The organism is Brevundimonas nasdae, from assembly GCF_016654005.1.
Classification (GTDB): Bacteria; Pseudomonadota; Alphaproteobacteria; order Caulobacterales; family Caulobacteraceae; genus Brevundimonas; species Brevundimonas nasdae.
The window spans coordinates 56,999-113,345 of sequence record NZ_JAEPWN010000006.1 but is presented as its reverse complement, the minus strand read 5'-3'; the positions used below and the strand labels follow the sequence as shown (position 1 = coordinate 113,345).

53 protein-coding genes and 2 tRNA genes (1 of these 55 only partly in view) are annotated in these 56,347 nt (G+C 65.0%); 39 read left to right on the top strand and 16 right to left on the bottom strand.

The features are described from left to right. Positions 1 to 91 precede the first annotated feature (91 nt). On the bottom strand, positions 92 to 1,237 hold the full coding sequence (locus JKF87_RS10635) for an outer membrane beta-barrel protein (RefSeq protein ID WP_201099866.1): 1,146 nt from the start codon (positions 1,235 to 1,237) through the stop codon (positions 92 to 94). A gap of 168 nt (positions 1,238 to 1,405) precedes the next feature. On the opposite strand from JKF87_RS10635, the gene JKF87_RS10630 reads away from it, so the two are divergent. Then, positions 1,406 to 2,314, top strand: coding sequence for an SDR family NAD(P)-dependent oxidoreductase (locus JKF87_RS10630; protein ID WP_201099865.1), 909 nt, complete (start codon positions 1,406 to 1,408; stop codon positions 2,312 to 2,314). Positions 2,315 to 2,448: 134 nt separating this feature from the next. Next, entirely contained in the window at positions 2,449 to 3,651 is a 1,203-nt protein-coding gene (locus JKF87_RS10625; protein ID WP_201099864.1) for an acetyl-CoA C-acyltransferase, read from the top strand. 304 nt (positions 3,652 to 3,955) lie between these two features. Here the strand turns inward: JKF87_RS10625 and JKF87_RS10620 are convergent, their stop codons facing one another. Genes JKF87_RS10620 through JKF87_RS10610 form a run of 3 tightly spaced genes read right to left on the bottom strand, consistent with a single transcriptional unit; the run spans position 3,956 to position 5,703 of the window. After that, a complete protein-coding gene (locus JKF87_RS10620) occupies positions 3,956 to 4,534 on the bottom strand; it encodes a demethoxyubiquinone hydroxylase family protein (RefSeq protein ID WP_201099863.1) in 579 nt (192 codons plus the stop codon). A gap of 4 nt (positions 4,535 to 4,538) precedes the next feature. Continuing rightward, positions 4,539 to 5,087 (bottom strand): disulfide bond formation protein B, encoded by a 549-nt coding sequence (locus JKF87_RS10615; protein WP_201099862.1) that lies wholly within the window; start codon positions 5,085 to 5,087, stop codon positions 4,539 to 4,541. A gap of 40 nt (positions 5,088 to 5,127) precedes the next feature. Further along, entirely contained in the window at positions 5,128 to 5,703 is a 576-nt protein-coding gene (locus JKF87_RS10610; protein WP_201099861.1) for a YqaA family protein, read from the bottom strand. A 211-nt stretch (positions 5,704 to 5,914) separates the two neighbouring features. On the opposite strand from JKF87_RS10610, the gene hppD reads away from it, so the two are divergent. The 10 genes from hppD to JKF87_RS10560 all read left to right on the top strand — a co-directional run bounded on the left by hppD (position 5,915) and on the right by JKF87_RS10560 (position 13,832). Then, entirely contained in the window at positions 5,915 to 7,015 is a 1,101-nt protein-coding gene (gene hppD, locus JKF87_RS10605; RefSeq protein WP_236261295.1) for a 4-hydroxyphenylpyruvate dioxygenase, read from the top strand. A 6-nt stretch (positions 7,016 to 7,021) separates the two neighbouring features. Next, complete coding sequence (locus tag JKF87_RS10600) at positions 7,022 to 7,201, top strand: hypothetical protein (RefSeq protein ID WP_236261294.1); 180 nt, start codon at positions 7,022 to 7,024, stop codon at positions 7,199 to 7,201. Between the two features lie 11 nt (positions 7,202 to 7,212). After that, complete coding sequence (locus JKF87_RS10595) at positions 7,213 to 8,283, top strand: isoaspartyl peptidase/L-asparaginase family protein (RefSeq protein WP_201099859.1); 1,071 nt, start codon at positions 7,213 to 7,215, stop codon at positions 8,281 to 8,283. Between the two features lie 3 nt (positions 8,284 to 8,286). Next, complete coding sequence (locus JKF87_RS10590; RefSeq protein ID WP_201099858.1) at positions 8,287 to 8,550, top strand: hypothetical protein; 264 nt, start codon at positions 8,287 to 8,289, stop codon at positions 8,548 to 8,550. Positions 8,551 to 8,611: 61 nt separating this feature from the next. Next, complete coding sequence (locus tag JKF87_RS10585; protein ID WP_201099857.1) at positions 8,612 to 9,628, top strand: fumarylacetoacetate hydrolase family protein; 1,017 nt, start codon at positions 8,612 to 8,614, stop codon at positions 9,626 to 9,628. 54 nt (positions 9,629 to 9,682) lie between these two features. Further along, on the top strand, positions 9,683 to 10,204 hold the full coding sequence (locus tag JKF87_RS10580; protein WP_201099856.1) for a CcdC protein domain-containing protein: 522 nt from the start codon (positions 9,683 to 9,685) through the stop codon (positions 10,202 to 10,204). A 73-nt stretch (positions 10,205 to 10,277) separates the two neighbouring features. Next, positions 10,278 to 10,362: transfer RNA gene (locus tag JKF87_RS10575), tRNA-Leu, on the top strand. 73 nt (positions 10,363 to 10,435) lie between these two features. Beyond that, positions 10,436 to 12,067 carry a peptide chain release factor 3 gene (locus JKF87_RS10570; protein ID WP_201099855.1) on the top strand — a complete coding sequence of 544 codons (1,632 nt, stop codon included), beginning with the start codon at positions 10,436 to 10,438 and terminating at the stop codon, positions 12,065 to 12,067. 77 nt (positions 12,068 to 12,144) lie between these two features. After that, positions 12,145 to 12,483: a hypothetical protein gene (locus JKF87_RS10565; protein WP_201099854.1), complete on the top strand. Its 339-nt coding sequence runs from the start codon at positions 12,145 to 12,147 to the stop codon at positions 12,481 to 12,483. Positions 12,484 to 12,608: 125 nt separating this feature from the next. Further along, positions 12,609 to 13,832: a hypothetical protein gene (locus tag JKF87_RS10560; protein ID WP_201099853.1), complete on the top strand. Its 1,224-nt coding sequence runs from the start codon at positions 12,609 to 12,611 to the stop codon at positions 13,830 to 13,832. Here the strand turns inward: JKF87_RS10560 and cysQ are convergent, their stop codons facing one another. Further along, on the bottom strand, positions 13,833 to 14,660 hold the full coding sequence (cysQ, locus tag JKF87_RS10555) for a 3'(2'),5'-bisphosphate nucleotidase CysQ (RefSeq protein ID WP_201099852.1): 828 nt from the start codon (positions 14,658 to 14,660) through the stop codon (positions 13,833 to 13,835). A 97-nt stretch (positions 14,661 to 14,757) separates the two neighbouring features. On the opposite strand from cysQ, the gene chpT reads away from it, so the two are divergent. The 9 genes from chpT (at position 14,758) to JKF87_RS10510 (ending at position 24,529) form a co-directional block, all read left to right on the top strand. Continuing rightward, complete coding sequence (chpT, locus tag JKF87_RS10550) at positions 14,758 to 15,423, top strand: histidine phosphotransferase ChpT (RefSeq protein ID WP_201099851.1); 666 nt, start codon at positions 14,758 to 14,760, stop codon at positions 15,421 to 15,423. An 88-nt stretch (positions 15,424 to 15,511) separates the two neighbouring features. Continuing rightward, entirely contained in the window at positions 15,512 to 15,889 is a 378-nt protein-coding gene (locus tag JKF87_RS10545; protein ID WP_201099850.1) for a response regulator, read from the top strand. Continuing rightward, on the top strand, positions 15,886 to 16,701 hold the full coding sequence (locus JKF87_RS10540) for a CheR family methyltransferase (protein ID WP_201099849.1): 816 nt from the start codon (positions 15,886 to 15,888) through the stop codon (positions 16,699 to 16,701). Before JKF87_RS10545 ends, JKF87_RS10540 begins: the two co-directional genes overlap by 4 nt. Positions 16,702 to 16,784: 83 nt before the next feature. Further along, positions 16,785 to 18,668 (top strand): M20/M25/M40 family metallo-hydrolase, encoded by a 1,884-nt coding sequence (locus JKF87_RS10535; RefSeq protein ID WP_236261293.1) that lies wholly within the window; start codon positions 16,785 to 16,787, stop codon positions 18,666 to 18,668. Positions 18,669 to 18,793: 125 nt separating this feature from the next. Then, positions 18,794 to 20,311, top strand: coding sequence for an MHYT domain-containing protein (locus tag JKF87_RS10530; protein WP_201099847.1), 1,518 nt, complete (start codon positions 18,794 to 18,796; stop codon positions 20,309 to 20,311). A 146-nt stretch (positions 20,312 to 20,457) separates the two neighbouring features. Further along, positions 20,458 to 21,537 (top strand): recombinase RecA, encoded by a 1,080-nt coding sequence (gene recA / locus JKF87_RS10525; RefSeq protein WP_201099846.1) that lies wholly within the window; start codon positions 20,458 to 20,460, stop codon positions 21,535 to 21,537. A 183-nt stretch (positions 21,538 to 21,720) separates the two neighbouring features. Beyond that, the gene (locus JKF87_RS10520) at positions 21,721 to 22,665 is read left to right on the top strand and encodes an ABC transporter ATP-binding protein (RefSeq protein WP_201099845.1); all 945 of its coding nucleotides are present in this window, start codon (positions 21,721 to 21,723) and stop codon (positions 22,663 to 22,665) included. Next, positions 22,662 to 23,429: an ABC transporter permease gene (locus JKF87_RS10515; RefSeq protein ID WP_201099844.1), complete on the top strand. Its 768-nt coding sequence runs from the start codon at positions 22,662 to 22,664 to the stop codon at positions 23,427 to 23,429. The genes JKF87_RS10520 and JKF87_RS10515 overlap by 4 nt, the downstream gene beginning before the upstream one ends. 41 nt (positions 23,430 to 23,470) lie before the next feature. Further along, complete coding sequence (locus JKF87_RS10510) at positions 23,471 to 24,529, top strand: hypothetical protein (protein WP_201099843.1); 1,059 nt, start codon at positions 23,471 to 23,473, stop codon at positions 24,527 to 24,529. A gap of 12 nt (positions 24,530 to 24,541) precedes the next feature. Here JKF87_RS10510 and JKF87_RS10505 read toward each other — a convergent pair whose 3' ends face one another. The 3 genes from JKF87_RS10505 to tsaD are packed head-to-tail and all read right to left on the bottom strand — an operon-like array spanning position 24,542 to position 27,101. Continuing rightward, a complete protein-coding gene (locus JKF87_RS10505) occupies positions 24,542 to 24,922 on the bottom strand; it encodes a Rieske (2Fe-2S) protein (RefSeq protein WP_201099842.1) in 381 nt (126 codons plus the stop codon). Next, positions 24,919 to 25,917, bottom strand: a complete 999-nt coding sequence (locus JKF87_RS10500; protein ID WP_201099841.1) for an NAD(P)H-dependent glycerol-3-phosphate dehydrogenase — start codon at positions 25,915 to 25,917, stop codon at positions 24,919 to 24,921. Before JKF87_RS10500 ends, JKF87_RS10505 begins: the two co-directional genes overlap by 4 nt. A 26-nt stretch (positions 25,918 to 25,943) precedes the next feature. Continuing rightward, complete coding sequence (gene tsaD / locus JKF87_RS10495; protein WP_370874345.1) at positions 25,944 to 27,101, bottom strand: tRNA (adenosine(37)-N6)-threonylcarbamoyltransferase complex transferase subunit TsaD; 1,158 nt, start codon at positions 27,099 to 27,101, stop codon at positions 25,944 to 25,946. Between the two features lie 40 nt (positions 27,102 to 27,141). Between tsaD and hemC the strand changes: the two genes are divergently transcribed. The 4 genes from hemC (at position 27,142) to JKF87_RS10475 (ending at position 32,341) form a co-directional block, all read left to right on the top strand. Beyond that, the gene (gene hemC / locus JKF87_RS10490; protein ID WP_201099840.1) at positions 27,142 to 28,095 is read left to right on the top strand and encodes a hydroxymethylbilane synthase; all 954 of its coding nucleotides are present in this window, start codon (positions 27,142 to 27,144) and stop codon (positions 28,093 to 28,095) included. Then, positions 28,092 to 28,799: a uroporphyrinogen-III synthase gene (locus tag JKF87_RS10485; RefSeq protein WP_201099839.1), complete on the top strand. Its 708-nt coding sequence runs from the start codon at positions 28,092 to 28,094 to the stop codon at positions 28,797 to 28,799. The genes hemC and JKF87_RS10485 overlap by 4 nt, the downstream gene beginning before the upstream one ends. A 35-nt stretch (positions 28,800 to 28,834) precedes the next feature. After that, positions 28,835 to 28,910 (top strand) — tRNA-Thr (locus JKF87_RS10480). A 215-nt stretch (positions 28,911 to 29,125) separates the two neighbouring features. Beyond that, on the top strand, positions 29,126 to 32,341 hold the full coding sequence (locus tag JKF87_RS10475; RefSeq protein ID WP_307417913.1) for a type ISP restriction/modification enzyme: 3,216 nt from the start codon (positions 29,126 to 29,128) through the stop codon (positions 32,339 to 32,341). A gap of 312 nt (positions 32,342 to 32,653) precedes the next feature. On the opposite strand, the gene JKF87_RS10470 is transcribed toward JKF87_RS10475, so the two are convergent. Further along, positions 32,654 to 32,911 (bottom strand): helix-turn-helix domain-containing protein, encoded by a 258-nt coding sequence (locus JKF87_RS10470; RefSeq protein WP_055806689.1) that lies wholly within the window; start codon positions 32,909 to 32,911, stop codon positions 32,654 to 32,656. A gap of 199 nt (positions 32,912 to 33,110) precedes the next feature. Here JKF87_RS10470 and JKF87_RS10465 point away from each other — a divergent pair, with 199 nt between their 5' ends. The 5 genes from JKF87_RS10465 to JKF87_RS10445 all read left to right on the top strand — a co-directional run bounded on the left by JKF87_RS10465 (position 33,111) and on the right by JKF87_RS10445 (position 35,215). Further along, on the top strand, positions 33,111 to 33,416 hold the full coding sequence (locus tag JKF87_RS10465) for a hypothetical protein (RefSeq protein WP_156363167.1): 306 nt from the start codon (positions 33,111 to 33,113) through the stop codon (positions 33,414 to 33,416). Then, complete coding sequence (locus tag JKF87_RS10460; protein ID WP_201099837.1) at positions 33,413 to 33,847, top strand: hypothetical protein; 435 nt, start codon at positions 33,413 to 33,415, stop codon at positions 33,845 to 33,847. The genes JKF87_RS10465 and JKF87_RS10460 overlap by 4 nt, the downstream gene beginning before the upstream one ends. A 177-nt stretch (positions 33,848 to 34,024) precedes the next feature. After that, entirely contained in the window at positions 34,025 to 34,444 is a 420-nt protein-coding gene (locus tag JKF87_RS10455) for a hypothetical protein (RefSeq protein WP_201099836.1), read from the top strand. A gap of 79 nt (positions 34,445 to 34,523) precedes the next feature. Then, complete coding sequence (locus JKF87_RS10450; RefSeq protein WP_201099835.1) at positions 34,524 to 34,913, top strand: hypothetical protein; 390 nt, start codon at positions 34,524 to 34,526, stop codon at positions 34,911 to 34,913. Between the two features lie 44 nt (positions 34,914 to 34,957). Next, positions 34,958 to 35,215, top strand: a complete 258-nt coding sequence (locus tag JKF87_RS10445) for a hypothetical protein (RefSeq protein WP_201100005.1) — start codon at positions 34,958 to 34,960, stop codon at positions 35,213 to 35,215. Here the strand turns inward: JKF87_RS10445 and JKF87_RS18650 are convergent. Next, a complete protein-coding gene (locus JKF87_RS18650) occupies positions 35,164 to 35,598 on the bottom strand; it encodes a LysR family transcriptional regulator (protein WP_370874335.1) in 435 nt (144 codons plus the stop codon). The genes JKF87_RS10445 and JKF87_RS18650 overlap by 52 nt on opposite strands. A 222-nt stretch (positions 35,599 to 35,820) precedes the next feature. On the opposite strand from JKF87_RS18650, the gene JKF87_RS10435 reads away from it, so the two are divergent. Both JKF87_RS10435 and JKF87_RS10430 read left to right on the top strand, forming a co-directional pair. After that, positions 35,821 to 37,761, top strand: a complete 1,941-nt coding sequence (locus JKF87_RS10435) for a hypothetical protein (RefSeq protein WP_201099833.1) — start codon at positions 35,821 to 35,823, stop codon at positions 37,759 to 37,761. A gap of 317 nt (positions 37,762 to 38,078) precedes the next feature. Continuing rightward, a complete protein-coding gene (locus JKF87_RS10430) occupies positions 38,079 to 39,227 on the top strand; it encodes a site-specific integrase (protein WP_201099832.1) in 1,149 nt (382 codons plus the stop codon). Between the two features lie 107 nt (positions 39,228 to 39,334). Here JKF87_RS10430 and JKF87_RS10425 read toward each other — a convergent pair whose 3' ends face one another. Then, on the bottom strand, positions 39,335 to 39,487 hold the full coding sequence (locus tag JKF87_RS10425; RefSeq protein ID WP_181669173.1) for a hypothetical protein: 153 nt from the start codon (positions 39,485 to 39,487) through the stop codon (positions 39,335 to 39,337). Between the two features lie 643 nt (positions 39,488 to 40,130). Next, positions 40,131 to 40,523 (bottom strand): hypothetical protein, encoded by a 393-nt coding sequence (locus JKF87_RS10420; RefSeq protein WP_201099831.1) that lies wholly within the window; start codon positions 40,521 to 40,523, stop codon positions 40,131 to 40,133. Between the two features lie 297 nt (positions 40,524 to 40,820). On the opposite strand from JKF87_RS10420, the gene JKF87_RS10415 reads away from it, so the two are divergent. The 3 genes from JKF87_RS10415 to JKF87_RS10405 all read left to right on the top strand — a co-directional run bounded on the left by JKF87_RS10415 (position 40,821) and on the right by JKF87_RS10405 (position 43,431). Next, entirely contained in the window at positions 40,821 to 41,495 is a 675-nt protein-coding gene (locus JKF87_RS10415; protein ID WP_201099830.1) for a GIY-YIG nuclease family protein, read from the top strand. A 918-nt stretch (positions 41,496 to 42,413) separates the two neighbouring features. After that, on the top strand, positions 42,414 to 42,857 hold the full coding sequence (locus JKF87_RS10410) for a hypothetical protein (protein ID WP_201099829.1): 444 nt from the start codon (positions 42,414 to 42,416) through the stop codon (positions 42,855 to 42,857). 109 nt (positions 42,858 to 42,966) lie between these two features. After that, positions 42,967 to 43,431: a MucR family transcriptional regulator gene (locus tag JKF87_RS10405; protein ID WP_201099828.1), complete on the top strand. Its 465-nt coding sequence runs from the start codon at positions 42,967 to 42,969 to the stop codon at positions 43,429 to 43,431. Between the two features lie 367 nt (positions 43,432 to 43,798). Here the strand turns inward: JKF87_RS10405 and nagE are convergent, their stop codons facing one another. The 4 genes from nagE to JKF87_RS10385 all read right to left on the bottom strand — a co-directional run bounded on the left by nagE (position 43,799) and on the right by JKF87_RS10385 (position 53,024). Beyond that, positions 43,799 to 45,469: an N-acetylglucosamine-specific PTS transporter subunit IIBC gene (nagE, locus tag JKF87_RS10400; protein ID WP_201099827.1), complete on the bottom strand. Its 1,671-nt coding sequence runs from the start codon at positions 45,467 to 45,469 to the stop codon at positions 43,799 to 43,801. Beyond that, complete coding sequence (gene ptsP, locus JKF87_RS10395) at positions 45,466 to 48,015, bottom strand: phosphoenolpyruvate--protein phosphotransferase (protein ID WP_307417853.1); 2,550 nt, start codon at positions 48,013 to 48,015, stop codon at positions 45,466 to 45,468. The genes nagE and ptsP overlap by 4 nt, the downstream gene beginning before the upstream one ends. 2 nt (positions 48,016 to 48,017) lie before the next feature. After that, positions 48,018 to 50,153, bottom strand: coding sequence for a family 20 glycosylhydrolase (locus tag JKF87_RS10390; RefSeq protein ID WP_201099826.1), 2,136 nt, complete (start codon positions 50,151 to 50,153; stop codon positions 48,018 to 48,020). A 129-nt stretch (positions 50,154 to 50,282) separates the two neighbouring features. Next, positions 50,283 to 53,024, bottom strand: coding sequence for a TonB-dependent receptor (locus tag JKF87_RS10385; RefSeq protein ID WP_201099825.1), 2,742 nt, complete (start codon positions 53,022 to 53,024; stop codon positions 50,283 to 50,285). 260 nt (positions 53,025 to 53,284) lie between these two features. Here JKF87_RS10385 and JKF87_RS10380 point away from each other — a divergent pair, with 260 nt between their 5' ends. The 4 genes from JKF87_RS10380 to JKF87_RS10365 form a co-directional block, all read left to right on the top strand. Continuing rightward, positions 53,285 to 54,025 carry a GntR family transcriptional regulator gene (locus JKF87_RS10380; RefSeq protein ID WP_201099824.1) on the top strand — a complete coding sequence of 247 codons (741 nt, stop codon included), beginning with the start codon at positions 53,285 to 53,287 and terminating at the stop codon, positions 54,023 to 54,025. Then, a complete protein-coding gene (locus JKF87_RS10375; RefSeq protein ID WP_236261291.1) occupies positions 54,025 to 55,056 on the top strand; it encodes an SIS domain-containing protein in 1,032 nt (343 codons plus the stop codon). The genes JKF87_RS10380 and JKF87_RS10375 overlap by 1 nt, the downstream gene beginning before the upstream one ends. After that, on the top strand, positions 55,056 to 56,195 hold the full coding sequence (nagA, locus tag JKF87_RS10370) for an N-acetylglucosamine-6-phosphate deacetylase (protein WP_201099823.1): 1,140 nt from the start codon (positions 55,056 to 55,058) through the stop codon (positions 56,193 to 56,195). Before JKF87_RS10375 ends, nagA begins: the two co-directional genes overlap by 1 nt. Before the next feature lie 115 nt (positions 56,196 to 56,310). Next, positions 56,311 to 56,347: the 5' portion of a hypothetical protein gene (locus tag JKF87_RS10365; RefSeq protein ID WP_201099822.1), read on the top strand. Its footprint extends 536 nt past the window's final position; 37 of the gene's 573 nt are visible here — the first part of the coding sequence; its start codon is at positions 56,311 to 56,313; its stop codon lies off the right edge, out of view.

Below are 56,347 nucleotides of genomic sequence, written 5' to 3'. Positions count from 1 at the left end.
TTCTTTGAAGTCGGCGGCTCTGTCTTTGTACGACGGACTTCGAAGTGCGGTTGGGGCTCGCACCGCTTTCGCGGAGCGAGCCCTTATAGACTTAGAAGTTGATGTCGACCGTGGCGCGACGGTTGAGCGGTTCACGCACGCCGTCAGCCGTAGGCTTGGCCAGGTTGGTTTCACCCTTGCCGTCGAGGGCGATGACGCCGCCGTTGACGCCTTGAGCAACCAGAGCGTCGGCGACGGTGCGCGAACGACGGTTGGACAGGCCCAGGTTATAGGCGGCCGAACCCGAGGTGTCGGTGTAGCCGACAATCAGCACGCGGGTCGGAGCGCCCGACTTGGCATAGTTGGCGGCTTGCGTCACGACCGAGCGGGCTTCAGCCGTCAGGTCCGAGCGATCCCAATCGAAGTAGACCACGAACTGACGCGCAGCCGGCTTAGCCGGAGGCGGCGGGGGCGGCGGGGGCGGAGGTGCGACCACCGGGGGCGGCGGCGGGGGCGGCGGGGGCGGAGGCGGCGGTGCTTCGTCAGCGCCGAAGCTGTAGCGCAGACCCAGGGTTACGGTGTGGACCTTGTTGTAGTCGCCGTCCCAGGTGCCGAACTGGGTGCCGCCGACCGAGTTGGAATCCCACGAGGCGTCGCCCGTCAGATAACGGTAGGTGAGGTCGATGTTGGCGCGGTCGCCCACGGCGTACGACAGCCCGGCGATCGCCTGAGCGGCGAACTTGGTCGAGGTGTCGTCAGCGGTGAAGGTGGAGCCGCGGTTGGCGCGCTGATTGCCGATCGTGTCGATCGAGACGCGGTTCACACCGGCGCCGAGGCCGACGAAGGGACGCACGCCCCAGGCCGAGGAGCCGAAGTCATAGATGACATTGGCCATCAGGGTCGTCGACTCGATGTCGCCTTCCGGCGAGTGGCACGCGCCGGTGGCGGGCGTCAGGTTGCAGAGACCCTGGGTGCCCGAGGAGGCGCGGATCGTGCCGATGTCGCCCGAGCGGTAGCCGCCTTCCAGTTCAACGCGCCAGTTGGGGTTGAAGCGGTAGCCGAGGCGGGCGAAGGCCGCCCAGCCCGGATTGACTTCATACTTCCAGGTCGCGCCGGTGACCGACGATTCAGCCTTGATGTCGTGGTCGAATTTGTAGCCGGCGTCGATCGCGCCGTACCAGCCGTTGGGCTCCGCCGAAGCGGCGCCGGCTGCAAGCAGCCCGACCGCGGCGACAGATGCGAGAAGTTTCAGCTTCATCTGCGTCCTCACTCAAGTAAAGAAAATGCCGAAGCCGCGCCCGGTGGCGCGACCTTCCCGAGCCGAACGAGGCCGCCGCAGAGCGGTTCCACGATTTTGCTAGGATTGTGACACTGCGGCGCCATTGCAACACAATGTCTGGCGGCGCCAACGCGAAGGAATAGAGTGATGACGATACGGTTCGAGGGGCAGGTGGCGATCGTTACGGGCGCAGGCGGCGGCCTGGGCCGGGAGCACGCGCTGGCGCTGGCGGCGCGAGGCGCCAAGGTGGTGGTCAATGATCTGGGCGGTGCGCGCGACGGCTCGGGCGGGTCGGCGACGGCGGCTGAGGCTGTAGTGGCCGAGATCGAGGCGGCAGGCGGCGAAGCCATCGCCAACGCCGCCTCCGTCACCGACTTCGCCGCCGTTCAGGCCATGGTCGACCAGGCCGTGGCGAAATGGGGCCGCGTCGACATCCTGGTGAACAATGCGGGCGTCCTGCGTGACAAGTCCTTCGCCAAGATGGAGCTGGACGATTTCCGCTTCGTCGTCGACGTGCACCTGATGGGGGCGGTCAACTGCACCAAGGCGGTGTGGGAGATCATGCGCCAGCAGAACTATGGCCGCATCGTCATGACCACCTCGTCGTCCGGCCTGTACGGCAACTTCGGCCAGGCCAATTATGGCGCGGCGAAGATGGCGCTGGTCGGCTTCATGCAGACCCTGGCGATCGAAGGCGGCAAGAACGACATCCGCGTCAACAGCCTGGCGCCGACCGCCCACACCCGCATGACCGAAGACCTGGGCGCCGCCCTGCCGCTGGAAGCGCTGGAGCCGTCGCTGGTCACGCCCGGTCTTCTGTATCTGGTCAGCCGTGACGCTCCGACCCGCGCCATCCTGGCCGCCGGCGCAGGCGGCTTCGAGCGCGCCTATGTGACCTTGACGCAGGGGGTTCACATCACGGGCGCCGACGCCCCGGAACAGGTCGCGGCCCAGTTCGAGGCCATCTCGAACCGCGACGCAGAGATCGTGCCGGAGATGGGCGCCGCCCAGGGCATGATCGAACTGACCAAGGCGCAGCAGGCGCACGGAGCCTGATCCAGAACAGGCGCCTTGCGTTGACGCAACGTGAGGCGCCTAAACTCTGACCTGAGGAAAGAGGTCCATTCGGACCGCACAACAAACGGCCTGAACGGCCAACAAGTACGGGCGCCAAGCCCTGGGAGTGAATCATGCGCGAAGCCGTCATCGTCTCCACCGCCCGCACGCCGATCGGCCGGGCCTATCGGGGCGCCTTCAACGACACCCAGGCGCAACAGCTGGGCGCCCACGCTGTCCGTCATGCGGTCCAGCGCGCAGGCGTCGATCCCGCCGAGATCGAGGATGTGATTCTGGGCGCGGCCCTGCAGCAGGGTTCGACCGGCACCAATGTCGCGCGCCAGATCGCTCTTGCCGCCGGCCTGCCCGCCTCCGTTCCGGGCATGAGCCTGGACCGCCAGTGCGCCTCGGGCCTGATGGGCATCGCCACGGCGGCCAAACAGGTGATCTTCGACCATCAGAAAATGGCGGTCGGGGGCGGTCTGGAATCCATCTCCCTGGTCCAGAACCAGCATATGAACCTGTATCGGATGAAGGACGAGGCGCTGCTGAAGCTGTCGCCGCACATCTATATGTCGATGCTGGAGACGGCCGAGGTGGTGTCGCGCCGCTACGGCATCTCACGCGACCGTCAGGACGAATACGCCCTGCAGTCCCAGCAGCGCACCGCCCAGGCCCAGGCCGAAGGCCGTCTGGACGCCGAGATCGTGCCGATGACCACCACCATGCTGGTGATGGACAAGGCGACCGGCCAGACCTCTTCGAAAGAAGTCACCCTGTCCAAGGACGAGGGCAACCGCGCCGACACGACCCTGGAAGGCCTGAAGGGCCTCAAGCCCGTCTTCGGCGGCGGCGAGGAGATCCAACAGGGCGAGTTCATCACCGCCGGCAACGCCAGCCAGTTGTCGGACGGCGCCTCGGCCTCGGTCATCATGGAGGCGGGCGAAGCGGTTCGCCGCAATCTGCAGCCGCTGGGCGCCTATCGCGGCATGGCCGTCGCCGGGTGCGAGCCGGACGAAATGGGCATCGGCCCGGTCTATGCCGTGCCGAAACTGCTGAAGCGCCACGGCCTGACCGTCGACGACATCGGCATCTGGGAGCTGAACGAAGCCTTCGCCTCGCAGGTCCTGTACTGCCAGGACACGCTGGGCATTCCCAACGACCGCCTGAACGTCTCGGGCGGCGCCATCTCGATCGGCCACCCCTACGGCATGTCGGGCGCGCGGATGACCGGCCACGTCCTGATCGAAGGCAAGCGTCGCGGCGCCAAATACGGCGTGGTCACCATGTGCATCGGCGGCGGCATGGGCGCGGCCGGTCTGTTCGAAATCTACTGAGAACAGCCGAAAGCCGCGCCCAAATCAGAGCAAAGCCCCGAAACGCAGGCGTTTCGGGGCGGCGCGGCCGGTCTGTTCGATATCGGCTAACGGAATTTCGTCATTCCGGAGCTGAGCGACGCGAAGAACCCGGAACCCAGGGGCTACAGTTATGCCGTTGGATGCATTCAACGCCGGATGCGCGCCCTCGGGGTTCCGGGTTCGTCCTTCGGACGCCCCGGAATGACGGTTTTGGGTGAATGTCGATTCCGCCCAGATCTCCGACCTGCGTCGTAGACAGCTAGTCTGAGATGACGAAAGAAGCCTAGATCTTCTCGCTGATCTTGATCGCCGCCTTGCAGCCGACCTTGATCACGCTGGACAGCAGGCGGTAGGCGGGTGCTTCGCGGCTGCCGTGTTCGATTGCGTGGTCGTGGTGGGCCAGCTCTTCTTCGCGGAACTGGGTCAGTTCGGCGGCCAGGGGCGGGTCGCGGTCGCCGATCTCGGCAATCTGGTCGGCATAGTGTTTTTCGATGACGCTTTCGACCGCCTCGGTGCAGGCGTGGGCCGCCTTCTCACCCATCAGGGCCGTGCCCGCGCCAAGCGCCGAAGCCGCAATCCGCCACAGAGGCGTCATGACGGTGGGGCGAACCCGCCGTTCGTTCAGCAGGCGGTTGAAACGGTCCAGATGCACCGCCTCCTGATCCTGCATTTCGGACAGGTCGCGAACCATGTCGCCATGCGACTTGCGGCCGTCGAACACCGCCTTCTGGGCGCGATAGATCAGGACGGCGGCGTATTCGCCCGCATGATCGACGCGCAGGATTTCGTCCATCCGCGCCTTGTCGGCGCCGCGACCGGGCCGCGGCAGGGGAATATGAGGGGCGGCGGCAGTGTCGGTCATGGCGTCAGGCCTTCTCGATGCGGGGCGCGCGGGCGTCCTTGGGACGTTTGGCGGCCAGCAGGCTGAACACCGCCAGAGCCGAAACGATCACCGCGTTCCATCCCGCCATGGACAGGCCCAGCCAGCTCCAGGCCACGTCGCCGCACGAAATGACCGTGACTGACGGCCCCGTGCCCAGGGCCAGCGCGGTCAGGGCGTCCATGTCGATGGGGCCGCCCGCCCCCGCCGAACAGGTCGCAGGCAGGGCCCACCAGCCGTATTCGCCGCCCATGTGGAAGATGGCGGTGACAGCGCCGGTCGCGAACACGGCGGCCAGCAGGAAGGAGGCGATGCGCGGCGTTCCGCGACGCCCGCCGCTGACGATGGTCCAGCCGGTGGCGAGGACCGCGATGGCCACAGCCCCCCAATAGACCTCGCGCTGCTTGAGGCACAGATTGCACGGAGCCAGATGCTCGAAATGCTCGAACGCATGGGCCGCGCCCAGCATGGCGAGCGACGCCGCCAGGGCAAAGGCGGTCCACCAACGGGTCAGCAGGCGATAGGCGTCTGTCATGTTGAAGCGGTCTTACTCCGCTCAAGCGCCGCCGTCGACGTTACAGTAGTTTAAGAACCACGATCAGGGCGACCAGGGCCACGACCCCGATCCCGGCCCACAGGGCCAGACGCTTTTCGACCTGGGCCAGCATGGCCGGGCCCCAGGTTTTCAGGATCCAGGCTTCCAGGAAAAACCGCCCGCCGCGCGTCACGACCGAGGCGGCGATGAAGATGGGGAAGCTGAAGGCTGCCAGACCCGAGGCGATGGTCACCAGCTTGTAGGGGATGGGCGTCAGGCCCTTGATCAGAATGACCCACAGCCCCCATTGCTCGAACCAGGCGCGGAACTGGGCCAGACCGTCGGAATGGCCGAGGAAGCGCATGATCGCCAGCCCCACATCGGTCAGATAAAAGCCGATGGCGTAGCCCAGAATCCCGCCCAGCACCGACGCGACCGTGCAGACGGCGGCGTAGAAATAAGCCTTTTCCGGCTTGGCCAGGATCATCGGCGCCAGCATCACGTCCGGCGGAATGGGGAAGAACGAGCTTTCAGCAAAGGACACCACCGCCAGGGCGGGCGTCGCATGGCGGTGGCGCGCCAGATTGAAGACGCCGTCGTAGAGCTTGCGGAGCATGGTGTTTCCCAAAGAACGTCGCCGAAGACGTTCAAAGGGGTCGATACACGGGCAAAGGCCGCACGTCATCCACGACCCTCTGTCGCAGAGGCGGCCCATCACGACCCCGTGGCCCAGCCTTGGCTCGGTCGTCATCCGCGATTAGGTTCCGCGCCAATCGGCGGCCCCATCCGGTTAAGTCCGCCACAAAACATAATGCAGGAGACGCTCCATGCACGACATGACCCAGACCGAAGCCGACAAGCTCGATCAGGAAAACCCCCTCGGCGTCGACGGTTTCGAATTCGTCGAGTTCACCGGCCCCGAACCAGAGGCCATGATTTCGCGGCTGGAAATCATGGGCTTCACCCAGACGCACGTGAACCCCAAGACCGATGTGGTGCGCCTGAAACAGGGCGACATCAGCTTCCTGGTGCACCGCTCGCCCAAGGGACAGGCCGAAGCCTTCACCAAGGACCACGGCCCGTCCGCCAACGGCATGGCCTTCCGCACCACCGACGCAAAGGCCGCCTATGAGGGCGCGCTGGCGCGGGGGGCCAACGCCGCGCAGGGCGCAAACGGCGGCGCGCTGGGCGACGACTATCCCTACATCCTGGAAGGCATCGGCGGCAGCCTGCTGTATGTCATTGACCAGTATGGCGACGGCGGGTCGCTGTACGACGCCTGGGACGAGGTCGAGGGCTGGGAAGAGGCGGAGCGCAAGAACAGCGTCGGCCTGGAGATCCTGGACCACCTGACCCACAACGTCCGCCGCGGCGAGATGCGGACATGGTCCGGCTTCTACAACTCGATCTTCAACTTCGAGGAGCAGAAGTATTTCGACATCAAGGGCAAGGCGACGGGCCTGTTTTCCCAAGCCATGATCGCGCCCGACCGCGCCATCCGCATCCCGCTGAACGAAAGCCAGGACGAGAACTCGCAAATCGAGGAGTTCATCCGTCGCTACAACGGCGAAGGCATCCAGCACATCGCCCTGACCACCGAGAACATCTTCGAGACGGTCGAGGCCATGCGCGAGCGCGGCGTGGACTTCCAGGATACGATCGAGACCTATTTCGAACTGATCGACAAACGCCTGCCCAACCATGGCGAGGACGTGGAGCGGATGCGCAAGAACCGCATCCTGATCGACGGTTCGGATGAAGAAGGCCTGCTGCTGCAGATCTTCACCCAGGACACCTTCGGCCCGATCTTCTTCGAGATCATCCAGCGCAAGGGCAATGAAGGCTTCGGCAACGGCAACTTCCAGGCCCTGTTCGATTCCATCGAACTGGACCAGATCCGCCGCGGCGTCATCAAGGTCGACGTCTGAATGCGGATGCGGCCGCCGACATGGCTGCCCTGGCTCGGCCCGGTCCTTGCGGCCGGCGCCGGAGCCCTGGCGGGCGAATACTGGCTGGGGGGCGGGTTCTGGGTGGTGCTGTTCGCCGCCCTGATCTGCGGGTTCGCGCCGATCATCGGCTATCGCGTGTGGAAGCGGCTGCACCACCGTTCCTGAGGGGGAAGATAATGAAACAGATCATGACCGCCGCCGCAGCCCTGGCGCTGTTGGCGACGCCTGCTGTCGCGCAAGAGACGCCGCGCTGGTCGCTGGCCATTCACGGCGGGGCGGGCGTGATCGAACGCGCCAGCCTGACGCCGGAACGCGACGCCGCCTATCGCGCGGGGCTGCAGGCGGCGCTGGACGCCGGTTCGGCGGTTCTGGCCCAGGGCGGTTCGTCGCTGGACGCCGTTCAGGCCGCGATCCAGTCGCTGGAGGACAACCCGCTGTTCAACGCCGGGCGCGGGGCGGTCTTCACCGCCGCCGGCAAGAATGAACTGGACGCCGCCGTGATGAACGGCGCCGATCTGACCGCAGGCGCGGTCGCCGGTCTGACGCGCACGCGCCACCCGATCGCCGCGGCGCGGGCGGTGATGGAGCAATCGCCCCATGTCATGCTGATCGGCGAGGGCGCCGAAAGCTTCGCCGCCTCGGTCGGCCTGGAGCAGGTCGATCCCGGCTTCTTCTTCACTGAAAGCCGCTGGCAGGCCCTGCTGAAGGCCCTGCGCGACAAGGGCCTGCCCCTGCCCGCCCGCCCGCAAGGCGCGCCGCCCGAGCCGACGACGCTGGGCGCCCCGGTTCCGCTGGCCTCGCTCAACGAAGCCCCGCTGGACGAACGCAAGTTCGGCACGGTCGGCGCCGTGGCCCTGGACAGTCAGGGGCGATTGGCGGCGGGGACGTCGACCGGCGGCATGACCGCCAAACAATGGGGCCGGGTCGGCGACGTGCCGGTGATCGGCGCTGGCACCTACGCCTCCAACGCCGACGGCTGTGCGGTGTCCGCCACCGGATCGGGCGAGTATTTCATCCGCGCCACCGTGGCTCGCGACATCTGTCACCGGACGGCCGAGGGCGCCTCAGTCCAGACGGCGGCCCAGGCCGAAATCGATGAAGTCGGCGCCATCGGCGGCGACGGCGGCGTCATCGTCATGGGCCGTGACGGAACCCCCGCCTTCGCCATGAACACCTCTGGCATGTACCGGGGCGCCGCCTCATCCGCCACGCCCGCCCGTGTCGCCATCTACGCCGACGAGAACTGAGCCATGCCCGCCGCCGACGACGAACTGACCGTGATGGCCCAGGAGGAGCTGGATGCGGCCTGCGCCATGCCCTTCTTCGAGGTGAAGAAGATCACACCCTGGGGGGACAGTTACGAGGGGTTCGCCCCGTCCGGCCGTACGGTCGAGATCGAGCGTCGCTACATCTGGGCGGTCGAGCCCAAGGGCGGGGTCATCGTGGAGGTCGAGGTGCGCGATCGCGCCGCCCGCACCGGCGCCGAGGCCCGCGCCCTGCTGACCGCCGCCTGATCGCGCGACGGTTACCGCCGCTCAGTTTCCAAGCTTCTGAATTCGGGTTAGGCCTGACGTCATGAAACTCGCCTCGCTCAAGCACGGCCGCGACGGCCGCCTCGTGGTCGTCTCGCAGGACCTGAACTGGTTCACCGACGCCTTCCTGATCGCCCCGACATTGCAGGCGGCGCTGGACGACTGGGACCGCTGCGAGCCGCGCCTGCGCGCCCTGGCCGAAAGCCTGGAGCATGAGGGCGTGCCGCGCGGACGTTTCCGTGAGCATGAGGCCGCCGCCCCCCTGCCCCGCGCCTATCAGTGGGCGGATGGTTCGGCCTATGTGAACCACGTCGAACTGGTGCGTAAGGCGCGCGGCGCCGAAATGCCCGAAAGCTTCTGGACCGATCCCCTGATGTATCAGGGCGGATCGGACGGTTTCCTGTCGCCCCGCGACGCCATTCCGCTGGCGGACGAAAGCTGGGGCTGCGACCTGGAGGCCGAGATCGTGGTCGTGACCGGCGACGTGCCCCAGGGCGCGACGCGAGAACAGGCCCTGACCGCCATCCGCCTGGTCGGTCTGGTCAACGACGTGTCGCTTCGCAATCTGATCCCCGCTGAACTGGGCAAGGGTTTCGGCTTCGTCCAGTCCAAGCCCGCCAGCGCCCTGTCGCCCGTCTTCGTCACGCCTGAAGCGCTGGGCGATCGCTGGAAAGACGGCAAGCTGCACGGCGAACTGAGCGTTCAGCTGAACGGTCAGGACTTCGGCAAGGCCGACGCCGGGGTCGACATGACCTTCGACTTCGGAACCCTGATCGCCCACCTGGCCAAAACCCGTTCTCTGGGCGCCGGAACCCTCATCGGCTCGGGCACGGTGTCGAACAAGGACGCGGACGGCGGCCCCGGCAAGCCTGTGTCCGAAGGCGGACTGGGCTATAGCTGCATCGCCGAGGTGCGCACGGTCGAGACCATCCTGCGGGGCAAGGCCGAGACGCCCTTCCTCAAGCATGGCGACACGGTGCGGATCGAAATGCTGGACGGCCGCCACTCCATCTTCGGCGCCATCGAACAGACGGTTCAGCCGCTTTCGCGCGACGCCTGACAGGTATAGCGTCCCGGTTCGGGCCCGATCAGCAACAGGGCCGGGACACCCTTCATGACGCAACAACAACTGATCCCCTTGGCCGTCATCCCTGTGGTGCTGGTCCTGGTTCTGCTGCGCAATCGCCGCAAGCGCGTGCTGAGGCCGCAGTATCTCTGGGTCATGCCCGCGATCGTCGTGCCCTTGATCTGCGCCGGACTGTGGGCGACGACCCAGCACCCCCAGTTCGGCCCCCTGGCCTATGTCGCCTTCATCGCCGCCCTGGTCCTGGGCGCGGCGGCGGGTTGGTGGCGCGGCAAGACCATCACCATCGAGAAAGAACCCGATGGTTCGTTGAAGGCCCAGGCCTCGCCCCTAGGGCTGGCGCTGATCGTCGGCCTGCTGGCTGCGCGCACCGGCTTGCGTGAAGTCATGCAGGAAAACGCCGCCGCCTGGCATCTGGACGCCGTCGTCATCACCGACGCCTTCATGATCTTCGCTATCGGTCTGATCGTGGCGCAACGGCTTGAGATGTACCTGCGCGCGCGCCGGGTTCTGGCGGGCGGAACCGACGAACACGTCGAAGTCGCCGCCTGAGTTTCATTGAGCGGCAGGCGGTGGTTGAAAACCCCGTTGCGTCCCTGTAGGAGCGAGCCCTGCTCACGCCTGTGCGGGTGTGGTGAAACTGGTAGACGCGCTGGATTCAAAATCCAGTTCCGAAAGGAGTGTCGGTTCGATTCCGACCACCCGCACCAAAGGCCCGGCTCCCGGCCATGGATCGACTTTCAGCGCTCGCCGCGCTAGGTCCGCCGCGCCCAAGGATCGAATATGTCGACACTGACCCTGCCTGAAGAGGCGGCGCGCCGCCGCACCTTCGCCATCATCGCCCACCCGGACGCCGGCAAGACCACCCTGACCGAGCATATCCTGCTGGCGGGCGGCGCCATCCGTGCGGCGGGCGCCGTGCGGGCGCGGGGCGAGAACCGCCGCACGCGCTCCGACTGGATGAAGATCGAAAAGGAACGGGGCATCTCCGTCAGCGCCTCGGTCATGACGTTCGAGCACGACGGCAAGATGTTCAACCTGCTCGATACGCCCGGGCACGAGGACTTCTCAGAAGACACCTATCGCACCCTGACCGCCGCCGACTGCGCCATCATGGTGCTGGACGCCGCCAAGGGCATCGAGCCGCAGACGCTGAAACTGTTCGAGGTCTGCCGCCTGCGCGACATTCCGATCATCACCTTCATCAACAAGCTGGACCGCGAGGCCCAGGACCCGATGGCCCTGCTGGACGACATCGCCAGTCGTCTGCAGCTTGATCCCGCCCCGATCTGGTGGCCCGCCGAGAGCGGCAACCGCCTGCGCGGCATGGTCGAGGTCGGGACCGGCCGGTTCCAGCCCTATACCCGCAAGATCGCCGGCGCCGCCGAAGATCCCGGCCACCCCGACGCCCTGCCGCTGGATCAGGCGGCCCAGTATTTCGAAGCGGGCGAACAGGACGCCCTGGCTGAGGCTGTCGAACTGGTCGAGGGCGGCTATCCGGCGTTTGACCGCCAGTCCTTCCTTGAGGGCCACCTGACGCCGGTCCTATGGGGCTCGGCCCTGCGCCACTTCGGCATCGACGAACTGCTGAAGGCCATCGGCGACTGGGCCCCGGCACCCAAGGTCATGAAGGCCAAAAAGGAATCGCCGCCCGAAACCCGCAACGCACCCGCCCCTGTCGACACCACTGTCGAGCCGGGATCGAACGAAGTGACCGGCTTCGTCTTCAAGGTTCAGGCCAATATGGACCCGAACCACCGCGACCGGATCGCCATGTTCCGCATGGCCTCAGGCGCCTTCAAGCGCGGCATGAAGCTGAAGGTGCAGAACACCGGCAAGTCCCTGTCGGTCAATGCGCCCATCATGTTCTTCGCCTCCGACCGCGAACTGGCCGACGACGCCTTTGCGGGCGATGTGATCGGCATTCCGAACCACGGGGTGCTGCGCGTCGGCGACAGCCTGTCGGAAAGCGGCGTGGTGCGTTTTGCGGGCCTGCCGAACTTTGCGCCGGAAATCCTGCAGCGCGTGCGCGTCAAGGATCCGCTGAAGGCCAAGCACCTGAAGAAGGCGCTGGAAGGTCTGGCCGAAGAAGGCGTGACCCAGTTGTTCCGTCCCGAGATCGGCGCGGACTTCATCGTCGGCGCCGTCGGCCAGCTGCAGTTCGAGGTCATGGCCGACCGTCTGGGCGAGGAATACGGTCTGGACGTCATTTTCGAACCCAGCCCCTACGCCGAGGCCCGCTGGGTGGGCGGCGCAGACACGGACGTCGAGGACTTCTCGGGCAAATACCGCCCGCAGATGGCGCGCGACATCGACCAGGCCCCCGTCTTCCTGGCCAAGTCCAGCTGGGAGACCGGCTATGTCAGCGAGCGTTTCCCCAAGATCGCCTTCACCAAGACCAAGGAACGCGGTTAAGGCCGCGCTTGCGTCTTTTCAGCGCCACATCGACGTGGTCAGATGCTGACGACGCCCATGCGTCGCGGAGCCCTTTGATGTTCGCCACCCTGGCCTTCGCCAGCCTGATGCTGATGCAGCAGACCCCGGCCAACCTCGTCCCCTACGAGGAAGCCGTGCGTTGCGCCGGACTGACACAGGCCGCGTCGGAGCTGGAAGGCGGCGAAAGCGATGAAGGCGGCAAACTGTATGATGCGGCGCTCTATTGGTCGCTGACCGCCATCCAGGCGGCGACGGCGGCGGGCAAGCCGGGCCGCACGGCCGACGCCGACCAGACCCGCGCCCGTATCGAGGCGGTGCGCCAGCTGAACGCCGACGCCCCGGCCGCGCGGGCGGCCCTGCAACGCTGCCTGCATCGCACGCCGAATCTGGACTAACGACGTTCGATCCGAAACGTTCCACAACAAGCTGAGCCGAACCCGCCGTGCGGCGCTGCGTTTGCTAGTCATCCAGTCGGGACGTCTTCTGCGTCCCGAAGCGGGATTTCAGAGGCATCCAGCGCATGTTCGAATTCGGCCGGGACCTGAGAAAGCTGTTCGCGCAGGCGCGTGAAAGCGAGGACCTGGGCTGGGTCGAACTGATCAGCGTCGATCTGCTGCAGGTCGAGGCCCGGCGTGAGTCCATTGATGCGGGCCGCGTCTCCTGCCCTCAGCCGTTCGAGACCGAACATCGCGCCGCCGCCCTGTGGCGCGACCACGCCCGCCGTTCCGGCGCCCTCGACAGCCTGGACCGCGCCGACCGAGCCGCAGACAGCCTGACCCGCACCGCCGTGGGCGAAGACCAGACCGCCCTGGCCGCCCTTGATGCAGCTCTGGCCCTGATCCTGAGATTTGACCTGTGCGGCGAGCCGGACCGCCTGCAGCAGGCCATGGCCGCCCTGACCCGCGCGGGACGCCCGCGCCGCCATCGCATCGCCTCCGACCTGGCCGTCGTCCACGCCCGGATCAAGGCGCGCCAGGCGCGTCTCAGCGGTCTTGTGACCGACCTGATGGATGCCTCCGCCTTGATGGACGCCGCCCTGCATGGCGCAGGCGGCGATGATGTCGAATTGCGCATGGACCGGGCCGTGCTGGCCCTGGATGCGGGGGTCGTTCAGCGCGACGCGCGCCTGCTGGATCAGGCCGGACGTGATCTGGGCGCCCTTGTCGAGGCGGCCTCGCCGGACCACCGCCCCCTGACCCGCGCGCGCGCCCTGGCCCTGTGCGGCGCCGGTCTGTCGGCCCTGGCCGCCGTTGCTGGCCACGCCGAGGCCCACGCCCAGGGCCGCACGATGTTCGACGCGGCAGCGGATCAGTTCACGCCGGACCACAGCCCGCTGGACTGGGCGGCCATTCAGGTGGTGCGCGCGGGCGAGGAGGCCTTGCCGCTGATGATCCTGTCCCAGGCTGAGGCTCTGACCCAGGGGCAGGGGCTGGTGATCGGCGCCCTCGCGCGGGAACGCCGCATCGCACGGGAAGTCGCCCTGGCCGAGGCGGTGCGCAATCTGCCCGCCCTGGAGCTTCTGGAGCAGCGGCTGCGCGCCCGCCTGGCCCACGCCCAGCCGCTGGACTGGGCCGCCGACCAGATCGGCATGGCCGCCATCGGCCTGGCGCGACGCCGTCTGGGCGATGCGCAGCCGAGCGGGCTGGGACTGATCCTGTCCGAAGCCGCCGTTACGGCTCAGGAAATGGGCGTGCCCGTCCTGGCCCAGCGAGCCGAGAGTCTGAAGCCGCGTTTCGTCGCCTGATCAGCCGCCGATGGCGACGAAGGGACCGTTCAGAAAACGCGGCTTGCCATAGCGGAATCTCTGACCGTCTTCGGCCAGAACCCGTCCGCCCGCCGCCTCCAGCACCGCCTGCCCTGCCGCCGTGTCCCATTCCGAAGTCGGGCCGGTGCGCGGATAGGCGTCGAAACGCCCCTCGGCGATCAGGCAGAATTTCAGCGACGAGTCCGTGCCCTGCCAATGGGTGCACCCGTGGCGGGCGGCCAGGCGCGTCGCCTCTTCATCGGTGATGCTGTGACTGAGCAGGGCCACGCCTTCCTGGGGCCGGTCGCGCACCGCGATGGGCCGCCATTCCGCACCGGCATGGGCCTCGCCCTCATGCACCGCGCCGTACTGACGACGCAGGGCGCCGCCGCCGGGCCGGTCGCTGCGCCAGGTCGTTTCGCTGGCGGGGGCGGTGACGACGCCCGCGACAGGATATCCCTCGTGGATCAGGGCGATGTTGACGGTGAAGGCCTCGCCGCCGCGCACAAAGCCGCGCGTGCCGTCCAGCGGGTCAATCAGCCAGAACCAGTCGTCGGTCTGGGTCGGCGCGCCGTCCGCCGCCACCGCCTCTTCCGCCACCGTCTGCACGCCGGGATAGAGGGCGGCCAGCCGTTCCAGGATCAGGGCCTCGGCCGCACGATCCGCCTGGGTCACCGGGCTGTCGTCCGACTTGGTCTCGACCGCCGTGCCGCTGCGCCAGAAGGGCAGGATGAGGCGCGCCGCCTCTTCGGCGATCTCGGCCAGTTTCAGGGTCAGGTCGCCGGACTGCAGATCACGGTCGAGGATCGGGAGCGAGGAGGTCGTCATCACGTCTTTGGATAGACCATCCCGAAGGTTCCATGAACCGGCAAATCACGTCAGCCTGATGCGCCAGACGAATCCTGACCCGAGTGCTGCAGACGCCATGACCGACACCGACGCCGAAGCCCCGCTCGATCTGCCCGTGGACGGGACGGAACTGGCGACCTACATCGCCGCCAAACTGTGCCACGACTTCATCAGCCCGTCGGGCGCCATCGTCTCGGGCCTGGACCTGCTGGACGATCCGTCGGCGCAGGACATGCGCGACGACGCCCTGGCCCTGATCGCCCAGAGCGCACGCAAGATGGTGGCCCTGGTTCATTTCGCCCGCGTGGCCTTCGGCGCCGCCACCACCAGCGAACGGTTCACCGCCCGCGAACTGCAGGCGCTTGTCGTCGGCGTGACCGAGGGCGGACGGGCGACCCTGGATTGGCGCGTGGCGGAGGGCGAGTTCACAAAGCCCCAGGCCCGCGCCCTGATCAATCTGGCCTATCTGACGGTCGGCGCCCTGCCGATGGGCGGAAACGCGGTTATCGAAACCCGTGTCGAGAACGGCGCCCTGCACCTGAGCGGACAGGCCGATGGCGCCCGCGCGCGATTGAAACCCGAAGCCCTGACCGGCCTGAACGGCCTGCGTCTGACCGAAGGTCTGGCGGGGCAGTGGATCCAGCCTTACTGGCTGTGGCTGACCGTAACGGAGGCGGACGGTCGCCTGACCACGACGGTCGAGGACGGCCGGGTCGTGCTGGCGGCGGTTATGCCGGTTTGACCGACATACCAACGACTCATTAACTGGCGTCAGCCATAGTTGGTGCGAGGAAATCGGGTAAAGACGAACGCCCGCCAGGAGTCCTGTCTTGTCCGTCAGCACGTGTCTCATCGTCGATGACAGCCGCATCATCCGCAAGGTCGCGCGCCGCATCGTCGAAGGCCTCGGCTACGAGGTCGATGAAGCCGCCGACGGCGCCGAAGCCCTGGCCTATTGCACCAGCGCCCTGCCCGACGTTCTGTTGATTGACTGGAACATGCCGGTGATGGACGGGCTCAGCTTCCTGCGCCGGATGCGAGCCCTGCCCGGCGGCGACCGTCCCAAGGCCCTGTTCTGTTCCATCGAAACCCGGCCTGAAAAGATCGCCGAAGCCCTGGCTGCGGGCGCCGACGACTATGTCATGAAGCCGTTCGACGGCGACATCCTGCAGTCCAAACTGTCGGAGGTCGGAGCGATCGCCGCATGACGCCAGACGACTTCGACAAGCTGCAGACTTTGCTCGCCACGCGCGCCGGTTATCGACTGGCGCGCGACCGCATCCATCTGGCCGAACACCGGCTGGGTCCGATTGCGCGCCGCGAAGGCTACGCCAATGTCGAGGCCCTGCTGGCCAATCTGTGGGCCCAGCCCGTGGCGTCGCTGGCCTGGGCGGTGATCGAATGCCTGCTGAACCCCGAGACCTGGTTCCGCCGCGACCGCACGCCCTTCAATGTGCTGGAGAAGGAACTGCTTCCCGCCCTGGCCCAGGCGCGTGCTGACGGCCGCGTCCGCATCTGGTCGGCCGGCTGTTCAACCGGACAGGAAGCCTGGTCCATCGCCATGGCGGGCAAGGCGGCGGGCGCGCATGTCGAGGTGATCGGCACCGACCTGGCCCAGCGCGCGATCGAAAAAGCGCGTTCGCGCATCTACTCAGGCTTCGAGGTCCAGCGCGGCCTGACCGCCCACGCCATGCTGCGCTGGTTCGAACCGGCCGAGGATCAATGGCGGGTGCGCGACGAACTGGCTGAAAAGGTGCGGTTCGGACGCTCCAACCTGCTGGACGAACCCACCGACGATGTGCGTTTCGACGTCATCTTCTGCCGCAATGTCATCACGGACATGGAGCCGCAACGTCGCGCCCGCGTGCTGGACGGGCTGGAGCGGCGGCTGGTCGACGACGGCTGCCTGTTCCTGGGCGTGGACGAGCGCCTGGAGGGCGAAACCGTCGCTTTCAGACCCGTCAACGGGCGCAAGGGCCTGTATGTGAAGGCGCCCTCGTCCCTTCGCCGCGCGGCCTGATTGCAAGGCCGCTCTTGCACAAGAGGCCGGTTCGGGGCTGAAGTACGTCGTTTGGGCATCGGGGGGTGACTATGCGGCTGGTCTTGCTTTTAGCGTCCCTGGCAGCCGCCTTTGGTCTGGCGGTTCTGACCAGTCAGACGCCCAAACCCGCTCCCGCCCTGTCGCCCGCCACTGAGTTTTCCGCCGTCCGCGCCATGACGGACGTGCGGCATATCGCCCGTGCGCCCCACCCCATCGGCTCCATCGAACATGCCCGAGTGCAGGCCTATCTGTTGGGCAGACTGACCGACCTGGGCCTGACGCCCAGCCTGCAGTCCGGCGCCCTGTCGCCCGCCGCCATCAGCCGCATCGAAAAGCGCGGCGACAATGCTGCGGGTCTGCTGGCCGTCAATCTGGTCGGCGTTCTGCCCGGACGTCGCCCTGAACTGCCCGCCGTCCTGATGATGGCCCATTACGACAGCGTGCCGGGATCGCCCGGCGCCGCCGACGACGCCTCGGGCGTGGCCGCCATTCTGGAAGCCGTGCAGGCGATCAAGGCGCGGGGTCCGGCGGACCGGACCCTGATCGTTCTGCTGACCGACGCCGAAGAACTGAACCTGGACGGCGCACGCGCCTTCTTCAGCGAGCACCCGCTGCGCGACCGGGTCGGGATGGTGGTCAATCTGGAGGCGCGCGGCGGCGGCGGGCGGGCCATGATGTTCGAGACCGGCCCCGGCAACGCTCAGACCATTTCCCAGTTCGCCCGTGCGACCAAAGACGCGACCGGCGGCCCGTCCAGCAACGCCCTGACGGTCTTCGTCTATCGTCTGATGCCCAACGGCACCGACATGACCATCGCGGTCAATCGTGGGATTGCAGGCGTAAACCTGGCCTTCATCGGCAGGCCGGACCAGTATCATGCGCCGACCTCGACGCCGGACGCGCTGGATCAGGGCAGCCTGCAGCATATCGGCTCGCTGGCGCTGGAGGCGACCGACGGCTTCCTGCGCGCGCCCGCACTGCCCAAGGCGACTTACAACGCCGTCTATGCCGATGTGTTCGGCCTGGCCGTGCTGCGTCATCCGCCTGTCGTCGGCTGGCTGCTGCTGGGTCTGGCGGCCCTGTTGACCGGGTTCGCAGGCTGGGGCGCGCGACACGCGACGGGCCTCAGCCGCGCGTCGGTGCTCAAGGGCGTGACGGGCGGGGTCTGGCTGCTGGCCAGCGGCGTCGTCCTGGCCCAGGCGGTGCGGGTTCTGGCCGGGCCGATCGGCAAACAGATCGACACGCCCGAACTGTATTACACCCTGCTGCGCCGCCTGCCGTGGATGGAGGCGGGGGCCGGGCTGGCGGTGACAGCCGCCGTCCTGATCCTGTTCGCCGGACGGGCCCTGGTCGGACGTCGGCTGCTGGCGCTGGTTCTCGTTCTGGCGGCGGTTCTGGCCCTGGCGCTGGGCGGCCTGAACCCCATTGTCGCGGGCGCCGCCGTGATCGCCGTCATCCTGACGCTATGGCCCAGGGGCGAGGATGAGACGACATGGGGCGGCTGGCTGGGCCTGATCATCGTGGTTCTGGCGCTGGGCCTCGTCACGCAGATTTTGGCGCCGGAAGCCGCCTTCCTGTTCATCTGGCCCGGTCTGGCCGCCGCCCTCGCCGCCGCCGCGACCGTCCTGATCAGCGCGCGGCTGGCGGGCTGGACCGCGCTGATCCCATCGGTTGTCGTCACACTGATCGTCGGCGGCTGGCTGTTGGCGCAGGCGCACGGCGTGTTTCTGGGCATCGGCATGGACCTGCCCGGCGCATTGGCTCTGTTCGGCCTGCTGATCGCCATGCTGGCGCGGCCCTTGGCGCCGGTTCAGCCGCTCGGAGCCCGCACGCTGGCCGTCATCGGCGCAGTCAGCCTGATCCTGGGCGGCGGCCTATCGCTGGCGGCCCAGTCCGCTCAACCCCATCCTGACCCCGTCCAATCCACCTTGACCAAGCCGAGCTGAAACCGCGTGCATCACGACCACATCAGCCTGTTCGCCGCCGTCGCCGTCGCCGTCGCGATTCTGGGCGCCTGGACGGCTCTGGACCTGTTCGGCCGGATGCGGGCGCATCTGGGCTCGGCGCCCTGGTGCTGGGCATCAGCATCTGGTCGATGCATTTCATCGCCATGCTGGGCTTCGATCCCGGCTCCCCCGTCTCCTACGAAGTTGGATTGACGTTCGTCTCCTTCCTGCTGGCCGTAGCGGGAACCGGCGTCGCCTTCCTGACCGCGAGCCGACCGAGGTCAAAGCGTTACGTCCTGCCTGCGGGCGGTCTGCTGATGGGGCTGTCGATCGTGGCCATGCATTATGTCGGCATGGCCGCCGTGCGCACGACCGCGACCCTGGGCTATCGGCCAGCCTTGGTCGCCCTGTCCGTCCTGATCGCCGTGGTGGCTTCGACAGCGGCCCTTGCAGCGGCGCGGCGCGAACGCAGTCAGGGCTGGCGCGCCCTGGCCGCCGTGATCCTCGGTCTGGCCATCGCCTCCATGCACTATACCGGCATGGCCGCCGTCATCCTGGCCCCCGCCTCACACGTCCCCCACGCCGGAGGCGCGTCTCCGGTCGCCCTGGCGGCGGCGGTCACAGCCGGATGCGTCATCATACTGTTCCTGGCGCTGGGGGCCTCGATTCTGGATCAGAGGACCAACGTTCTGTCCGCCATTGATGCGGGAGGGGTCGGCTTCTGGGAGGCCGCCCTGCCTCTGCGCTCTCCCATCCTGTCGGATCGGGCCCGCGAAATCCTGTCGATTCCGCGTGATGCGCGGCTTGGCCCCACCGAGATCGGCGACCGTCTGTCGCCCGAGGACCTTCCTTTTCACCTGGCCGCGCTGGCGCGGGCCATGGCGGGCGAAGCCGATTATGATCAGGAATGGCGTCTGGCGGGCACAGACCGCTGGTTCCACCTGCGCGGACGCCTGATCCGCAGCCGTTCAGGCCGCCCCATGCGAATGTCGGGCGTCATCACCGACATCACCGACCGGCGCCAGGCCTATCAGGCCTTGGCCGACAGCGAACGCCAGCAGCGCATCCTGATCAACGAGCTGAATCACCGGGTGAAGAACACCCTGGCCACGGTCCAGTCCATCGCCCGTCAGACCGCGCGCCGGACCCCGGACATCAAGATGTTCACCACCCTGTTCGAGGCGCGGCTTCTGGCCCTGTCCAACACCCAGAACCTGCTGACGGCGGGGAACTGGGAGTGGGTCGATCTGCGCGAACTGCTGGTGCAGGAACTGGCGCCCTATGCCGACGAACAGGTCTATCTGAGCGGCCCATCCGTCAGCCTCAATCCGCTGCAGACGCAGGGCCTGGGCATGGCCTTTCACGAACTGGCGGTGAACGCCGCCAAATATGGCGCCCTGTCGGCGGCGGGCGGCTTGGTCCGCGTCGACTGGTCGGTCGATAAAGGCGTCCTGCTGCTGGACTGGGTCGAAAGCGGCGGTCCCGCCGTCCGCTCGCCAGAGCGTCGCGGCTTCGGCTCAGACCTGATCGATTCCACCATCAACCGCTCGCTGAACGGGTCGGCGGCCCTGGCCTATCCGCCCGAGGGCTTCGCCTTCAGCCTGCGCCTGCCGCTGGGCGACACGTCAGAATCGGTCGCCTGATCCCCAGGTTCTCGAACTTCAAAAAAGAGAACATCTTGTGAACCGGAACAAACCGTGCACATAGTCAGCCTCACTTAACGGGGGCGGGTCCATGGCGGGTCTCTCCCAAGCTTCTGACGGGAATCATGGCAAGGGAGACGAAGGCAATGGCACAGGCGGCTTTGAAACTGGTGGGCAAAGAAGACGGCGACAAACAACGCGCTCTTGAGGCGGCGATCGCGCAGATCGATCGCGCCTTCGGCAAGGGCTCGGTGATGAAACTCGGCAAGGCCGGCGTGGTGAACGAGATCGAGAGCGTCTCGACCGGCTCGCTGGGTCTGGACATGGCGCTGGGCATCGGCGGCCTGCCCGTCGGGCGGGTGATCGAGGTGTTCGGCCCCGAATCCTCGGGCAAGACGACCCTGGCCCTGCACACGGTGGCGGAAGTCCAGAAGAAGGGCGGCGTCGCCGCCTTCGTGGACGCCGAACATGCGCTGGACCCCGTCTATGCCCAGAAGCTGGGCGTCAATCTGGACGATCTTCTGGTGTCGCAGCCCGACACGGGCGAGCAGGCGCTGGAGATCGTGGATACCCTGGTGCGGTCGGGCGCCGTGGACATCGTGGTGGTCGACTCGGTCGCCGCCCTGACCCCGCGCGCCGAAATCGAAGGCGAGATGGGTGACAGCCTGCCGGGTCTTCAGGCCCGTCTGATGAGCCAGGCGCTGCGCAAGCTGACCGCCTCGATCTCCAAGTCGAAATGCATCGTCCTGTTCATCAACCAGATCCGTCACAAGATCGGCGTCATGTACGGTTCGCCGGAAACCACGACGGGCGGCAATGCGCTGAAGTTCTACGCCTCGGTGCGCCTGGACATCCGCCGCACCGGCGCGATCAAGAACCGCGACGAGGTGGTCGGCAACACCACCCGCGTCAAGGTGGTCAAGAACAAGGTCGCCCCGCCGTTCCGCGAGGTCATCTTCGACATCATGTACGGCGAAGGCATCTCCAAGCTGGGCGAGGTCATCGACCTGGGCGTCAAGGCGGGCGTGATCGAGAAGGCGGGCAGCTGGTTCAGCTACGATTCAACCCGCATCGGCCAGGGCCGCGAGAATGTGCGCGAGTTCCTGAAACAGAACCCCGACATCGCCGCCTCCATCGAAAAGGCGGTTCGCGCCTCCACCAACAAGATTGCCGACGAGCTCCTGGGCACGCCCGAACCGGACGAAGGCCAGGACCTGGAAGGCTAAGCACCGCTCCGTCGGTCCCTGCGACCCGCCACCCGACCCCGTGGGGTCGGCGGAGCCGGCCCGCCCGATCTCGCATCGGGCGGGCCTTTCTTATTCTACGCCCTGCCCCTTGAGCCCGCGTCGCGGCGCGCCATATTCCCGCCTTACAGAACCGGGGCCACTGTCGCCGGTCCAGGAGCATCGATGCCCGCCATCGCCCCCGTCATCGCCATCGAAGGTCTGACCAAGACCTATAAATCCGGCCATCAGGCGCTGAAGCGCGTCGACCTGAACATCAACAAGGGGGAGATCTTCGCCCTGCTAGGTCCGAATGGTGCGGGTAAGACCACCCTGATCTCCATCGTCTGCGGCATCGTCACCCCCACGACAGGCGTCATCACCGCCGACGGCCATGACATTCAGACCGACTTCCGCGCCGCCCGCACCAAGATCGGACTGGTGCCGCAGGAGCTGACCACGGACGCCTTCGAGACGGTCATGGCTACCGTCACCTTCAGTCGCGGCCTGTTCGGCAAGGCGCCGAACCCGGCGTTCATCGAGCAACTGCTGAAAGACCTGACCCTGTGGGACAAGCGCGACGCCAAGCTGCGCACCCTGTCAGGCGGGATGAAGCGCCGGGTGATGATCGCCAAGGCCCTGAGCCATGAGCCGGACATCCTGTTCCTGGACGAGCCCTCTGCAGGCGTCGACGTCGAACTGCGTCGCGATATGTGGGTCATGGTGCGGCGCCTGCGCGAACGCGGCGTCACCATCATCCTGACCACCCACTATATCGAAGAGGCCGAGGAGATGGCCGACCGGGTGGGCGTCATCCTGAAAGGCGAACTGATCCTGGTCGAGGAAAAGACCGCCCTGATGAAGAAACTGGGCAAGAAGACCCTGACCCTGAATCTGACCGAGCCCCTGACCGCCATCCCCGCCGAACTGTCCGACTGGGGCCTGACGCTCAAGACCGACGGCGGCGAACTGGAGTACAGTTTCGACGCCAACGCCGACGACACCGGCGTGCCCTCCCTGATCCGCCGACTGGAGACGCTGAACATCGGCTTCAAGGATCTGAACACCCGCCAGAGCTCGCTGGAAGACATCTTCGTCAGCCTGGTCCACACGAACGGAACCGCCGCATGACCTTCAACGGATACGGCGTCTGGGCCATCTATCGCTTCGAAATGGCGCGGGCGCTGCGCACCATCTGGCAAAGCATCGTCACCCCCGTCATCACGACGGCCCTGTATTTCGTGGTCTTCGGCGGCGCCATCGGCAGCCGGATGCAGGAGGTCGGCGGCGTGCCTTATGGCGCCTTCATCGTGCCGGGCCTGATCATGCTCAGCCTGTTCACCCAGTCGATCTTCAACGCCTCGTTCGGCATCTACTTCCCCAAATTCACCGGCACCATCTACGAGATCCTGTCCGCGCCCGTCTCCTCGCTGGAGATCGTCCTGGCCTACGTCGGGGCGGCGGCGACCAAGTCGGCGGTTCTGGGGCTGATCATCCTGGCGACGGCGTCCTTCTTCGTGCCGCTGCAGATCCTGCATCCCTTCTGGATGATGGCCTTCCTGATCCTGATTTCGGTGACCTTCAGCCTGTTCGGCTTCATCATCGGGGTCTGGGCCGACGGGTTTGAGCAGCTTCAGATGATCCCGATGCTGATCGTCACCCCCCTGACCTTCCTGGGCGGCGCCTTCTACTCCATCGACATGCTGCCGGAGGGCTGGCGCACGGTGACCCTGTTCAATCCGATCGTCTATCTGATCTCTGGATTCCGCTGGGCCTTCTATGGTCAGGGCGATGTCTCCATCGGCGTCAGCCTGACGGCGACCCTGGGCTTTTTCGCCCTCTGCCTTGCCATTGTGATGTGGATGTTCAAGACCGGATATCGGCTCAAGAACTGATCCGTCACGAAACCGGCCAGATCGCCAGCGAATAGAAGACCATGTCCGACGATCAGAAGACCCCGTCGCCGGGATCGGCGCCCGCCCAGCCTGAGCCGTTCGAGCGCAAGCCCGCGCAGTGGGGACGGATGCCCGCGACCACCTTCCACGTCGGGCCGGTGCCGATCGCGCCCAATCCGCTTGACCGGCTGCCCAACCCGCCGCCTCGCAAGGCTCCGGCTCAAGGTCAGCAGGCAGGTGGGGCGCAGGGATCGGGACAGGGCTTCTCACCCGCCGAAGGACGCGCCCCGGTTCGTCCGGCTGCACCTGCCCCGGCGCAGCGCCCAGGCGGCATTCTGTCGGGATCGCTGATTCCGCAGGCGCGCCCTGCCACGGCGCCAGCGACGCCGTCGAAACCGGAACCCGCCGCCGCGGCGCCGGACCTGACCGTGCGGCCCCTGCCCGGCGCCGAGACTGCGCCCGTTTCGCCGCCTCGGCCCGATCCCGCGCCTGCCGCTCAGGTTCAGCCTGAACCCGCAGCCCCCGTCATGGTCGCGGAAACGCCGCCTGTGATCGAGGTCGCGCCCATCGCGCCCCAGCTTGCATCACCCCGTCAGGCGGCATCCCGCCAATCAGCCTCACGACTGCCCCTGCTGATCGGGGTCGGGGCCGCAGCGGTTGTGATCATCGGCGGCGGCCTGTGGTTCGCCCTGCGTTCGCAACCCGCTGCCGAGGCTCCGCCGGTTACAACGCCCGAAGCCGCCGCGCCCGTCAGCACGCCGCCCGCCGCACCGACGCCTGAACCCCAACAGGCTGCAACGCCTGAACCGGCCCCGGTCGCAGCCGCACCCGTCGCGCCTCGCCCACAACAGACAACCACGCCGCCGCCTGCCCGCGCGACGACGCCTGCGCCTGCAGCCCGGCCTGCGCCGACACCCGCCCAGCCGCGCCCGACGATCGCGCCCGCTCCAGCCGCCTCGACGCCTGCCCCGGTTCCGTCGGCGACGGTCGAGCCGCCTCCTGTCGTGGTGGTTCCTCAGGGCCCGGCGCCGACGCCCGCGCGTCCGGCGCAGACCGATCCAAACGCGCCCATCGTCACGCGGCCCCAGCCGCTCGACTGAGCCGCAGCCTGGTCAGGCGGTGCGGATGATCCCGCCCGCCGCCGTCACCGGCCAGGGCGTCAGCCGCCCGCCCGCGCACGGACCGCCCGTGCATTCGCCGGTCAGCGGCTCAAACACCGCGCCGTGCCAGCCGCACAGGATCAGCGAACCGTCCGGCGTCAGATAGCGATCCAGTTCGACCGCAATGGGAAATCCGGCGTGCGGGCAGCGGTCGATCCAGCCTGCGACGGCCCCATTCTTCCTGACCACGAAACCGTGGAAGAAGGCCTCGCCGATCTGGAGCACGAAGCCGCGCGCGCCGGGGTCGGCGATGTCGGTCTCGACGCACAGGGCCACGCCGGGCGGCGTCTTCCAGACCCGCTTGCGCTCAGCCGGTTCGGGCGTATCGCTCAAACCCGCTCGGCCTTCAGGGGGCGCGACAGCAGGGTCTCGATAGCGCCGTCCACCGTGGTTTCACCCGCCAGCAGGGCGGCCGTGACCTCGGCGATGGGCATCTCCACGCCCAGACGCGCCGCCAGTTCGCGGACCGCAGGCGCGCTTTCGTACCCTTCGGCCACCGACCGTTTTCCGGCCAGCGCCTGTTCGACCGTCTGCCCCTGCCCCAGGGCCAGACCCAGGCTCATGTTGCGCGACTGCGGGCTCGAGCAGGTCAGGACCAGATCGCCCAGACCGCACAGGCCGGCCACCGTCTCGGCCTCGCCGCCCAGGGCCACGGCCAGGCGCGTCATTTCTGCAAAACCGCGCGTGATCACCGCCGCATGGGCGCTGCGGCCCAGTTGACGGCCTTCGACGATGCCGCAGGCGATGGCCAGAACATTCTTCAGCGCGCCGCCCGCCTCGGCCCCGATCAGGTCCTTGGCCAGATAGGGCCTGAATCCCGGCGCCGACAGGGTGTTCAACAGGGTCTCGCCCAGCGCATCATCCGCACAGGCCAGGGTAACGGCGGACGGCAGGCCGCGCGCGACCTCGCCCGCAAAACTGGGCCCGGACAGGACGGCGGCGGGCGCCTCAGGCAGGGTTTCCGCCAACACATCCGTCATCAGCTTCAGCGTGCCGCGCTCAATCCCCTTGGCGCACAGCACGATCGGCACGCCTGCCCGCACATGGGGCGCGAAGGCGGTCAGGGTGGCGCGCATATGCTGGGCGGGCGGCACGGCCAGGATCACGTCGCACCCGGCCAGATCCGCCAGATCGCTCGTCGCGCGGATGCCGGGGTTCAGTTCTACGCCCGGCAGGAAGGCTTCGTTGACGCGCCGTGCGGCGATGCTTTCGATCACCTCGGCCTCGCGGGCCTGCAGGATCACATCCAGCCCGCCGCGCGCACAGACCTGCGCCAGGGCCGTGCCCCATGCGCCCGCGCCGATCACCCCTGCCGTGCGAAATTCCATGCGCCCTCCCAAGGCATTGCGCCGGTTCATGCTTTTGCGCCTTTGCGCCCCGGCTTGTGCGAAGGATCGGACAGGGCGCGCGCTTCGTCCAGCGGCCATCTTGGCCGTGCGATCACATCCACGTCGTTGGTCAGGCCCAGAGCCAGTCTTTCCGCCCCCGCCAGGGCGATCATGGCCGCATTATCGGTGCAATAGACCATGGGCGGGGCCAGAAAATCGAAACCATGTCGGGCCGCCGTGGCCTCCAGGGTGGCGCGAATCGTCTTGTTGGCGGCCACCCCGCCCGCAACCACGAACAGCCGGTGCGGATGTTCGGCGGCATAGGCGGCCAGAGCCCGCTCGGATCGGTCCGACAGTTGGCGCGCAATCGCGTTCTGGACGGCGTCGGCCAGATCGGCCTTGTCCTGCTCGGTCTCGCAGGCCTGGGCGATGCGGAAGGCCGCCGTCTTCAGGCCCGAGAATGAAAAATCGCAGTCCTTGCGGCCCAGCAGGGCGCGCGGCAGGTCGATCTTCGACCCATCCCCCGTCGCCGCCAGACGCTCCAGCGCCGGACCGCCGGGATAGCCCAGGCCCAGAGCCTTGGCGATCTTGTCAAACGCCTCGCCCGCCGCGTCGTCGATGGTGGCGCCGATACGGCTCATGTCGCCGATGCCGCGCACCTCCAGCAGCTGGCAATGACCGCCCGACACCAAGAGCAGCAGGAAGGGATAGGCCACCTCCGCCCCCAGCCGCGCCGACACCGCATGGCCTTCCAGATGATTCACCGCCACCAGCGGCAGGCCGCGCGCCAGACTGACCGCCTTGCCGTAGCTCAGGCCCACCATGACCCCGCCGACCAGACCCGGCCCCGCCGTCGCCGCCACTCCGTCCAGATCGGCGTAATCCAGCCCCGCCTCAGCCATCGCGCGGCGTGTGACGCCGTCGATCATCTCCACATGGCTGCGGGCGGCGATTTCCGGCACCACCCCGCCATAGGCCGCATGATCGTCGATCTGGCTGTGCACGATCGAGGACAGCACCTCGGCCCGGCCGCCCAACACCGTCGGATGCAGGCGCACGACCGAGGCCGCGGTCTCGTCGCAGCTGGTCTCCAGACCCAGCACCGTCAGCACGCCGTTTCGAGGCTGGGCGTCGCGTCCGGTTGCTGCTTCGGCGCGGCTGCTATAGTCGGCGGACATCTCCATCGGGTCGAGGTAGCGACCCGGCGACCGGTGCGCAACGCTCATGACCTTTCCTCTCCGTATCGGCACCCGCCGCTCCAAGCTGGCGCTGGCCCAGTCCGGCATGATGCAGCGCGCCATTGCGGCGGCTCTGGGCGTGCCGGCGAACGAGGCGGCGACCGCCGTGCCCCTGGTCGAGATCGTCACCACCGGCGACCGGATTCAGGATCGCCGCCTGCTGGAGCTGGGCGGCAAGGCCCTGTTCACCAAGGAGATCGAGGAGGCCCTGCTGGACGGCCGCATCGACATCGCCATCCATTCGATGAAGGACGTGCCCGCCGTTCAGCCCGAGGGTCTGTGCATCGCCGCCATCCCGGAACGTGAGGACGCCCGCGACGCCTTCATCAGCCGCGACTTCGCCGCCTTCGACGACCTGCCCTTCGGCGCGCGTCTGGGCACGGCCAGCCTGCGGCGTCAGGCCCAGGCCCAGGCCCTGCGGCCTGACCTGAAGATCGAGATGCTGCGCGGAAACATCGACACCCGCCTGCGCCGCGCGGCGGACGGCGAGTTCGACGCCATCCTGCTGGCCGTATCCGGCATGGCGCGCCTGGGCGTGACTGAACATATCCGCGAGAAACTGTCGCTGGACGCCTTCCTGCCCGCGCCGGGTCAGGGCGCATTGGCCATCCAGACCCGCGCCGCCGATATCGACGCCCCCTGGGTCGCCGCCCTGAACCACGCCGACACCGCCCTGGCCGTCGCGGCGGAACGCGGGGCCATGCTGGCGCTGGAAGGCTCATGCCGCACCGCCGTCGGCGCCTATGCCGCCATCGACAACGGGACCCTGCGCCTGACGACCGAGATGCTCAGCCCGGACGGCTCGGCCCGCTGGCGTCGTGTCGGCGATCTGAACGAAGCGACAACCGAAACCGCCCGCGCCCTAGGCCAGCGTCTGGGCGCCGAGGTTCATCTCGCAGCGGGCGATCAGGAAGTCGATCCGGCGACGCTGGACGGATGACCGCCGCCCGCCCGGCCCGCGTCTGGATCACCCGCACCCAGCCCGGCGCCGGGCGGACAGCCGAACGGCTGCGGGATCTAGGCCTGACGCCGGTGATCGCGCCCCTGCTGACGGTCGAACCTCTGGCCCCGTCCCTGCCCGATCTGGACCAATTCGCCGCCCTGGTCTTCACCAGCACCAATGGCGTCGACGCCTATGCCGCCCTGACGCCGCGCCGCGACCATCCGGTTCTGACGGTCGGCGACGCCACCGCCGACGCGGCCAAAGGCATCAGCTTCAGCAACATCCGCTCCGCCTCCGGCGACCTGACCGCCCTGGCCCGCCTGATTGCCGCAGAACCGCCCGCAGGCCCCATCCTGGCCGCCGTCGCCGAAACCCCGGTGGGTGATCTAGCCGAAGCGGTGCGCCTGGCAGGCGGCTTGGCCGAGATCACGACCGCATCCGTCTATCGCACCACGCCCGCCCCCTGCTCGCCGCCGCCCGCGTTTGACGCGGTTCTGGTTCATTCGCCGCGCGCCGGACGCCTTCTGGCGACGCTCGGTGAACCAGCCCTCGCCCACGCGGTCATCGCCTGCATTTCCGTCGCCGCCGCAGCGCCCCTGACCGCCCTGGGCCTGTCGCCCGCCCTGTCAAACGCGCCAAATGAGGATGCTTTGCTCAAGACCTTGCAAGAGGCGCTTGGCAATCGCGAACAGCCCGTATAAAGAGCGCCTCTCGCGCGGCTTGAACGCGCACCGGAGCCGCTTTAGCTCAGCCGGTAGAGCACATCATTCGTAATGATGGGGTCAGGTGTTCGAGTCACCTAAGCGGCACCACCTTTTCAAAGCATCGTCAGCTTTGATGCCCGGCCGGAATAAGCCGGAAGGTGCTTCCGCTTGGGAGTGGCGTGGGTTCCCACTGGGAACAGCTTCCGGTTCCATTTCGCTCAAAGCCCTACTTTCTCGATGCCCCCTTGCTCATGACGACGGTCGTCAGGTGACAAGGCCTTCTCGGTGCAGCTAGCTTCTCCCAGATTGCGGAGGGTGAATTGGTGATTTCTGAGTATCTCGAGAGGGTCATTGCCCAGTTCAAAAGCGGCCACGCCACTGAACACAGCTACCGGCCCGCGCTAAATGACCTGTTTCAAAGCATTGACCCAGCGCTGACAATCATCAACGAGCCAAAGCAGTCCGAAGGCGGCATGCCCGACTTCATGTTCCAGCGCGACGGCGTCCCCATCGGCTGGGCCGAAGCCAAGGACATCGACAAGGACGTCATCAAGCTCAAGGGCTATTCGGTCGAACAGCGCAAACGCTACGAGGCCGCATATCCCAACCTGATCTACACCAACGGCGTGGACTTCGAGTTCATCCGCGACGGCCAACAGGTCCACTTCGTCTCTATCGCCGACTTCCAGATGGGCCTCCAACCTGTCCCGGAAAAGTTCGAGGAGTTGGAACGCCAGCTCAAGCTGTTTGCCGAGCAGAAGCCCATCAGCATCAAATCCGCTTCGAAGCTGGCGGAAATGATGGCGGCCAAGGCGGCAATCATAAAGGACGAGATCGGCCTGGCGCTGAAGGAAGACCCTGAGTTTCGCTCCGGCCTCGGCGGCCAGTTTAAGAGCTTCAAGGCCAACCTGCTCCCGCACCTCGAACCGGACGAGTTCGCCGACATCTACGCCGAAACCATCACCTACGGCATGTTCGCCGCCCGCTTCCACGACGACGACCTGACGACCTTCAGCCGTCAGGAGGCGATGGACGACCTGCCAGCCTCCAATCCCTTCCTTAAGGGGCTGTTCGAATACGTCGCCGGCCCGGCACTGCCCAAGCGCCTGACCTATATTGTCGATGATCTAGTCGAGGTCATGCGCGCCTCGGACCCCCATTCGCTGTTCCGCGACTTCGGCAAGTTCACCGCGCGGAACGACCCCTTCATCCACTTCTACGAAGACTTCCTGGCCGCCTATAATCCCAAGAAGCGCAAAAGTCGGGGCGTCTGGTACACACCTGAACCGGTGGTGGACTTCATCGTCCGTGCCGTGGACGATGTGCTGAAGTCCGAGTTCGGCCTTGCCGACGGCTTGGCCGACACCTCAAAGGTTACGGTCGATTGGGACACCGGCCAAAACCACCCCAAGACCGGCAAACCGATCACCGAAAAGCGCCAGGTTCACAGGGTCCAGATTCTCGACCCCGCCACCGGCACCGGCACATTCCTTGCCAAGGCGGTCCAGTTGATCTCGGACCGGGTCAAGGCGCACGCGCCGGGTAAATGGTCCGGCTATGTCGAACAGGATTTGTTGCCCCGCCTGCACGGCTTCGAGTTGCTGATGGCCAGCTACGCCATGTGCCACATGAAGCTGGACATGCAGTTGGCCGAGAGCGGTTACAAGCCGAGCGCCAAGCCGCCGCGGCTGTCGGTCTGGCTGACCAACGCGCTGGAGCCGGCCGAGCGCGAGGTACGCGACCTGTTTTTCCAGCCGCTCGCGGAAGAGGCGCGAGGTGCAAGTGAGGTCAAGCGACAATCGCCGATCATGTGTGTGATCGGAAATCCACCATATTCAGGAATATCTCAGAATAATGGAGAATGGATCACGCGTCTGATCGAAGACTATAAGTACATTGGTAAGAAACATTTTGGCGAACGCAAGCACTGGCTGCACGACGACTACGTGAAGTTTATCCGCATGGCTGAGCACACAATCGCACAAAATCCATCCGGAGGCGTCTTAGGATTTATTACTAATCACGGATATTTAGACAACCCGACGTTTCGGGGCATGCGTTGGCGTCTGCTTCAGACGTTCGACAAAATCTGGGTAGTTGATTTGCACGGGAACACGAACAAGCCAGAACCCGTGCCACCTGGTTTGGTTGACAAGAATGTGTTCGACATTCGTCAAGGCGTAGCGCTGGTTATTGCCATACGAAAAGGGAAAACGTTAGGCACCTTGGGTGAGGTCTGGCACGGCGAGATATGGGGTAGTCGCGAAAGCAAGAGCGCTAAGCTTTTTGATCTCAATAGATTTGACGGCGCACCAACTAAGCTTAAACCAGAAGCGCCGTACTTCATGATGGCTCCATTTTCCGTCGCCTCAAGAGACGCCTACGATCAGGGATTTTCCGTCAACGAACTAATGGTTCACAATGTAACTGGGATCGCGACAGCGCGAGACCATCTGGTCATTGGATTCTCCGGAGAGGAACTAAGGCTTCGCATCGAGAAATTCATTGATCCAACGCTTAGCGATAGACAAATCCGAAATATTTTTTTCCCGTCCAGAAAAGACGAGAAATATCTCGCGGGAGACACGCGTGGATGGAAGATTGAGCAGGTTCGACCAGAAATCAGAATGTCAGATTGGAAATCCGATATCAGGCCAGTCTACTACAGACCGTTTGATAAGAGGTGGATAATTTATCGGAAAGATATGGTCGATTGGGGAAGAGAAGCGATAATGAAGAATTATCTGTCATCTCCAAACATCGGCTTACTCATATCCAAAGCTCACAATGACAGTAATTTTGCCCACTCTTTAGTTACCGACACCATATCAGAGGTAATTATTGTGTCAGGAACAACAGCATCGAATGCTGTGAACGTTCCATTGTACATTTATCCCGATACATGTAGCGATCAATCCGACGCCTTCGCCGCCAAGCACCGCACGCTAAATCTCGACCCGAAGCTCTACGCCGCCATCTGCAAAGCCGCCGGGATTGACCCCGCCAATCAGGCAGGGCCGGAGGACGATTTCCGGGCCGCGACGGGCGACGCCCGGCCGAGCGAAATTAAGGTGTTCGACTACATCTACGGGGTGCTGCACTCGCCGGACTATCGCGCGACCTATGCCGAGTTCCTCAAGATCGACTTTCCACGCATCCCCTATCCAGCATCGCCCGAGGTGTTCCGCCAAGTCAGCGACAAGGGCGAGCAACTGCGCCGCCTGCATCTGATGGAGGCGCCCGCCATCGGCGAGACGCACTATCCCTATCACGGCGACGGCGACGACGTGGTCGCGGCTGGCTATCCCAAATTCGAGGGCGATCGAGTCCACATCAACGCCGACCAGTATTTCGACGCCGTGCCCGACATCGCCTGGAACTTCTTCATCGGCGGCTATCAGCCAGCCCAGAAATGGCTCAAGGACCGGCGTGGTCGCGCTCTGTCATGGGACGACATCGGCCACTATCAGAAAGTCATCAAAATCATGATGGAGACGGACACGGTGATGGGGGAAATTTCGCTGCCTATAACTGGGTAGGGTCAAGAGACGCCATCACCTGCCGCGAGCTAGAAGATCCCAAAGCAGCGTCGCCGGATCATGGTCGAGGGCATCCGCGACCTGACCGAATGCGGTCAATCATATGCGCCAATCGCCTCGCTCCACCTTCTACACAGGGCTTTGCGGCCTACCCAGCCGCGCCGCGAGTTCAACCTGAGTGATGTCGGCAGCCTTCTGCACCGAGGTGATGAAGGCACGGAATCCCTGACGCCGCTGCGTGAAAATCGACGACGGCAGAGAGCGCAAACCGCGCCATCTTATTTGAATAATTAGCAAGAAGACGGGAGGCGACTATATCCTCAACGTCGCAGCCAGCCTTCTCGTCACCCGTTCGAATAGCCGGGTTGGTTCGGCATCCATGGCCCTAGCGAGCGCCACGAACTCCAGCACGTCCACGCGACGCTGACCGCGCTCGATGATGGACACGAAGGACTGATCCTTCCCCACGCGCGCGGCCAACTCGGCCTGCGTGAGCCCTGACGCCTGACGCGCTTCAACGAGCACCGCGACGAGGTGCCGATGATCCCCGCCAAAGATCGTCTTGGGCATCGAATGGGCCGCCGAGTCTAAACCGGCAACCCAACTATATGGAAAATCCGCTTATGCGATTTTTCCCTTTCCGATATGGATTTTTTCCATACTCAACGAACGCGATTCACCCTGCCCTACCGTGGAGATGAACACACTCGACCTAAGCCTCTGATCTTCAATCACCAAAAACTCAAACCCATGACGGACCAATCACATCATGAAATCAACCTACGCACTCGCATCATTGCTCGCCCTTTTGGCGGCCTGCGATCAAGGCGTTGCACAAACCACTAAAGCCCCCACTCAAGCCGAAGAAATCGAGGAGTTCTGCAATCAAGTAGCATCGGACTTTGTCGCGAGCGGAGGTCAATCAACCGGTCTGTTCATGGGTAGGATTCAGCAAAAGATGCTCGAAGAAGAATGGGATCCAGAAACGGTCTCCAACACCTGCTCGGAAGCCCTCCGCCGCAAAACAGAGTTTATTCAGCAGCACGCACAGGCAATCGAAAGGCGTGCCCAATGAGACCCTTAGCCTATGCCCTCGCCGCTTTCGCTCTAGCCATCAGTGGCTGTGCCTCTGCACCCGCACGGACGCCCGGCACCTACGTCAGTCAGAGCGAACCCGTCTATCTGATCACCGAATCTCAGGCCGATCAGATCCTGGTGGACGCCATGAACGTCGAGTTCGGCACCAGCCCGATCGTTCGTGTCGAGCATCCGAACAAGGGGTATCAGGCCACCATCAAGTTCCTGTTCGACAGCCACCAGATCGTCGGCACGATGGTTCCCTCCAGGGGCCGCAAAGCTGACGGCACGGTGCAGGACGGCTTCTATTTCACCGTCTCCCACAGCGGCACCATGCCCCTGTCTGGGATCACCCGCTCAAAGCGCTTGAAGGACCGGCTCAACCAGGCGGCAGGCACTCTTTCGCCGAGCGTCCCTCCAGCACGGTAAGTGGTGCCTTACCGGGTCGCTAGCTGAGGCAGGACACCAACGTCCCTCCCCTCAGTCAGCAGCCTGAAAACCCGTTGCGCGTCATCGACTTTAGGGACGTTCACTAGGACGACCTGACCCCTTCCAAAACTCCAACGATCACCGACCCCCGTGGCCAACCGCTGCGGGGGTTTTTTCGTGCCCCGAAAGGACGACCAGACCATGCTCTCCCTGAACGACCGCGACGCCGTCACCGCCGCGCTCACAGACCCTAGTCTCGACCCTACCCTGCGTGCCCTCATCGGACTTCGTGTCTGGCAGGTGGACACCGATCGTCGCCGTCCCCTTGGCGAAATCCTCCAGATCGTCGTCGTGCAGCCGAGCGATCCACCCGAGGTCATCCACGCCGCTGTCGGCTTCCCCATCTGCTGGGACCAGGCCGAGCAACCCGGCTGGGAGTGGTTCAACGACCACGGCTCATGGTTCGAGCTGGCCTACGTTCTGACTGACGACTTCGGAATGCTGGTCTTCGTGGCCGACCATCCCGACACCAACGACACCCTGCGGTTCAACTGCCTAGGCTTTGCCGACCGGCCTCCGACTTCCGACGCCGACTAAGCCTCAACCACCATCCGATCCGCGCCCTCCGACACCCCGTCGAGAGGGCTTTTTTTTGTGCCCGAAGGACACCGATTCCATGCTTTGCCTAAACACTCTTGCCGATGTCGCCGGCGTCATCAGCGATCCCGGCCTAGACGACGACCTGCGCACCCTGATCGCTCATCGCGGATGGCAGGCCTACGCCGATCATCCGTCATGCCTCAGCGAAGACACCCGGATCGTCGTCGTCCACGGCGGCGATACCCCCGACGTCATCAACACCGCCGTTGGCTTTCCAATCACTGGCGACGATGCGGAGGAGCCGACCTACGACACCCTGGACGATCATGGCCTATGGTTCGAGATCATCTACCGGGGCCGGTGCGGGCGGGACACCGTGGTCTTTGTCGAGAACGGTCCAGGGACGGAGATGGGCTTACACCATCTCTGCCTTGTCCATTTCTGGACCGAGGTGGGTGGTCGATGATGGGCCGGTTCCTCTTGTTGCTCATCCTTTGCGTGGCCTTGGCCGTGCTCAGAGCCGTAGTCATCGTCGCTTTGACCTTGGCGGTGCTGGCGTTGATCGTGAGCTTCATCACACGACCGAGACAGACGCTGATGTTCCTGGGCACCCTAGTCCTGTCGGCCCTGACGGTGGCTCAGCCCCTGGCCTGCATCGTAGGCGTGGTTGTGGTGGTCGTGGCGCTGGCGGGATTTGGCCACCTGCAGCGCCGATGTCACTCTCGGTCGTTCCTATTGCCGAGGTCGTCTGACCCGAGCGCAGACTGAGAGCTTCTGGAGGCGTTTCGGCTCATTCGGGACGCCTTCAATTCACTCAACGCCGCCACAGCCCGTTGGGCAATCGGAAAGAAGGCCTCTCCTGCGGCGGTCAGAACTGGAGGAAACTGGTTGTGCTCCAGCAGTAACCGACGCGCGCCACCACCGCACCAAAGTTCCAGATTCTCGATGTGCTTGGAGATGGTCCCTTGAGTCACACCCATCTCCGCCGCAGCCGCAGTCTGTTTCCCGTAATGGACCGACAGCACAAAAGCCTCCAACCACACTACGCGTAGGCTGCCAAACTGCGATTTTTCTGCCCTGCCACCCAAAACGCTACCTCCAGAATCAGCCCGGCACCGCCGAGAGACATCCTCTAGGCCGAGCCACGGCATCATTCCACTCTGGAATAGTTGAAGCGGACGAACGTTCGCAAGGACATCTCCAAACCTGCAACTAGTAATCGGTCCAGAGGGCTTTCCAGCGGCCATGCGGAGGACCACAACCTCCCCAGCGAGGACGCGACACCGACTGCAGCGGCCGTCTCGAAATCGCAAAGTGCCCGCGCCGATCCCGGCGTGTGCGGAACATCCCCATAACGCTTGAGGACCAACACCATGACTGCAGAACGTCCGACCGATCCGAACCAGCCGACCGATAAGGGCCAGCCTGAACCCATAGAAAATGCCCTCCCCAACGTCGCGTCGGAAACGGGTGAAACGGGCAATCAGACTCTGCCAGGACCCCTTTTGCCCGTTTTGCCCGTTTTACCGAGCCCAACGGCTGCGCCACCGCTCAACCTTTCAAGGGAGGAGGACTTCGCCGACGACGTCTATACACCCGCCCCCGCTACAAATCCGGTGGTGAGCGCGCTCAAGGCGGAAGGCCTTTATATCGACGATGCTGGCGACGGATTTCACCGGATGGCATGCCCCTGGGCTTCAGAGCATCCGTCGGATGTCCAAGCTCAAGCGGGTTATCTAGAACCCTGCTTCGGAAACCCGATCGGCTTGTTCCGTTGCACCCACAATCATTCGGAAAAGCGCGACGCGGAAAGCCTGATCGATCACCTGGGCATTACACCAGAGGTCGCCCGCGCAAAATCCGTCATTTACATGCAGACCGGTGAAACGCACCGTGCTGCCGCTGCGTCGGAGCGGGTGCTTGCCGCAGACGGGCGCTATTTCAACGCATGTGGCCCAATCGTCCGCATCATCGAGCCCGCCCCCGACGACATATCTACAGAACTCGTCAACGATCAGACCCTCAGCGCTTTCCTAGCATCGAAGGTTGACTATTACCGGAAAGCCAAAGGCAATCAGTGGGAGCGCTGCGATCCTCCCGCCAGCATCATTCAAAACCTGCGGTATTCTCAGGATCGACGCCATCTGCGTTCTCTGACGGGCTTATCCAGGCAGCCGTTCTATGGCGCGGATAAGTGCGTTGTGTTCAAACCTGGCTATGATGAGGCGACCGGCACGTATGCCGCCTTTGATGAGGCCGACTACAATCTAGTCAACCCGACGCGGAAGGACGCCGAGCGTGAGCTCGGTTGGCTGAAATGGCTTATTCGCGAATTCTCATTCGCGTCCGATGCAGATCGGGCGGCCGCCCTCGCCGCGATCCTCACCGCCGCCGTAAGAGCATCCCTTCCGCTCGCCCCAGCCATCAACATCAACGCTCCTCGCTCCGGTGGCGGGAAAAGCTTTCTGGCAGCGCTGATCGCGTTGGCGGCTACTGCTGGCGAGCCTTACAACACAAGCTATCCGACCACACCCGAAGAAGCAGCCAAGGTATTGTTGGCGATGCTGCTAGAGAAACCCGCTGTGGTGCTGTTTGATGACATGCAGGTACAAACGGGTTGGAAATCGCTCGGCCCCATGAACAAGGCGCTAACGAGCACCAGCATTACCGAGCGCGTACTCAGCAGAAGCCGAACCGCCACCGCGCGCACCAACGTGCTCTTCATGGGTACCGGGAACAACGTAGAACCCGGCCAAGATATGCGCCGCCGTGTGCTGTCGATCCGCCTTGCCCCACGGAGTGAGACACCTACGCTGCAGCAGTACTCGTTCAATCCTGTGGCCCATGTTCGGGAAAGGCGGTCACATATCGTCCAGGCCGCCCTCACCATCACCGAGGCTCACCGGCTGGCCGGTAGACCGGTTTCCGATGTCCCGTCGATCGGAAGTTACGAAGAATGGTCGCTGACCTGCCGGCAACCGCTGTTGTGGCTCGGCGAGCCCGACCCTGCAACGAGCCTGATCCAGCAAGTCCAGGACGACACCGATCAGGACGCGCTAGGCGAATTTCTGCAGCACTGGTCCAGGCTGTTTAGCGATGACCCCATGATGGTGCGTGAGGTGGTCCCGTATGCCGCCAGAGACCCTCGATTTGCCGACGTACTGGAGGAGATCGGCGTGATGGACGGCTCCACCGTGAATACGAAGAGGCTCGGCTGGTATCTCAAACTGAATCGGAGCCGCTGGGCCAACAGTCTGAGGATCGAGTCAGGCCCGAATTCGCAGCGCAACACTTGGCGGGTCATCGCTGACTAGGTGTCGGTGATCGCGCCGCCGACGCCCGGCAACCGGCCAGCCAAAACAGGTGAAAGAGGTGGCCTGTTTTGCCCGTTTTGATGGCCCATAAGCCGACACCGCCGACGCAGAACGCGAGCCCCTGAGGCCCGCTCCGGGCACCCCATAGCCCGGCCATCCAGACGCCCCAGCCCCCGCCCAGGCGGGCCACCCTGGGGCAAACGCGGGTCCGTCCCGCTCCAGACTTTCCCCTCCACCGCAAACCGCCTCGCGCTGCGCCCCCGTCGGCACCGCGTGATGGCGCTCGTCTGAACTCAACCCATTAAAAGGATAATCCCATGCCCAAGGCCCACCTGACTCAGACTTTCGTCGCCAATGCTGGCTGCGAGGTCGGCAAGAAGAAAAGTGACTTTTACTGCACCACAGTGACTGGCTTCGTTCTGGAATGCCGCTGCACTGGCGGGAAGACCTACTACTTGAGGTTCCTGTGTCAGGCAGGGACGCAAAAGCAGTTTAAGATCGGCGGCTATAACGACATCACGTTCGCCGCTGCCAAGAAGAAGGCCCAGCAGCTTCGGTCCGAGGTCGTGATGGGTGGCGATCCGAGCGCCCAGAAGGCTCTGGTCAAATCTATCCCGGTGTATGGCGACCTTTCCACCAAGCATTTGGACTTCATCAAAGGCAGCAAGTCCTACGCCTCGGTCGAGATGTGTATGCGCGTCCACATCGTTCCGAAGTGGGGCAAGACACGCCTCACGGACATGAACAGTCGGTCGATGGCGCAGTGGCTCGGTGAAAAGCGGGCGTCGGGCCTATCCCCGGCGTCGGTCGAAAAACTTCGTGTCATCATCGGCCGCTCGTTCGTCCTTGGGGCGAGCTGGGACATTCCCGGCACCGAGCGAAACCCCACCCGTGGCATCCCTCGGACGCCGCTGAACAATGGTCGTGAACGCTTCCTGTCCGCCGAGGAAGCGACGCGGTTGCGCGAGGCGGTGGCGGCCTCGCAGAACCCGCAGCTTCAGCACATTGTGGGTCTGCTGCTCCTTACCGGGGCACGGCTTCGCGAATTGCTGGACGCCAAATGGGAGAACGTGGATGTCAAACGTCGGTCATGGCTGATCCCGACCAGCAAGACCGGTAAGCCACGTCACGTCCCGCTTTCCACAACCGCGTTGGCGATCATCGAGACGCTGCCTCGCTTCAAGGACTGCCCTTGGCTGGTGCCCAACCCGGAAACCCGCCTTCCCTTCGTGTCGATCAAGCACGGTTGGCAGCGAGCGATCAGGGAGGCGAGGCTGCCGGGTCTTCGCCTTCATGACCTTCGACACTCAGCGGCGTCGTTCATGGTCAACTCCGGCGTTGATCTCTTCGCCGTCGGAAAGGTGCTGGGTCACGCCAGCTACCAATCGACCCAACGATACTCGCACTTGGCCAACGACACGCTGCTGAAGGCCGTAGAGGCCGGAGCGGCTAAGCAGATCACCTAAACCTCACTCCCGCCCCGCGCGCTGGCTTCGGCTAGTTCGTGGGGCGGGATCTATTATTTTTTTTGCCCAAGCAGGCCGAGAGATGTCTCCTCGCCAGGATTTGGACCCTATTTGCCGCCAGCTTTCTTATGCTCTCTGATAGCCTTCTCAAGCTTGCGCTGGAGCGAAGCTACCTCTGCCCACTGATTCATTTCCTCGGCCTTATCAATATAGGCTCGTTTGGCTTGTGGTTCTGGCTCGGCATCCGCAAGCGCCTGCATTCGCTTCGCCTCAGCCCTGAAAAGTCGCACACCCACACAATACCTCAACTGTTTGGATTAGACCGCGCGCGCTCAATAGCGCGGATTGTATCCAGAACCGTAGGATGAGCTGCGCGACGAGGATGAACCCCAGCTGGAGCTACGCGAGCTCGAAGATGAAGAGCCGTAAGACGAGCCATAGGCTGTTCTGGGTGCGGTATAAGACGGCGTCGAACCGTAGCTAGGTGACCGTGTCCCAGCGCGTCCGGTATATGGATTGACGTTCGGCCGCGTCGTCCAGTTGTCATTTACGGTGCTGTTCGGATTTGTTCGGTGGTGAGGGGCGACATACGTCCCGTTGGATCGGTAGTGCCCATTCACACCAACCTGGGCCGACGCCGAGGTTGCGATGAGCGCGGCAAACGTCGTGATGAAGATTGTTTTCAGCGTCATTGGCGGCTCTCCAGATTATATAAACGCTGTCGCACCAAATATCGACGCTTGCAACCTATGATTTACACGGACGGGGTGGAAGCACTGCTGTCCTTCTGCCGCATATCCGAAAATCAGTTTGCTTGTCGCAAGAGGCCGTGGGTGGCCGCAAAGGAAACGGCGGCTCCCTAAAACGGAACCGCCGTTAAATAGCTTACCTATGGTGGAGAGCTTAGAGGCCGCCGTGACCAATCGGCGCGAGAAGCGTCGAAGGGACCGAGAAACGCAGGTTGGCGTTCGCCGGGTTGTCGCACTGCTTCTCATTATAAATCGTCATCAGGTGCTCATTGCGACGATCTGCAATCTGCATGGCGTCACGTGCGCTCATGTAGTTGCCCACGGCAGCAGGCCAGAAGAACAGCACCGCAGCGACGTTGGCGGTGTTGACGCCTTGGTTGCTTTGGCCCTGACGCTTGATCTCTTCCAGCTTGGCGAACTGATCCTTGAGCTGAGCGCAGGTCATCTGACGATCGCCAGGCTGAGTGACCGAAACCTTCTCGGTCGTCGTGCAGGCAGACGTCAACGCAGCGACCGCGATGGCGGCCGTGATGATGGTCTTCTTCATAGGTGATCCCCCCAGGATCGGTTTCTAGCGGAGCCCTCTGCTCCGATATAACCGCGATCTAGCACACCCAACGCGTGAGTCTAGCGCAATGATGGGGGAGTGTTTGGCGACCCAGCCCCAAAGGGACAAGCTGGGTAGACTGCTGGGCCGCCGGTCCACTGAGGGTGAACGCCCGAAACCTAAACACAGCCGCAACGTGTGTCTACTTAAGACGCAGTTTTCACGTTTCTTCGTCAAATTCGCTGTTAAAGAGCTCGGGGATAAAGCCCTGAAATCGCTTCATCTGATCGCGGCATCATGTTCGAAACACCAATCTCTCTCACGATCGAAGGCATCGTGTACGTTCTGACCAACGAGGCCATGCCGGGCATCGTCAAGATTGGCAGAACCTCTGGTGATACGGTTGAGCGACGTGTCGCCGAGTTGAGCCGAGCCACCGGTGTGCCCCTGCCTTTCCGCGTTGCTGTGGCGAGACGCGTGCATGACGCCGTGAAGGTCGAGAAGGCTCTTCACATCGCGTTCGGTCGCGAAAGGGTGAATCCTGCTCGTGAGTTTTTCTCGGTGGAGCCGTTCCGGCTGATTGAATTACTCAATGCATTTCCAGGCACCGATCTGACACCTGAAGCCGAGGCTGCGGCAGAACGTGAGGTCAAAAAGGACGAGCCTCGCGCCTATGAAGCTGAACGGAGCTTCGAGCAGAAGAAGCGCAGGCCTCCTCTCAATTTCGAGGAAATGGGTTTGGCGCTCGGATCTGAACTGATTCACGTTGAGACCGGCGACGTCATCGAAATCGTCGAGGCCAAAAAGGTTCGTTTGAGGGACGAGGTTGTATCGCTCACCCGAGCTCAGCAGATTGTTTCGGGCGCACCGTATGCCGTTCAGCCTGGTCGGTACTGGAAGGCTGCCGATGGCCGCACGATATCGGAGCACTATGAAGCAACGTACCCCCACGACGACGATGCCGATGTGTGAAGGACCCAGGCTGCGCTCTTACACAGACAGCTGAACGTCAGATTTGGGCGGCAATGCCAAAGACTGCAATCGACCCATTGCGGACTTTCTCAACGTCCAAATAGGAGGCTTGAAGTAGGGTCACCGTCTGGACCAGCCCAATGCTAGCCCCCCGATAAGCCCCGGGAGAAACATGAATGCAAAGCGCCACAGTGGCGTTATGCTGACGACGAACGACACGCCGTAAAGCGCTACGGCGCATACCAAAGCATAAACCCAGGCCTGTCGCAGACCTATTAGGCGAAGCACAATATCCGAAAGGAGAAGGATGACAGCGGCCAACATCGTGGTGCTAACGGCGGCCGGGAGCATGAATGGATACAATCGGTCAATTTGGTCGCGCGCAACCACCAGCCCCGCAATCGCCATGAGGATGACCTGGGCAATCGGCACCGTTAAAAAGCCTAGCCAATATCCGCCACGACGTGTCTGAGGCGTAGAGGCCGAAGTATGGATGGCTGAAGGACGGGTTGGAAATCCCGTTCGCTTTCCAAAGCTCATGTCGGATTGCCCCTAAGACTGACACTCCTTGATACACAATCTCCGGTTAAATGTTCCTTGTTCGCTCCAGGACCTTGGTCAGTTGCAAGGCCAACCGAGGCTTAGGAGCGTCCGCTGCGCCATTCTGACGTTGAGCGCGGCTGCTTTCCAGACTGACGTCAATGTTGCAGCGGCGAAACCTAAAACGAAATCGACCGGTTACGGACGCTCTACTTGTGGTTAGGATCGCTGGATGGTGCGCCGAATGAAAACACCCGTTCAACAAACCCTATTCGCATGCCACCGTTAAGCGGATTGGCTGCTGTGGTGGCGAGCTGCGTGTCGTGGCTCCACGGACGGTGGAGGAGCCATCCCTTTGCGGGAGTGTCCGGCCCTCTGATGTGCGCCCTCAGCTTCGGCACGACCGCCTGCAGCGAACCTGATGTCTCTTCTCTAGCGCAGCAAGCCACACCTTCCATGGTGCAGGAGCAGCCGCTTCCAACGCAAAGAGCTCTGACATATGCGCGAGTTCCTGCGGGCCAAGTGCCAATGACGAGCGAAGAACTGCGCTCAACCTTTGTCGGCAAACGCTACGTCGACATCCAGCATCGTTCAGCGATCGTGACGGAGGCATTCGAGTCCGATGGGAGCTATCGGTTTGAGAGCGACTACCACAACTTCGGCGGCATCTATTGGATTGCCAATGGATGGCTATGCCGTCGGTGGGACGAACCCGAACGCCCGCTAACGACCTGTTCCCAAGTCTATGTCCTTCCAACAGGAGACATCTCGTACGTCGCTCCAGCCAATGGCCGGTTCCAACACTACAAGATCGCGCCCTAGCCAACGTCCGCTTCCCACCCATTGCGGACATTCAAAGTGTCGGCTTACGGTGAACCTCGAGTGTCGATCCATCTGGGGTTCGGCCAACGCCTGAGGTGGCCCCCCAAGCATGACCGATCAGCCAGCACCCTCGATTCTCGACATGACCGTCGGGATCGTAGCCAACTACGTATCCAACAATGACCTTCCGCCAGAGCGGATCGGAGATCTGATCTTTTCCACTCATGCGGCCCTTGCGAACGTCGGTCAGCCTGAACCGGAAGCGGTCGAAATCTACGTCCGCGCAAGTGCTGGCCAGATTCGGAAGTCGATCACCGATGCAGGTCTGGTCAGTTTCTTGGATGGCCGAACCTACAAGTCGCTGAAGCGTCACTTGTCGGCCAACGGGATTACGCCGGACGAGTACCGAGATCGATACGGGCTAGCCTCTGACTACCCGATGGTCTCGCCCGCCTACTCGGCCCGTCGGTCTGAGCTGGCAAAGTCGATTGGGCTGGGCGCGAAAGGCCGCAAATCTACGCCTCCTACGGATGGTCCGAAGCCGTCCACGAAACGGGGCCGCTCGTCGAAGTGAGCTTCCGGTCGCTTGGGGCTTGCAGGTATGGCGCAGGTCGAAATTTGAAATCCGACTGAGCTAACGATCGTAACTTCGGAAGTGCCCGAGCCGACCGCTTGGCCCAAAATGGGTAGTGTGTGGGTAAGGGCCTTTCACCGTCAGCGGATTGGTGCCAAAAGCCATGCGCCGTCTGGATTTGACAGATTTGCTTCCGTCGAATTCGTAATGATGGGGTCAGGTGTTCGAGTCACCTAAGCGGCACCACCTTTCCTGATAATCAGAACTGCCCTCTGGAGGGCGAATCGCGCCGAGCGTCAGGCGTGACTTATCGCGCGGCTGCTCTGGGCAACCGCGCGACAGGTTTCGCAACTGACTTCCCTCTGATTTAGACCAGCACCTGCACACTGTCCGAGCCCAGGCGGACGAAGCCCTTGGGAGCGGCGGCGGTCAGGGCGGTTTCGTTCAGGGCGGCGGCGTCGGCCAGAACCACGCACAGGCGGCCGGCCTTGGTCGTCGACGAGCGGATGTTGGCGGCGCCGCCCAGCGCGGCCTTCAGGGTGTCGCTGAGAACGGTGGGAGCCGATTCAACCGGAAGGGCGGCGGCGATAGAGGACGGCGCCGCTGTCCACTGGTCGCGGATGTCCTGGGCCACCGCCTCGACCGTCGGGCCGATGACGACCTGGAGGCTGTCGGGGGACGGGGCGATGACGCCGCGCGCGCCCAGACGCTTCAAGGCGGCCTCGTCGACACGATCCCGCGAGACGATCCGCAGGCGCAGGCGGGTGGTGCAGGAGGCGACGGCCAACAGGTTCGCGGCGCCGCCCAGGGCCAGGATGAAGGCCTCGCCGCGACCGCCCGATGTGACGTGCGTGACGGTCTCGACCGGATCGTCTTCTCGGCCCGGCGTCTTCAGGTTCAGCACACGGATGAAGACGCGGAACAGGCTGTAATAGAGACCCGCATAGACCAGCCCGACCGGCAGCAGCATCCACGGACGCGTCGACTTGCCGAAGTTCAGCACATAGTCGAACAGGCCCGCCGAGAAGGTGAAGCCCAGGTGCACGTCCAGCAGATTCATCACCACCATCGCCAGCCCGGTCAGGACCGCGTGGATGGCGTAGAGGGCGGGCGCCAGGAACATGAAGGTGAACTCGATCGGCTCGGTCACCCCGGTCAGGAAGGCGGTCAGGGCCAGCGAGAACAGCATGCCGCCGACGGCCTTGCGGCGTTCGGGACGGGCGGCGTGATACATGGCCAGACAGGCCGCGGGCAGGCCGAACATCATCACGGGGAAGAAGCCGCTCATGAAGGCGCCCGCCGTGGGATCGCCCGCGAAGAAGCGGTTCAGATCACCCGTCGCGCCGTGATAGTCGCCGACGATGAACCAGGCCACATTGTTCAGGATGTGGTGCAGACCGGTGATGATCAGCAGGCGGTTCAACAGGCCATAGACGAACATCCCGATCTCGCCCGAGCCGACGACCGTGCGGCTGAAGACATCAATCGCGTGATCAATGGCCGAGAAGGACAGGCCGATGATCGCCGCCACCGCCAGGGCTGCAAACCCCGCTGCGATCGGCACGAAGCGCCGCCCGCCGAAAAAGGCCAGATATTCCGGCAGCTTCAGCGTCGAGAACCGGTTGTAGAAATCACCGGCGATCAAGCCGGAGATGATGCCGATGGGCACGCCCAGCCGGGTCAGGGCCTGATCGCGGAACGCCTTGGCGGCGGCCTCGGCCGCGTCGCCGCTGAGGCCCGCCAGAACCTCGGGCGGGGCGGTCATCAGCACCTTGGCCGCCTCGATGGTGATCAGATAGCCGACCACCCCCGCCAGACCGGCCGCGCCATTGTTGTCGCGCGCCAGACCGACCGCCACGCCCACGGCGAACAACAGGCCCAGATTGGAGAAGATCGCCTGCCCCGCCGCCGAGACGAAGGCGATGTCCAGCAGGTCAGGCTGGCCCAGGCGCAGCAGCAGACCCGCCACCGGCAGGACCGCGATAGGCAGCATCAGGGCGCGGCCCAGAGGCTGAAGGCTGGAAAGACCGATCTTCATGCCACGGCTCCCACGGCGCGAGATTGAACAAGGGCGCCGAGCCGCTCGGCCGCCAGGGCGCGCACGGCCTCGGCGCTATCCTGCGACAGGGCTTCGGCGGCCAGTCGACTGCAGTCGGCCAGGGTCAGGCTTCGGACCACGGCCTTGACCTCGGCGACCATCGACGGGGTCGCCGACAGTTCGCGCACGCCAAGACCGATAAGGATGGGCGCGGCCAGAACATCCGACGCCAGACCGCCGCAGACGCCGATCCATTTCAGGGCGGCGGCGCTGCCCGAGGCCTGGGCGATCAGACGCAGGACGGCGGGGTGCAGACTGTCGAGTTGGGCGGCCAGGGCCGCGTTCTGACGATCCATGGCCAGGGCGTATTGCGTCAGGTCGTTGGTGCCGATGGAGATGAAGTCGATGGCGGGCGCCAGACGATCCACCGTCATGGCGGCGGCGGGCGTCTCGATCATCACCCCCAGAACCGGCGCGCGGCCGTCGATCTCGGCGACCGCGACGTCCAGCATGGCCCGCACCTGACGCACCTCGGCGACCGAGGCGATCATGGGCAGCATGACCGCGACCGTCCCCTTGGACCGCACCCGACAGATGGCGCGCAACTGGGCCAGCAGGATGTCGGGCCGGTGCAGGCCCGAACGCACGCCGCGCAGACCCAGGGCCGGGTTCTCCTCGTGCGGCATGGGCAGATAGGGCAAGGGCTTGTCGCCGCCCGCGTCCAGGGTGCGGATGATCAGCGGCCTGCCGTCCAGAGCGTCGGCGATGGCCTGATACTGGACCAGCTGCTCGTCTTCCGTCGGGGCGGTTTCGCGTTCCAGGAACAGGAATTCGGTGCGCAGCAGGCCGCAGCCTTCGGCCCCGCCCGCCACGGCAGGCGCGGCCTCTGCGGCGTCGCCCAGATTGGCGAAAACCTCGATCCGGGCGCCGTCGGCGGTGTGGCAGGCGTCCAGCGCCAGGGCGCGGGCGTCCGCGCGGCGGCGGTCACGCGCGGCGACCGCGCTTTGTGCTCCGGCCTGACGCGCGGCGGAGGGATTGGCGATCAACTGGCGGCCATCGGCGTCCAGCACGACCAGCACGCCATTATCGACCCGGTCCAGAGCGGCGCCCACGGCGACCAGGGCCGGAACCCCCATGGCGGCGGCCAGGATGGCGACGTGCGAGGTCGGGCCGCCCTGCGCGGTGCACAGGCCCGCGACCTTGACCGCATCCAGCGCCATCAGTTGCGACGGCAACAGATCGTCGGCGACGATGACTGATCCGGGCCCGATGGCGGCGGGCGCAGGCGCGGCCTCGCCCGACAATTCGATCAGAACCTGACGCTCCAGATCCAGCAGGTCGTCGGCGCGCTCGGCCATGCGCGGATCGCCCATGGTGCGGAAAAGGTCGGCTGCGGCGCGGGTGGACTGACGCCAGGCGAAACCGGCGCTGCGCCCTTCGGCCGCGGCCTGTTCCGCCCCGGCGATCAGGCCGGGATCGTCAAGGAAGCCCAGGTGCGCGGCCAGAATGGCGCGGCGATGGGCGTTGCCGCTGGTCGCGGCCTGTTCGATGCGCGCGCGGACGGCGGACAGGGCGGCGTTCAGCCGGGCGGTTTCGACCGCCACGCCGCCGCCGTCCTCGGCGACAGCGATTTCGCTCTGCGTCAGGCGCACGGCCCGGCCGATGACCAGACCGGGCGCAGCGGTGACGCCGCTGAGGATCAGTTCACCGTCTTCGCCCACGACAGGTTCGGCCGTACGGGCGGCAGGGGCTGCGGCGGATTTGGGCGTCGTTTCATGCGCGCCTTCCTCCAGGCCTGCGGCGATCAGGGCGGTCAGGGCCGACAGGGCCTCGTGCGCCTGACGGCCCGAGGCCTTCAACACCAGTTCGTCGCCGTCCTTGACCCCCAGTCCCATCATGGCGACCAGGCTGGCGGCGTCCGCCTGCCTGTCGCCATGGTTCAGCACGACGCGCGCGTCAAAGCCCCGGACGCAGGCGGCGATCCGACCCGCGGGACGGGCGTGCAGTCCATGCGGCAAGGGGGCGGTCACGCGGGCCGTCAGCACTTCGCCCGCCTCCTCGACGCCCGCCCGCGCCGCGACGGAGACCTTCAGGATCGGCTCGCCCGCGCGCACGCTGCGGCCCGGCGCGATGGCCTGAACCGAGGCCGCGCCGCCCACGACCACCACCGGCGTGACCAGACTGATCGCGCCGTCGACGATGATGTTCAGGTCCAGGGTCAGCAGCGGATCGCCCGCGCGGACCGATGCGCCTTCCGCCACATGGGCGACAAAACCCGCGCCGTTCAGGCCGACCGTATCCAGACCGACATGGATCAGAACCTCGATCCCCTCGACCGACCGCACCGTCACCGCATGGCGCGACGACGGCAGGCCGACGACGACGCCGTCGAAGGGCGCGCGCACCACCGTGTCCGTCGGATCGACCGCCACGCCCTCGCCCACCATGCCCCCGGCGAAGGCCGCATCCGGAACCTCCGCCAGAGGGGTCAGCCAACCGGCCAAAGGCGCCTGAACAATCATTTCACTCACAGGGGCAATACTCACACTCACTCCACGCCTCCGATACGCACCCAATCAACCGCCCAGATCGGATCAGGGCCGGAAACCGCGAACCGCAGACAGACGTCATGACGCCCGGCGATGTCGGGCAGCTGACCGGTAAGGACCGTGACGCCGGGATTGGCGGCGGCGCCCTTCAGCGGCAGAATCAGGGCCGGTTCGCCGTCACAGCCGTCGATGCGGACCTCAAGCTCGCCTTCCGGCGTGCGGGGGGAAGAGAATCTGATCTTCTCCTTGTCCGCGCCGATCTGGAAGTTGAACGGAACCTGGCCCACGGCGACCTCGATGGCCTTTCCGCCGCTCAGATCCGCCGCCTGATAGGTCCAGCAGGGGTTCATGATATCGACCAGGAAGACCGGACGGTCGCCGTCCAACGGCCAGTCGTCGATCAGCGACAGGGCCAGCCCCTCGGTGCACAGCTTCAACTGATAGGAGCGGCGCTGCAGTCCATCGGCGGGCGGCGGCGGCGTCGGCTCAAGGCCGCTGGTCGCATATTTGACGCCCAGGGCCCGATAGCGGGCAAGCTGCGGGTTCAGGCGCTGGCGGAAGTCGTCCCAATCCATCCGGTCATGGCCGGTCCAGGCCACTTCGGCGATGGCGGCGGCGCGGGGGAAGGCCATGTATTCGACCCGGTCCTGGGTGCGCATATGTTCGGTGAACAGATTGGCCTGAACGCCCAGCACGTGTTTGACCTGATCCGGCGTCAGTTCATCCGGGGCCGGATCAAACCGATAGACGTCCTCCAGCGACACCACGAATCCACGTCCCGGCGACCCGTCATTGGCGCTCTGGCGGTTGTCGAAATACAGCACCGGCGCAGGCGACAGCACCGTATCATGGCCCATTCGCGCCGCTTCGATGGCGCCTTCAACGCCGCGCCAGGACATGACGCTGGCGTTCGGATTGATGCCGCCCTCAAGTATCTCGTCCCAGCCGATCATGCGGCGGCCATGGTCGTTCAGGTGCTTCTCCAGCCGGGCGATCATCCAGCTTTGCAGCTTCTCCTCATCGGCGATGCCCAGTTCGCGCATCCGCGCCTGCGTGCGGGGTGAGGCCTTCCACTGATCCTTGACCGCCTCATCGCCGCCCAGATGGACATATTCGCTGGGGAACAGGTCAAGCACTTCGTCCAGCACGTTTTCGAGGAAGACCAGCGTGGATTCCTCGGCGTTGAACAGGGTCGGATAGACGCCCCAGTCGGCAGGCACGGCCGGAACCGCCGAGCCCGGCGCATCGGTGACGCCCAGTTCGGGATAGGCGGCGATGGCGGCGCTGGCGTGACCCGGCACATCGACCTCGGGCATGACGACGATGTTGCGGGCGGCGGCGTAGGCCACGATCTCGCGCACCGTCTCCTGGCTGTAAACGCCGCCATACAGGCGCGGGCGCCCCGTCGCCGGATCAATATCGGACTGGGCCGCAGCCCCCGCCGGCACGCGCCAGCCGCCGATTTCGGTCAGGCGCGGATAGCGTTTGATCTCCAGACGCCAGGCCTGATCGTCGGTCAGGTGCCAGTGGAAGACGTTGAACTTGTGCACCGCCATCCAGTCGATGAAGCCCTTGATGAACTCGGGCGACTGATAGTGACGGGCGGAATCCAGCATCATGCCGCGCCAGGTGAACCGCGGCGCATCCTGGATCGAAATGGCGGGGATGACCGCGGATCCCTGGCCTTCCTCGGCGGTCGCCAACTGCCACAGACTGACCGCGCCATACAGCAGGCCGCCGAAGTCATTGGCCGAAATCTCGACGCCGCGATCTGAGACGTTCAGGCTGTAGGCGTCGGCGCCTGTCGTGTGGGCGCGGCGCAGGACGATGGCGCCGCGAGCAGGCGCCGCCCCTTCACGGACCGTCAGCCTCAGGCCGCGCGTGCGCTGGATCAGATCGGCGAAATAGGCCGCCGCCCGGGCCGCCTCCGCGTCGCCGCGCGGCGTGACGATGACGGTGGAGGCGTTGAGCGTGAAACTGGAGGGTCGGGCCGTTTCCGACGCAGGCCGGGGGATGATCGACCCGACAGACGCCTCGGCCGCCATGGCAGGATTGAACGACAGGGCCAGCACGGCCGCAGCCAGCGGAGCCAGGAAGGGGGCGAACCTCGTCGCCGATAGAGCGGTCTGGATCATACGCGGTCTCGCATCAAAAAAGCGCGCGGGACGTCGCCGCCCCGCGCCAGTCTGGCCTCAGGAGAAGGCCTTTTCGACAAGCGCGGCGACCCGGACGACGCGATCTGGCGCCATCCGGGAAGCTCGGCTTTAGAACGAGACGCTGACGGTCGCCAGCAGCTTGCGGCCCGTGCGGTAGATGCCGCGCGGCAGGTTTTCCTTGTTGGCGTACGAGTAGTATTCGCTGTCCAGCAGGTTCTGGCCGGACACGGTCAGGCTGACGCGCTCGTTGAAGGCATAGCCCGCCGTGGCGTCCAGACCGGTGTAGGCGCGGACATACAGGTTGTCGCCGCGGTCGATGCCGGTGAAATACTTGGACCGCCACGTATAGGTGACCCGCGCAGAGAACGGACCCGACTCATAGAACGGACTGATGTTCACCTGGTGCTTGGAGTTGAACGGCAGATCCTGGCCATTGTCCGCACTGCCGTCGACATAGGTGTAGTTGGCCAGCAGGCCGAGGCCGTAGGCATAGGTCTGCTGATAGGCGAAGGTCGCGCCCTTGAGGTCGGCCGAACCTGCGTTGTTCGGACGGCTGATCTGATAGGTGGTGACGGCGTTGCGCGCCTGGTTGAAGTGCTGCTCCGGCGAGGTGGACTGCAGGATGTAGTTGTCGATCTTCTTGTAGAAGACCTCACCCGACAGGATGGCGTTCGGTGCGAAATACCATTCCGCCGCCAGGTTCAGGTTGGTGGACTTGTAGGGATCCAGGTCCGGGTTGCCGCCGCCGCCCGTCAGGATCTGATCCGAGAGCCAGAAATAGTTGGACATGTCGGCATAGTTCGGCCGCGAGATGACCTTGGCCGCCGCGATGCGGACAATCACATCCTCGGACGCGTTGATGGCGACGTTCAGGCTGGGCAGGATGTCGTCATACGACTTGCTCTTGACGTTCCATGCCCAGTCCGCCTCCGTCGTGCCGCAGGCGCCGCCGACCTGATTGACGCAGGTGAAGCCGCCGCTTTCGGATTCCGTGCGGACGTAACGCAGGCCGACGTTGCCGCGAACCCGCTCATTCTCGAAGTTGACCTGACCGTAAACGGCGTTGATCGTCTCCTGAATGTTCCAGTTCTGCGCGGTGAATTCGGCGTTGCCGAAAACGGTCGGAACCGGCTTGGGCTGCCAGGGACGCAGGTAGCCGCCCGCCTCGATATAGTCGGCCAGAACCCGGCCATCCATGCGCAGGCGGCCCTTCATCTGGTCGTTGACGCCATCAAAGCCGCGCAGATAGTTGCCGGGCGCGACCGTGGGATTGAACGGTGCGGCGGTGGATGGATTGCCGTAAACTTGGACCGTCACACCCGACATCTTCTGGTCGGTTTCGTGCGTGCGGTACTTATAGCCGAACTGGATGCGGTTGATGAAACCGTCGCGGTTATAGCCCGCGTCGAACTGGGCGTAGGTCTCTTCGTCCGTCGTCGGCTTGGAGACGATATTGCCGCCCCACCCGGCGTTGTAGCCGTCCGGACCGACGGACGGGTCGCCAGCACCCCATCCGCCGTCGAACGAGAAGGCCCCGGCATTGTTCAGGACGTTGCCGTTGGCGTAGGTCAGGACGCCCGGCTTGCCCGGCGCGCCGGTGAAGTCGACCGTGTAATCGGCCCAGTTCAGGAACTCGCCGAACAGCTGACGCTGAGTGCCGCCTTCAGCCTTGGTGTAGCCAACGTCGCCAGCGATATCCCAGGCGCCCGCGTTCCACTTGCCGTTCAGATGGTAGCTGTCGGTGGTCAGAGCCGCTTCACGATACTGAACGTCCCAGACGCTGAGCGCATTCTTGAATGAGGCCTTAGTGATGACCCCGTCATCGACCTGGATGGCGGTCAGGCCGCCCAGGCTGTTCCAGGTGTTGCCCTGGAAGGCGAACATGGCCTGAGCCGTATTGTCATAGGTGGCGTCGACGCGCAGCCAGTCGAAGTTCAAGTCCAGTTGCGCGTTCGGACGCCACTGGGCGGCGACCGTGTAGCTGTTGCGCTCCCGCGACTGCTCGAAATACGAGGTTCCGAACGAGTTCAGGCCCCGCGCATTCGGGTTGGCCAGCAGGGTGGTGGCGCAGGCCCCCGTACAGTTGCCGTTGGCGATGGCGTCGGCGCCAGGGTTCTCTGCGTTGCCGCCATTGTAATAGTTGGCCGGAATGGTGCCGAAGGATTCCAGACCGTCGCGGCGCAGTTGGTCCACCGCGCGCTGGGCCGAGACCAGGACGCCGAAGGTGGCGTCGGCGTTGCGCCAGCCGGCCAGGGCCGACAGCTGCGGATCGCCTTCCTTGGAGCGGTCATTGTAGAGATAGGTCACCGCGCCCGACAGGGTGTGTTCGCCCAGATCCAGCGGACGACGGGTCGAGACATTGACGGTGCCGCCGATGGAGCCTTCGTCGATGCGGGCTTCCGGCGACTTGAACACCTCGACCTTGCCGACGATCTGCGGCGCCAGCAGGGCGTAGTTGAAGGTCCGGCCCGGCTGATCCAGCAGGAACCAGTCCGCCGAGGCGACCGTCTGGCCGTTCAACAGGGTGCGGTTCAGGGCCGGATCGGTGCCCAGAATCGAGACCTTTTCACCCTGACCAAAGGCGCGGTCGACGGTGACGCCCGGAATGATGGTGATGGCTTCAGCCACGTTGGAGCTGGGGAACTTGCCCACATCTTCCGCGGTGACGACGTCAACGATGGCGTTGGCGTTACGCTTGGTGTCGATGGATTGCCGCAGCGAGGCGCGGATGCCGGTGACGACCACTTCGTCGACCGTCGATGGTTCTCCCGCCTGCTGTGCGAACGCCTGACCGGCCAGCAGCGACAATGCGCTGACTGAGCTGGCCAGAATTGCATGATGAATACGCATACGCCTGTTCTCCCCAGAACGAACCTGCCCCCGCAGGTCCAGAAAAGCCCAATGCAAGACCAATACGGCCCTTCCCCGAACCGCTAATCGTTGAAAAGCGACCGTTGCATCGTGAGACTTTCATCAATCCATCACACCACGCAAGACCAAAATGTGAATTGGGCCTATTCTTTCTTTATATTGGTACTTGATTGGTCGCATGAGATGGGCTCAGATGATCCCAACACGAACCCGGGGGCGGGCAATTGGGAATCGGCGTCATGTCGTTTGTCGAAGCGATTGGGCCGCTGGACGCACAGCGTCCGGCGCCGCTGTATCAACAGCTTCAGCACGCCGTGCGCGAAGCGATCGAGCGCAACACGCTCAAGCCGGATGAGGCCCTGCCGCCCGAACGCGACCTGGCGCAGGAACTGTCGGTGTCGCGCATCACCATCCGCAAGGCTTTCGACGGCCTGGTTGCAGAAGGCCTGCTGACCCGACGCCAGGGCGCAGGCACCTTTGTCGCCGCACGGGTCGAGAAAAGCTTCTCCAAGCTGACCTCCTTCTCCGAGGACATGGCCGCACGCGGACGCAAGGCCACCAGTTCCTGGCTGAATCGCAGCGAAGGCGCCGTGACGCCGGAAGAATCCCTGACCCTGGGCCTCAGCCCCGGCACGCCCGTCTATCGCTTCAGCCGTATCCGCTATGCGGACGGCCTGCCGATGGCGCTGGAGTATTCGACCATTCCCGCCTCCTGCCTGTCGGGCATCGAGGCGGTGACGACCTCCCTCTATCTGGCCCTGGCCGACGCCGGTTTTCGCCCTAACCGCGCCCTGCAGCGGCTGCGCGCCGTGCTGTTCAACGCTGAACAGGCCGAGCTTCTGGGCACCACGGCGGGCGCGGCGGGTTTGTTGATCGAGCGCCGCGCCTTCCACAACGGTCAGGCGGTCGAGGTGACCCAATCCTATTATCGCGGCGACGCCTACGACTTCGTCGCAGAACTGAATGACGGACCCGGTTGATGCACGCCCAAGACACCCGAATGTTCATCGAGGCGGCCGAAGCGCCCGCTCTGGTGGCCGCGCAACTGGCCGCCAACGCCGACATCGTGGCCCGCGCCGCTGAACATCTGCGTCGCAATCCGCCGACCGCCGCCCTGATCTGCGGTCGCGGCAGCTCCGACAATGCGGGGGTCTTCGCCCGTTATCTGATCGAGGGTGAAACCGGCGTCCTGACCAGCCCCGCGCCCTTGGCCGTCAGCTCGGTCTATGGCCGCACGCCCCGCATCGAAGGCGGCGTCTGCCTGGCCATCTCGCAATCCGGCAAAAGCCCCGATCTGGTCGCAGCCGCCACCGCCGCCAAGGCGGGCGGCGCCTTTGTGATCGCCCTGGTCAATGTCGAGGGCTCGCCCCTGTCGGACGTCGCCGACCTGACCATCCCGCTGCGCGCCGGTCCCGAGGTTTCGGTCGCCGCGACCAAGAGCTTCATCGCCAGCCTGACCGCCATCGCCCATCTGGTCGCCGAATGGACCCAGGACGACGACCTGCGCGCGGGCCTCGCCGCCCTGCCCGCCCAGCTTGAGGCCGCCTGGCGTCAGGACTGGACCGCCGCCCTGCCCACGCTGAAGGCAGCCAACAATCTGTATGTCGTCGGACGCGGCGGCGGCTTTGGCGCAGCGCGCGAGGCGGCCCTGAAGCTGAAGGAGACCTGCGGCCTGCACGCCGAAGCCTTCTCGACCGCCGAGGTTCGCCACGGCCCGATGGCTCTGGTCAAGACCGACTTTCCGGTGCTGATGCTGGCCCAGTCCGACGTCACCCGCGAAGACGCCGAGGACCTGGCCAGCGCCTTCGCCGCACGCGGCGCCAAGGTCATGCTGTCGGGCCATCCCGGCGATCCGCGCGTGATCAGCCTGCCGACCACGGCGGGCCATCCGCTGCTGGAGCCGATCCTGCTGATCCAGAGCTTCTACGGCCTGGCGGCCCGCCTGTCGGTCGCGCGCGGCTATGACCCCGACCAGCCCCCCTACCTCAACAAGGTGACCGAGACCGTCTGATGAAGCAGAAGCTGATCAACGGCCGCGTGCTGACGCCGGTCGGTCTTCAGGACGGTCTGGCCGTCGTCATCGAGAATGACAGGATCATCGCCGTGGGCCCGGCCGACGAAACCCCGGCGGGCGACACGGTCGACCTGCAGGGCCGCATCCTGACGCCCGGCTTCATCGACACCCAGGTCAATGGCGGGGGCGGCGTACTGTTCAACGACGACACCAGCGTCGAGGGCGTCGCGGCCATCGGCGCGGCGCACCGTCGTTTCGGCACGACGGGCTTCCTGCCGACCCTGATCAGCGACGATCTTGAAGTCATTGACCGCGCCATCGACGCGGTGGAAGCCGCCATCGCCGCCGGGGTTCAAGGCGTTCTGGGCATCCATATTGAAGGCCCCTTCCTGAACGAACGGCGCAAAGGCATCCACGACGCCTCAAAGTTCCGCGTGCTTGAGGACGAGTTCATCGAGCGCCTGACACGCCTGGAGGGCGGGCGCACCCTGATCACCCTGGCGCCAGAGACCACGACGCCGGACCGGATCAGCCGCCTGGCGGCGAAAGGCGCCCTTGTCGCCATCGGCCATACAGACGCTGATTATGCGACGGCGCGCACCGCCTTTAAAGCAGGCGCAACGGGCGTGACCCATCTGTTCAACGCCATGTCGCAGCTTCAGAACCGCGCGCCCGGCGTTGTCGGCGCGGTGCTGGAGAACCAGACCGCCTGGGCAGGGATCATCGTCGACGGCTTCCACGTCGATCCGGCCACCCTGAAGATCGCCCTGCGTTGCCGCCCGCATGACCGCTTCATGCTGGTCACCGACGCCATGCCCAGCGTCGGCGCCGACGCCGACCATTTCTTCCTGCATGGCCGCCGCATCACGGTGAAGGACGGCGTCTGCCGCGACGACGCCGGCGTGTTGGCAGGCTCGGACCTGGACATGGCCGCCGCCGTCAGGAACGCCGTCGAACGGCTGGATCTCGACCTGGCTGCGGCCGTCGACATGGCCTCCGCCTCTCCCGCCGCCTTCCTGGGCATGGCCAACCAGCGCGGCGCCATTGCGCCGGGCTATCTGGCGGATCTGGTTCTGCTGAACGACGACTTCTCGGTGGCGCAGACCTGGATCAGCGGCGTCATCGTCACGGCCTGACATGCCGCAAGGCAAGTTTTCGGCTTAAGACGCCACACAGTTGAACCATCAACAATGATTTGAAACACAGGTTGGGCGGTTCAATACGGCTCAGTTTCGGCCTAGGGTCGCGGGCATGACTTATCGGGCGGGACTGTTCTCCAAATCTTCCG

What these genes read in the sequence shown, in the direction of transcription:
- JKF87_RS10635 (WP_201099866.1), bottom strand. Translation starts at nt 1,237, where the DNA reads ATGAAGCTGAAACTTCTCGCATCTGTCGCCGCGGTCGGGCTGCTTGCA.
- JKF87_RS10630 (WP_201099865.1), top strand. Translation starts at nt 1,406, where the DNA reads ATGACGATACGGTTCGAGGGGCAGGTGGCGATCGTTACGGGCGCAGGC.
- JKF87_RS10625 (WP_201099864.1), top strand. Translation starts at nt 2,449, where the DNA reads ATGCGCGAAGCCGTCATCGTCTCCACCGCCCGCACGCCGATCGGCCGG.
- JKF87_RS10620 (WP_201099863.1), bottom strand. Translation starts at nt 4,534, where the DNA reads ATGACCGACACTGCCGCCGCCCCTCATATTCCCCTGCCGCGGCCCGGT.
- JKF87_RS10615 (WP_201099862.1), bottom strand. Translation starts at nt 5,087, where the DNA reads ATGACAGACGCCTATCGCCTGCTGACCCGTTGGTGGACCGCCTTTGCC.
- JKF87_RS10610 (WP_201099861.1), bottom strand. Translation starts at nt 5,703, where the DNA reads ATGCTCCGCAAGCTCTACGACGGCGTCTTCAATCTGGCGCGCCACCGC.
- hppD (WP_236261295.1), top strand. Translation starts at nt 5,915, where the DNA reads ATGCACGACATGACCCAGACCGAAGCCGACAAGCTCGATCAGGAAAAC.
- JKF87_RS10600 (WP_236261294.1), top strand. Translation starts at nt 7,022, where the DNA reads ATGCGGCCGCCGACATGGCTGCCCTGGCTCGGCCCGGTCCTTGCGGCC.
- JKF87_RS10595 (WP_201099859.1), top strand. Translation starts at nt 7,213, where the DNA reads ATGAAACAGATCATGACCGCCGCCGCAGCCCTGGCGCTGTTGGCGACG.
- JKF87_RS10590 (WP_201099858.1), top strand. Translation starts at nt 8,287, where the DNA reads ATGCCCGCCGCCGACGACGAACTGACCGTGATGGCCCAGGAGGAGCTG.
- JKF87_RS10585 (WP_201099857.1), top strand. Translation starts at nt 8,612, where the DNA reads ATGAAACTCGCCTCGCTCAAGCACGGCCGCGACGGCCGCCTCGTGGTC.
- JKF87_RS10580 (WP_201099856.1), top strand. Translation starts at nt 9,683, where the DNA reads ATGACGCAACAACAACTGATCCCCTTGGCCGTCATCCCTGTGGTGCTG.
- JKF87_RS10570 (WP_201099855.1), top strand. Translation starts at nt 10,436, where the DNA reads ATGTCGACACTGACCCTGCCTGAAGAGGCGGCGCGCCGCCGCACCTTC.
- JKF87_RS10565 (WP_201099854.1), top strand. Translation starts at nt 12,145, where the DNA reads ATGTTCGCCACCCTGGCCTTCGCCAGCCTGATGCTGATGCAGCAGACC.
- JKF87_RS10560 (WP_201099853.1), top strand. Translation starts at nt 12,609, where the DNA reads ATGTTCGAATTCGGCCGGGACCTGAGAAAGCTGTTCGCGCAGGCGCGT.
- cysQ (WP_201099852.1), bottom strand. Translation starts at nt 14,660, where the DNA reads ATGACGACCTCCTCGCTCCCGATCCTCGACCGTGATCTGCAGTCCGGC.
- chpT (WP_201099851.1), top strand. Translation starts at nt 14,758, where the DNA reads ATGACCGACACCGACGCCGAAGCCCCGCTCGATCTGCCCGTGGACGGG.
- JKF87_RS10540 (WP_201099849.1), top strand. Translation starts at nt 15,886, where the DNA reads ATGACGCCAGACGACTTCGACAAGCTGCAGACTTTGCTCGCCACGCGC.
- recA (WP_201099846.1), top strand. Translation starts at nt 20,458, where the DNA reads ATGGCACAGGCGGCTTTGAAACTGGTGGGCAAAGAAGACGGCGACAAA.
- JKF87_RS10520 (WP_201099845.1), top strand. Translation starts at nt 21,721, where the DNA reads ATGCCCGCCATCGCCCCCGTCATCGCCATCGAAGGTCTGACCAAGACC.
- JKF87_RS10515 (WP_201099844.1), top strand. Translation starts at nt 22,662, where the DNA reads ATGACCTTCAACGGATACGGCGTCTGGGCCATCTATCGCTTCGAAATG.
- JKF87_RS10510 (WP_201099843.1), top strand. Translation starts at nt 23,471, where the DNA reads ATGTCCGACGATCAGAAGACCCCGTCGCCGGGATCGGCGCCCGCCCAG.
- JKF87_RS10500 (WP_201099841.1), bottom strand. Translation starts at nt 25,917, where the DNA reads ATGGAATTTCGCACGGCAGGGGTGATCGGCGCGGGCGCATGGGGCACG.
- tsaD (WP_370874345.1), bottom strand. Translation starts at nt 27,101, where the DNA reads ATGGAGATGTCCGCCGACTATAGCAGCCGCGCCGAAGCAGCAACCGGA.
- hemC (WP_201099840.1), top strand. Translation starts at nt 27,142, where the DNA reads ATGACCTTTCCTCTCCGTATCGGCACCCGCCGCTCCAAGCTGGCGCTG.
- JKF87_RS10485 (WP_201099839.1), top strand. Translation starts at nt 28,092, where the DNA reads ATGACCGCCGCCCGCCCGGCCCGCGTCTGGATCACCCGCACCCAGCCC.
- JKF87_RS10470 (WP_055806689.1), bottom strand. Translation starts at nt 32,911, where the DNA reads ATGCCCAAGACGATCTTTGGCGGGGATCATCGGCACCTCGTCGCGGTG.
- JKF87_RS10465 (WP_156363167.1), top strand. Translation starts at nt 33,111, where the DNA reads ATGAAATCAACCTACGCACTCGCATCATTGCTCGCCCTTTTGGCGGCC.
- JKF87_RS10460 (WP_201099837.1), top strand. Translation starts at nt 33,413, where the DNA reads ATGAGACCCTTAGCCTATGCCCTCGCCGCTTTCGCTCTAGCCATCAGT.
- JKF87_RS10450 (WP_201099835.1), top strand. Translation starts at nt 34,524, where the DNA reads ATGCTTTGCCTAAACACTCTTGCCGATGTCGCCGGCGTCATCAGCGAT.
- JKF87_RS18650 (WP_370874335.1), bottom strand. Translation starts at nt 35,598, where the DNA reads ATGCCGTGGCTCGGCCTAGAGGATGTCTCTCGGCGGTGCCGGGCTGAT.
- JKF87_RS10435 (WP_201099833.1), top strand. Translation starts at nt 35,821, where the DNA reads ATGACTGCAGAACGTCCGACCGATCCGAACCAGCCGACCGATAAGGGC.
- JKF87_RS10430 (WP_201099832.1), top strand. Translation starts at nt 38,079, where the DNA reads ATGCCCAAGGCCCACCTGACTCAGACTTTCGTCGCCAATGCTGGCTGC.
- JKF87_RS10425 (WP_181669173.1), bottom strand. Translation starts at nt 39,487, where the DNA reads ATGCAGGCGCTTGCGGATGCCGAGCCAGAACCACAAGCCAAACGAGCC.
- JKF87_RS10420 (WP_201099831.1), bottom strand. Translation starts at nt 40,523, where the DNA reads ATGAAGAAGACCATCATCACGGCCGCCATCGCGGTCGCTGCGTTGACG.
- JKF87_RS10415 (WP_201099830.1), top strand. Translation starts at nt 40,821, where the DNA reads ATGTTCGAAACACCAATCTCTCTCACGATCGAAGGCATCGTGTACGTT.
- JKF87_RS10410 (WP_201099829.1), top strand. Translation starts at nt 42,414, where the DNA reads ATGTGCGCCCTCAGCTTCGGCACGACCGCCTGCAGCGAACCTGATGTC.
- JKF87_RS10405 (WP_201099828.1), top strand. Translation starts at nt 42,967, where the DNA reads ATGACCGATCAGCCAGCACCCTCGATTCTCGACATGACCGTCGGGATC.
- nagE (WP_201099827.1), bottom strand. Translation starts at nt 45,469, where the DNA reads ATGAAGATCGGTCTTTCCAGCCTTCAGCCTCTGGGCCGCGCCCTGATG.
- JKF87_RS10390 (WP_201099826.1), bottom strand. Translation starts at nt 50,153, where the DNA reads ATGATCCAGACCGCTCTATCGGCGACGAGGTTCGCCCCCTTCCTGGCT.
- JKF87_RS10385 (WP_201099825.1), bottom strand. Translation starts at nt 53,024, where the DNA reads ATGCGTATTCATCATGCAATTCTGGCCAGCTCAGTCAGCGCATTGTCG.
- JKF87_RS10380 (WP_201099824.1), top strand. Translation starts at nt 53,285, where the DNA reads ATGTCGTTTGTCGAAGCGATTGGGCCGCTGGACGCACAGCGTCCGGCG.
- JKF87_RS10375 (WP_236261291.1), top strand. Translation starts at nt 54,025, where the DNA reads ATGCACGCCCAAGACACCCGAATGTTCATCGAGGCGGCCGAAGCGCCC.
- nagA (WP_201099823.1), top strand. Translation starts at nt 55,056, where the DNA reads ATGAAGCAGAAGCTGATCAACGGCCGCGTGCTGACGCCGGTCGGTCTT.